Source organism: Lactobacillus rizhaonensis (assembly GCF_036246345.1).
Classification (GTDB): Bacteria; Bacillota; Bacilli; order Lactobacillales; family Lactobacillaceae; genus Lactobacillus; species Lactobacillus rizhaonensis.
Map to the genome: position 1 here is coordinate 1 of NZ_BTTV01000005.1, position 57,671 is coordinate 57,671.

The 57,671-nt window shown below is 34.0% G+C and carries 46 protein-coding genes, 6 tRNA genes, 1 rRNA gene and 1 riboswitch (1 of these 54 running past the window's edge); of the genes, 37 read left to right on the forward strand and 16 right to left on the reverse strand.

Going from position 1 to position 57,671, the window contains the following annotated elements; all coding sequences use genetic code 11:
* Positions 1 to 10 precede the first annotated feature (10 nt).
* The 3 genes from rrf (at position 11) to AAA915_RS06850 (ending at position 307) form a co-directional block, all read left to right on the forward strand.
* Positions 11 to 127 (forward strand): 5S ribosomal RNA (gene rrf / locus AAA915_RS06840).
* Positions 128 to 137: 10 nt separating this feature from the next.
* Positions 138 to 210, forward strand: a tRNA-Asn gene (locus AAA915_RS06845).
* A gap of 7 nt (positions 211 to 217) precedes the next feature.
* Positions 218 to 307, forward strand: a tRNA-Ser gene (locus AAA915_RS06850).
* Positions 308 to 856: 549 nt separating this feature from the next.
* On the opposite strand, the gene AAA915_RS06855 is transcribed toward AAA915_RS06850, so the two are convergent.
* Complete coding sequence (locus AAA915_RS06855) at positions 857 to 1,627, reverse strand: DUF4393 domain-containing protein (RefSeq protein WP_338200941.1); 771 nt, start codon at positions 1,625 to 1,627, stop codon at positions 857 to 859.
* Between the two features lie 1,598 nt (positions 1,628 to 3,225).
* Between AAA915_RS06855 and AAA915_RS06860 the strand changes: the two genes are divergently transcribed.
* The 6 genes from AAA915_RS06860 to AAA915_RS06885 all read left to right on the forward strand — a co-directional run bounded on the left by AAA915_RS06860 (position 3,226) and on the right by AAA915_RS06885 (position 7,295).
* Positions 3,226 to 3,298 (forward strand) — tRNA-Val (locus AAA915_RS06860).
* Positions 3,299 to 3,421: 123 nt separating this feature from the next.
* Positions 3,422 to 3,493, forward strand: a tRNA-Glu gene (locus AAA915_RS06865).
* A 4-nt stretch (positions 3,494 to 3,497) separates the two neighbouring features.
* Positions 3,498 to 3,570 (forward strand) — tRNA-Val (locus AAA915_RS06870).
* A 79-nt stretch (positions 3,571 to 3,649) separates the two neighbouring features.
* Positions 3,650 to 3,730: riboswitch (SMK box riboswitch) on the forward strand.
* On the forward strand, positions 3,728 to 4,927 hold the full coding sequence (gene metK, locus AAA915_RS06875; protein ID WP_338200943.1) for a methionine adenosyltransferase: 1,200 nt from the start codon (positions 3,728 to 3,730) through the stop codon (positions 4,925 to 4,927). It overlaps the preceding riboswitch by 3 nt.
* Before the next feature lie 29 nt (positions 4,928 to 4,956).
* Positions 4,957 to 6,411 carry an MDR family MFS transporter gene (locus AAA915_RS06880; protein WP_338200945.1) on the forward strand — a complete coding sequence of 485 codons (1,455 nt, stop codon included), beginning with the start codon at positions 4,957 to 4,959 and terminating at the stop codon, positions 6,409 to 6,411.
* A gap of 137 nt (positions 6,412 to 6,548) precedes the next feature.
* Positions 6,549 to 7,295 carry a tyrosine-protein phosphatase gene (locus tag AAA915_RS06885; protein WP_338200947.1) on the forward strand — a complete coding sequence of 249 codons (747 nt, stop codon included), beginning with the start codon at positions 6,549 to 6,551 and terminating at the stop codon, positions 7,293 to 7,295.
* Positions 7,296 to 7,348: 53 nt separating this feature from the next.
* Here the strand turns inward: AAA915_RS06885 and AAA915_RS06890 are convergent, their stop codons facing one another.
* From AAA915_RS06890 to AAA915_RS06905, 4 genes are all read right to left on the reverse strand, one after another.
* Complete coding sequence (locus AAA915_RS06890; protein WP_338200949.1) at positions 7,349 to 8,473, reverse strand: hypothetical protein; 1,125 nt, start codon at positions 8,471 to 8,473, stop codon at positions 7,349 to 7,351.
* A 4-nt stretch (positions 8,474 to 8,477) separates the two neighbouring features.
* Positions 8,478 to 9,089 (reverse strand): ATP-binding cassette domain-containing protein, encoded by a 612-nt coding sequence (locus tag AAA915_RS06895; protein ID WP_338200951.1) that lies wholly within the window; start codon positions 9,087 to 9,089, stop codon positions 8,478 to 8,480.
* Positions 9,086 to 10,276 (reverse strand): hypothetical protein, encoded by a 1,191-nt coding sequence (locus AAA915_RS06900; protein WP_338200953.1) that lies wholly within the window; start codon positions 10,274 to 10,276, stop codon positions 9,086 to 9,088. Before AAA915_RS06900 ends, AAA915_RS06895 begins: the two co-directional genes overlap by 4 nt.
* A 66-nt stretch (positions 10,277 to 10,342) precedes the next feature.
* Positions 10,343 to 11,536: a hypothetical protein gene (locus AAA915_RS06905; protein WP_338200955.1), complete on the reverse strand. Its 1,194-nt coding sequence runs from the start codon at positions 11,534 to 11,536 to the stop codon at positions 10,343 to 10,345.
* A gap of 330 nt (positions 11,537 to 11,866) precedes the next feature.
* Between AAA915_RS06905 and AAA915_RS06910 the strand changes: the two genes are divergently transcribed.
* Positions 11,867 to 12,355: a cupin domain-containing protein gene (locus AAA915_RS06910; protein WP_338200957.1), complete on the forward strand. Its 489-nt coding sequence runs from the start codon at positions 11,867 to 11,869 to the stop codon at positions 12,353 to 12,355.
* A 58-nt stretch (positions 12,356 to 12,413) separates the two neighbouring features.
* Here AAA915_RS06910 and AAA915_RS06915 read toward each other — a convergent pair whose 3' ends face one another.
* Positions 12,414 to 13,076, reverse strand: a complete 663-nt coding sequence (locus tag AAA915_RS06915; protein ID WP_338200959.1) for a phosphatase PAP2 family protein — start codon at positions 13,074 to 13,076, stop codon at positions 12,414 to 12,416.
* Positions 13,077 to 13,360: 284 nt separating this feature from the next.
* Between AAA915_RS06915 and leuS the strand changes: the two genes are divergently transcribed.
* Both leuS and AAA915_RS06925 read left to right on the forward strand, forming a co-directional pair.
* Complete coding sequence (gene leuS / locus AAA915_RS06920; RefSeq protein WP_338200962.1) at positions 13,361 to 15,775, forward strand: leucine--tRNA ligase; 2,415 nt, start codon at positions 13,361 to 13,363, stop codon at positions 15,773 to 15,775.
* Positions 15,776 to 15,870: 95 nt separating this feature from the next.
* A complete protein-coding gene (locus tag AAA915_RS06925; protein WP_338200964.1) occupies positions 15,871 to 17,514 on the forward strand; it encodes a putative polysaccharide biosynthesis protein in 1,644 nt (547 codons plus the stop codon).
* Between the two features lie 218 nt (positions 17,515 to 17,732).
* Here the strand turns inward: AAA915_RS06925 and AAA915_RS06930 are convergent, their stop codons facing one another.
* The 3 genes from AAA915_RS06930 to AAA915_RS06940 form a co-directional block, all read right to left on the reverse strand.
* Positions 17,733 to 18,848, reverse strand: a complete 1,116-nt coding sequence (locus AAA915_RS06930) for a pyridoxal phosphate-dependent aminotransferase (protein WP_338200966.1) — start codon at positions 18,846 to 18,848, stop codon at positions 17,733 to 17,735.
* A 203-nt stretch (positions 18,849 to 19,051) separates the two neighbouring features.
* On the reverse strand, positions 19,052 to 19,276 hold the full coding sequence (locus AAA915_RS06935) for a PspC domain-containing protein (protein ID WP_046332364.1): 225 nt from the start codon (positions 19,274 to 19,276) through the stop codon (positions 19,052 to 19,054).
* Positions 19,277 to 19,613: 337 nt separating this feature from the next.
* Positions 19,614 to 19,697 (reverse strand) — tRNA-Leu (locus AAA915_RS06940).
* 94 nt (positions 19,698 to 19,791) lie between these two features.
* On the opposite strand from AAA915_RS06940, the gene AAA915_RS06945 reads away from it, so the two are divergent.
* The 5 genes from AAA915_RS06945 (at position 19,792) to fba (ending at position 25,578) form a co-directional block, all read left to right on the forward strand.
* A complete protein-coding gene (locus AAA915_RS06945; RefSeq protein WP_420915117.1) occupies positions 19,792 to 21,078 on the forward strand; it encodes a serine hydrolase in 1,287 nt (428 codons plus the stop codon).
* A gap of 2 nt (positions 21,079 to 21,080) precedes the next feature.
* Positions 21,081 to 21,929, forward strand: coding sequence for an NAD(P)H-hydrate dehydratase (locus AAA915_RS06950; protein ID WP_338200971.1), 849 nt, complete (start codon positions 21,081 to 21,083; stop codon positions 21,927 to 21,929).
* 45 nt (positions 21,930 to 21,974) lie between these two features.
* On the forward strand, positions 21,975 to 22,622 hold the full coding sequence (locus tag AAA915_RS06955) for a L,D-transpeptidase (RefSeq protein ID WP_338200973.1): 648 nt from the start codon (positions 21,975 to 21,977) through the stop codon (positions 22,620 to 22,622).
* 258 nt (positions 22,623 to 22,880) lie between these two features.
* Positions 22,881 to 24,566 carry an arginine--tRNA ligase gene (gene argS, locus AAA915_RS06960; protein ID WP_338200975.1) on the forward strand — a complete coding sequence of 562 codons (1,686 nt, stop codon included), beginning with the start codon at positions 22,881 to 22,883 and terminating at the stop codon, positions 24,564 to 24,566.
* A gap of 97 nt (positions 24,567 to 24,663) precedes the next feature.
* On the forward strand, positions 24,664 to 25,578 hold the full coding sequence (gene fba, locus AAA915_RS06965) for a class II fructose-1,6-bisphosphate aldolase (protein ID WP_034980057.1): 915 nt from the start codon (positions 24,664 to 24,666) through the stop codon (positions 25,576 to 25,578).
* A gap of 126 nt (positions 25,579 to 25,704) precedes the next feature.
* Here the strand turns inward: fba and AAA915_RS06970 are convergent, their stop codons facing one another.
* Positions 25,705 to 26,673: an AraC family transcriptional regulator gene (locus AAA915_RS06970; protein ID WP_338200978.1), complete on the reverse strand. Its 969-nt coding sequence runs from the start codon at positions 26,671 to 26,673 to the stop codon at positions 25,705 to 25,707.
* 134 nt (positions 26,674 to 26,807) lie between these two features.
* Between AAA915_RS06970 and AAA915_RS06975 the strand changes: the two genes are divergently transcribed.
* Together AAA915_RS06975 and AAA915_RS06980 are read left to right on the forward strand one after the other, a co-directional pair.
* Positions 26,808 to 28,103, forward strand: a complete 1,296-nt coding sequence (locus AAA915_RS06975; protein WP_338200980.1) for a PTS sugar transporter subunit IIC — start codon at positions 26,808 to 26,810, stop codon at positions 28,101 to 28,103.
* Entirely contained in the window at positions 28,103 to 30,361 is a 2,259-nt protein-coding gene (locus AAA915_RS06980; protein WP_338200982.1) for a family 78 glycoside hydrolase catalytic domain, read from the forward strand. The genes AAA915_RS06975 and AAA915_RS06980 overlap by 1 nt, the downstream gene beginning before the upstream one ends.
* A 124-nt stretch (positions 30,362 to 30,485) precedes the next feature.
* On the opposite strand, the gene AAA915_RS06985 is transcribed toward AAA915_RS06980, so the two are convergent.
* On the reverse strand, positions 30,486 to 31,055 hold the full coding sequence (locus tag AAA915_RS06985) for a histidine phosphatase family protein (RefSeq protein ID WP_338200983.1): 570 nt from the start codon (positions 31,053 to 31,055) through the stop codon (positions 30,486 to 30,488).
* A gap of 127 nt (positions 31,056 to 31,182) precedes the next feature.
* Between AAA915_RS06985 and AAA915_RS06990 the strand changes: the two genes are divergently transcribed.
* From AAA915_RS06990 to AAA915_RS07010, 5 genes are all read left to right on the forward strand, one after another.
* The gene (locus tag AAA915_RS06990) at positions 31,183 to 32,049 is read left to right on the forward strand and encodes an aldo/keto reductase (RefSeq protein ID WP_338201155.1); all 867 of its coding nucleotides are present in this window, start codon (positions 31,183 to 31,185) and stop codon (positions 32,047 to 32,049) included.
* A gap of 430 nt (positions 32,050 to 32,479) precedes the next feature.
* Complete coding sequence (locus AAA915_RS06995; RefSeq protein ID WP_338200986.1) at positions 32,480 to 33,301, forward strand: PRD domain-containing protein; 822 nt, start codon at positions 32,480 to 32,482, stop codon at positions 33,299 to 33,301.
* A gap of 13 nt (positions 33,302 to 33,314) precedes the next feature.
* On the forward strand, positions 33,315 to 35,258 hold the full coding sequence (locus tag AAA915_RS07000) for a PTS glucose transporter subunit IIA (RefSeq protein WP_338200988.1): 1,944 nt from the start codon (positions 33,315 to 33,317) through the stop codon (positions 35,256 to 35,258).
* Positions 35,259 to 35,270: 12 nt separating this feature from the next.
* Positions 35,271 to 36,050, forward strand: coding sequence for an alpha/beta hydrolase family protein (locus tag AAA915_RS07005; RefSeq protein WP_338200990.1), 780 nt, complete (start codon positions 35,271 to 35,273; stop codon positions 36,048 to 36,050).
* Positions 36,051 to 36,247: 197 nt separating this feature from the next.
* Positions 36,248 to 37,027 carry an alpha/beta hydrolase family protein gene (locus tag AAA915_RS07010; RefSeq protein ID WP_338200992.1) on the forward strand — a complete coding sequence of 260 codons (780 nt, stop codon included), beginning with the start codon at positions 36,248 to 36,250 and terminating at the stop codon, positions 37,025 to 37,027.
* 76 nt (positions 37,028 to 37,103) lie between these two features.
* Here AAA915_RS07010 and AAA915_RS07015 read toward each other — a convergent pair whose 3' ends face one another.
* Both AAA915_RS07015 and AAA915_RS07020 read right to left on the reverse strand, forming a co-directional pair.
* Positions 37,104 to 38,474, reverse strand: coding sequence for a serine hydrolase domain-containing protein (locus AAA915_RS07015; protein ID WP_338200994.1), 1,371 nt, complete (start codon positions 38,472 to 38,474; stop codon positions 37,104 to 37,106).
* Positions 38,475 to 38,677: 203 nt separating this feature from the next.
* Positions 38,678 to 39,544: an RluA family pseudouridine synthase gene (locus tag AAA915_RS07020; RefSeq protein WP_338200995.1), complete on the reverse strand. Its 867-nt coding sequence runs from the start codon at positions 39,542 to 39,544 to the stop codon at positions 38,678 to 38,680.
* 84 nt (positions 39,545 to 39,628) lie between these two features.
* Between AAA915_RS07020 and AAA915_RS07025 the strand changes: the two genes are divergently transcribed.
* From AAA915_RS07025 to AAA915_RS07050, 6 genes are all read left to right on the forward strand, one after another.
* The gene (locus AAA915_RS07025) at positions 39,629 to 41,686 is read left to right on the forward strand and encodes a PBP1A family penicillin-binding protein (protein ID WP_338200997.1); all 2,058 of its coding nucleotides are present in this window, start codon (positions 39,629 to 39,631) and stop codon (positions 41,684 to 41,686) included.
* A gap of 15 nt (positions 41,687 to 41,701) precedes the next feature.
* Positions 41,702 to 42,052, forward strand: coding sequence for a YlbF family regulator (locus AAA915_RS07030; RefSeq protein WP_338200999.1), 351 nt, complete (start codon positions 41,702 to 41,704; stop codon positions 42,050 to 42,052).
* A gap of 9 nt (positions 42,053 to 42,061) precedes the next feature.
* Complete coding sequence (locus AAA915_RS07035; RefSeq protein ID WP_338201001.1) at positions 42,062 to 43,273, forward strand: metallophosphoesterase family protein; 1,212 nt, start codon at positions 42,062 to 42,064, stop codon at positions 43,271 to 43,273.
* Positions 43,260 to 45,761: an ATP-binding protein gene (locus AAA915_RS07040; protein ID WP_338201003.1), complete on the forward strand. Its 2,502-nt coding sequence runs from the start codon at positions 43,260 to 43,262 to the stop codon at positions 45,759 to 45,761. The genes AAA915_RS07035 and AAA915_RS07040 overlap by 14 nt, the downstream gene beginning before the upstream one ends.
* Positions 45,754 to 46,731, forward strand: a complete 978-nt coding sequence (locus AAA915_RS07045; RefSeq protein WP_122026246.1) for a 3'-5' exoribonuclease YhaM family protein — start codon at positions 45,754 to 45,756, stop codon at positions 46,729 to 46,731. Before AAA915_RS07040 ends, AAA915_RS07045 begins: the two co-directional genes overlap by 8 nt.
* Positions 46,732 to 47,063: 332 nt before the next feature.
* Positions 47,064 to 48,779, forward strand: coding sequence for an ABC transporter ATP-binding protein (locus AAA915_RS07050; protein WP_338201005.1), 1,716 nt, complete (start codon positions 47,064 to 47,066; stop codon positions 48,777 to 48,779).
* Positions 48,780 to 48,984: 205 nt separating this feature from the next.
* Here the strand turns inward: AAA915_RS07050 and AAA915_RS07055 are convergent, their stop codons facing one another.
* The 3 genes from AAA915_RS07055 to AAA915_RS07065 all read right to left on the reverse strand — a co-directional run bounded on the left by AAA915_RS07055 (position 48,985) and on the right by AAA915_RS07065 (position 50,782).
* Positions 48,985 to 49,884, reverse strand: coding sequence for a peptidylprolyl isomerase PrsA (locus tag AAA915_RS07055; protein ID WP_338201007.1), 900 nt, complete (start codon positions 49,882 to 49,884; stop codon positions 48,985 to 48,987).
* 115 nt (positions 49,885 to 49,999) lie between these two features.
* On the reverse strand, positions 50,000 to 50,341 hold the full coding sequence (locus AAA915_RS07060; protein WP_338201009.1) for a hypothetical protein: 342 nt from the start codon (positions 50,339 to 50,341) through the stop codon (positions 50,000 to 50,002).
* A 9-nt stretch (positions 50,342 to 50,350) separates the two neighbouring features.
* A complete protein-coding gene (locus tag AAA915_RS07065) occupies positions 50,351 to 50,782 on the reverse strand; it encodes an HIT family protein (protein WP_294602888.1) in 432 nt (143 codons plus the stop codon).
* Positions 50,783 to 50,872: 90 nt separating this feature from the next.
* Here AAA915_RS07065 and AAA915_RS07070 point away from each other — a divergent pair, with 90 nt between their 5' ends.
* The 7 genes from AAA915_RS07070 to polA form a co-directional block, all read left to right on the forward strand.
* The gene (locus AAA915_RS07070) at positions 50,873 to 51,613 is read left to right on the forward strand and encodes an ABC transporter ATP-binding protein (protein WP_338201012.1); all 741 of its coding nucleotides are present in this window, start codon (positions 50,873 to 50,875) and stop codon (positions 51,611 to 51,613) included.
* Positions 51,606 to 52,805: an ABC transporter permease gene (locus AAA915_RS07075; protein ID WP_338201014.1), complete on the forward strand. Its 1,200-nt coding sequence runs from the start codon at positions 51,606 to 51,608 to the stop codon at positions 52,803 to 52,805. Before AAA915_RS07070 ends, AAA915_RS07075 begins: the two co-directional genes overlap by 8 nt.
* Before the next feature lie 4 nt (positions 52,806 to 52,809).
* Complete coding sequence (gene trmB, locus AAA915_RS07080) at positions 52,810 to 53,469, forward strand: tRNA (guanosine(46)-N7)-methyltransferase TrmB (RefSeq protein WP_338201016.1); 660 nt, start codon at positions 52,810 to 52,812, stop codon at positions 53,467 to 53,469.
* Between the two features lie 31 nt (positions 53,470 to 53,500).
* Positions 53,501 to 53,821, forward strand: a complete 321-nt coding sequence (locus tag AAA915_RS07085; RefSeq protein ID WP_174795405.1) for a thioredoxin family protein — start codon at positions 53,501 to 53,503, stop codon at positions 53,819 to 53,821.
* A 21-nt stretch (positions 53,822 to 53,842) separates the two neighbouring features.
* Positions 53,843 to 54,490: a YtpR family tRNA-binding protein gene (ytpR, locus tag AAA915_RS07090; RefSeq protein WP_294602875.1), complete on the forward strand. Its 648-nt coding sequence runs from the start codon at positions 53,843 to 53,845 to the stop codon at positions 54,488 to 54,490.
* Between the two features lie 142 nt (positions 54,491 to 54,632).
* Positions 54,633 to 55,946 carry a UDP-N-acetylmuramate--L-alanine ligase gene (murC, locus tag AAA915_RS07095; RefSeq protein ID WP_338201020.1) on the forward strand — a complete coding sequence of 438 codons (1,314 nt, stop codon included), beginning with the start codon at positions 54,633 to 54,635 and terminating at the stop codon, positions 55,944 to 55,946.
* Positions 55,947 to 56,109: 163 nt separating this feature from the next.
* On the forward strand, positions 56,110 to 57,671 hold the 5' portion of the coding sequence (polA, locus tag AAA915_RS07100; RefSeq protein WP_338201022.1) for a DNA polymerase I. It continues 1,114 nt past the right edge of the window; 1,562 of the gene's 2,676 nt are visible here — the first part of the coding sequence; the start codon lies at positions 56,110 to 56,112; the stop codon falls past the right edge of the window.

Genomic DNA, 57,671 nt, shown 5'->3' on the forward strand with positions numbered 1-57,671 from the left:
AAGGAAAAAGTACGGTGGCAAGAGCAAGAAGGAAACACCTGTAACCATGCCGAACACAGTAGTTAAGCTTCTTCACGCCGAGAGTAGTTGGTGGGAGACTGCCTGCGAGGGTAGGACGCTGCCGTGCTTTTTAGTATTCCGGCTTAGCTCAGTTGGTAGAGCGCTTGACTGTTAATCAAGATGTCGTCAGTTCGAGTCTGACAGCCGGAGTTAATTTGGAGTGTTGTCCGAGTGGCTTAAGGAGCATGATTGGAAATCATGTATATGGGTTAATCCTGTATCGAGAGTTCAAATCTCTCACACTCCGTAAAAAAAAGCTCATAACAGTTGATGTTATGAGCTTTTTGCTTATCAATGTTCGCCAAAATTTTACATCTATTTTTAAATATTTATTGATTCAGGGATTTTTTAACAACTTAATGGATTTACTGAGCTTCCTAAATCACTATCTTAGTTTTGCATATTCAATAAAACTTAGTTAAAAATTCCAATGCTGATCATTTAGAACTATTCCTAACTTTATTTTTTAACATACCAAGTGATAAATTTAAAGTACTATAAGTGTGTAATTTTTAGTCTTAATAATTTTCTTTACAATTCTAAACTATCCATGTATGGTAAGCGTTCTTCCTCTTATTGAATTAATAGTTAGAACAATAACTAGATATAAAAATCTTATGTAAATTATATTACGGATACCGCTATGAAGAAAAAATAAAAGTTACTAAATATTTTAAAAGTAAATAGTAACTATTAGATTAAGTGAAATTTTTTGGTAAGTATGGATATTAATTAAAATATAAAAATATTGAAAATAAAGCGTTATATACTTGGAACTTAAAAAAATAAATTTTGCTTATTTTGGTAAAACTATATTCTTTAATTCTTTACCAAAAGTTGTAAAACTAAGTAACCCTTTTATTATGCACGCTTTTTGATCTGGGTTTATGCTATATTGAGTAGCAGACCATACTAAATAAGCAATCGACTTTTCAATATCAGAATAAAACTTTATACCCTCATCGTCTCCTAATTGGTCTTCATCAGTCTGTCTGATAACTCCTAGAGCAATTAAATTATCCAGACTAAATTCATTTGAAATCCATGCATGACTCGAATCATTTACACTAATAAGATGTTCATTATTTTCTGTAGATATCCCTTTTTTGACTTCTATTCCAAAAATGGCAGTGGGCATCATATCACTATTGTTTGAAATTTGCTTTAAAAAAATTGCATCTTCCGGACTAAATTGAGATAAAACATTTGAAAACCTTGGTGATAAATGTTGATTTTTTCTTTTATCAACAGAAGCTGTTACAAGTTTAGCAAACATCTCTCTTAAATTGTTATCACCTAATTGGTATGCAGAGTCTTGCACAGCTTTCATAGCAAGATTTATTTTCGATGGATCTCTATTTTTCAAAGGAATTTTAGTTACTCTATCTACAATTGACTTTTTGTATTGTCTCATGTATGTATTAACAAATGTTGTAGCAATGTTAATTGGTGATAGTATTAATTCTGTCAGTCCACCTAAAGTTTCACCAATATTTTTAGCAGTAGGGTTAAGTAAATTTTCTTGCGTACTTTGAGGCAAATTATTAAAAAAATTATTGTTGTTCATATAGTTCTCCAATTAAAATAAATAATAAATATATATTTTATTATATAATAAAACTGTAATTTTGCTTGGGGTATCTTTGAGAAATATTAACACTGTGGTTTTAAATTTTTATAAATTAAGCAATTTGCTTAATAAAGGTTATGTTATCATTGAAAAACATATCGAAAAGTTCAATAATATATAAATTAAGAACCGAATTATTCTAAAAGTACAATCTGGGATTTGGAGAAGTTTTTAGCGTAATAATTTATTTATTGTCTACTTTTTAATTAATAAATGCTCTGTAGTTACGTAAATAGTAACTATTTTTTAAATTTTATATTATTAGAAATATTTTTGCTTTTTTATCAATATTTAATTATTGCTTTTAATATTGTTTTTATGAAAGAGGTAACACATTAAAACAAATTAAAATTCTTTTTAGTTTCATAATAATAAATGCTTATTATAATTAATGAGTTGCTTTTTTTAGTCATGATTTGAGAAAATATAGATCATGTTAGTGAACTGAAAAAAATACTTTAGAAGAATCGGATTTTCAATTTAGTAATGTATATTTGCTTGTTTCCAAGTTGATAGTTTTTTCAATCAAATAAATAAAAAATTTATATTATATTAAATTATTAATAAATAGGTTCCAAGTGATATGAATGTAGAAATGTTATGTTACGCAGACAAACATATGAACATTACATATCATTTTTATGTTTGGTATTTTTATATTAAAAAAGTGCAAAAGGACAAATATGTACCTAGAAACAAAATTACGTAGTTTTTATTTGATTGAAGCAAGCTATAACAATATCTAATTGGTCCAAGCAATTATCAATTAAACTATTTTAAGTAAGTTAAAATGCAAATATTTTGGAATGCTAATGTATAGAAAATAATTTATGATCATAAAATATAAATATCGTGGTGGATTTAAGCATAAGTTGTTGAATTATATATAGACAATTGGAAATAGCAATTTAAAAAGTTGAATCATTGACTCGGTGTTAAGAGTCTAAATGAAAAAATAAAAAATAGAATTCATATATAAGTTTATAATGATGGCTGTGCTTAAACTTAATCAACAAAAGAAATATATACACAGCATTTTAAGGTACAGTGAATCAAAAAGACCAAAAGGCATATTGGAGATTGAACTTTGAATATATGATTTTTCGTTTTGAACAATTTGATGCTGAATATTTGATTGTGGAAATTTTTTTCAGTTACTAAGATTTATAAAGTTGTGAATATGAATAGCAGATTGATTTAGTTTAGCAATATATAAAAGTATCAAATTTTTACAATATATGAAAAGGATATAATTTAACATAAAAGTAAATTTTGCTTTTATTTAGATTGTAGAGAAAAATATTGTGTTACTATTTTATTTTACTCACTGCTAAAGTTACTTAGTGACTTCTAAATGATTACTACTTTTGCTTTCAAAATGATACTTTTAGCACGAATAATTTCTTATTTAACTAACTTATTCTGTTCAAAATAACACCCATCACACGAATCAAGCAAAAATTTCCAAAAAAGTGTAGACATAAAAAGAAACTTATGATAAATTATTAGAAGTGGTCGAGAGACAACAACAAAATGGAGGATTAGCTCAGCTGGGAGAGCATCTGCCTTACAAGCAGGAGGTCACAGGTTCGAGCCCTGTATCCTCCATAATAATGGTGGTGTGAAGGGAAGTTCGCGCCGCCATTATTTATTGATTTAACTAATAAATTGAATCCTTGCATTTTCTTCCAGAATAGGTATACTATTGAATGTGCTTTGATTCAGAACAATGACCCGTTGGTCAAGTGGTTAAGACATCGCCCTTTCACGGCGGTAACATGGGTTCAAATCCCGTACGGGTCACTTTGGAGGATTAGCTCAGCTGGGAGAGCATCTGCCTTACAAGCAGGAGGTCACAGGTTCGAGCCCTGTATCCTCCATCGTTCTATGGCTACCGAACCTGCGGTAGCCTTTTTTATTATCAATATAATATATAAAAACATAGAACGAAAAGTAAAAAATCGGTTCAAGTCCTGAGAGGATCCTTTAATGGAGATGCCTTGTAACCGAATAGCTATTGTCTATAGGGGGACTATTATGGAAAAACGTTTATTTACTTCAGAATCAGTTTCTGAAGGTCATCCTGATAAAGTTGCTGATCAGATTTCTGATGCAATTTTGGATGCTATTATTGCCAAGGATCCGCAAGCTCATGTTGCTTGTGAGACTATTGTCAATACTGGAATTGTCTATGTTTTTGGCGAAATTTCTACAACTGCATATGTTGACATTCAAAGCATTGTTCGCAAGACTGTTTTGAGAATTGGTTATGATAAACCTGAACTTGGATTTGATGGCAATAATTGTGCTGTCTTAATTGATATTGATGAACAATCACCGGATATAGCTCAAGGTGTTGACCATTCGCTTGAAACACGTGAAAATCAATCTGATGATGATCAGCTGGATCAAATTGGTGCAGGTGATCAAGGCTTGATGTTTGGCTTTGCAATCAACGAAACGCCTGAATTAATGCCTTTACCAATTTCATTGGCTCACCGCTTAATGCGGCAAGTTGCAAAACTCCGTAAAGATGGTACTTTAACATGGCTTAGGCCTGATGCTAAGGCCCAGGTAACGGTTGAGTATGATGAAAAGCAGAAGCCTAAGCGGGTTGATACTGTGGTTATTTCTACTCAAACCGATGATAAAGTTTCTAACCAGGAAATTCGTCAGGCTATGATTGATTTCGCTATCAAAAAGGTCATACCTGCTAAATATTTAGATGAAAAGACCAAGTTTTTGATTAATCCGTCGGGTCGCTTTGTTATTGGTGGACCCAAAGGCGATTCAGGTTTAACTGGACGTAAAATTATTGTTGATACCTATGGTGGCTACGCTCGTCACGGTGGCGGTGCATTTTCAGGTAAAGATCCAACAAAAGTTGATCGTAGTGCCAGCTATGCTGCAAGATATGTAGCCAAGAATATAGTTGCTGCAGGCCTAGCTGAGCGTTGTGAAGTTCAGTTAGCTTATGCAATTGGTGTTGCTCATCCTGTTTCAATTATGATCGATACGGCAGGAACAGGAAAAGTCAGCGATGACTTATTGACAAAAGCTGTCCGTAAAACTTTTGATTTACGTCCAGCCGGTATCATTAAAATGCTGGATCTTAGACGGCCAATTTACGAACAAACGGCAGCTTATGGTCATTTTGGCCGGACAGATATTGATTTACCATGGGAAAAAACCGATAAAGTTCAAGACTTGTTAGACTTTGTTAACGAAAATAAGTAATTTTTTTCATAAGTAAGGGAGTTGTAATTTTGAAGAAAACAAATGTACGAGTAGTAATGATTGCGATTTTTATGACCACATTTATGACTGCTATTGAGGGTACGATCGTTTCTACTGCAATGCCGACAATTGTTTCTGATCTAAATGGATTGGAAATTATGAATTGGGTTGTTTCAATATTTTTGTTTATGACAGCTGTATCGACTCCTTTATATGGCAAATTAGCAGACAGCATTGGACGTAAACCAATTTTTCTATTTGGAATAGCGTTATTTGTAATTGGGTCTGCACTTTGCGGGCAAGCTCAAAATATGGTTGAACTGATTTTATTCCGGGTTATTCAAGGATTGGGTTCCGGAGCAGTTCAGCCAGTAGCTATGACAATCATTGCTGATTTATATAGTATTGAAAAAAGAACGAAGATGTTAGGCCTCAATTCAGGCTTTTGGGGTGTAGCTTCAGTTATTGCCCCATTACTGGGTGGCTTTATTGTGCAAAACCTTTCATGGCACTGGGTTTTTTATATTAATGTACCAATCGGGATCATTGCATTACTATTAATTATCTTTTTCCTAAAGGAACCCAAAAATAAGAAAAAATCAAAACTTGATATTAAGGGAACATTTTGGTTAGTAGTTTTACTTTTGACTCTGATGTTCACATTACAAGATCTTGGAACAATCAAGCCGCTGATTTTAGCCGCTCTAGTCGCTTTAATCGTTGTCAGTGCCCTGATATTCTATCATGAAGAAAAGCAGGCAGAGGACCCAATAATGCCACTCTCAATGCTAAAGGGCAGAGAGTTTCTAGCTGTAAATATGATTACATTGTTAATTGCGGGCGTGGTTATTGGCTTTGAATTTTATATTCCAACTTGGATGCAGGGCATTAATGGTACTTCTGCCACAATCGCCGGTTTTGCGGTGACTCCAAGTTCTGTAATGTGGGTCGTAGGATCATTTTTAATTGGCGGCATGTTGAGCCGTTGGGGTGTTAAGAAAACTTTCTTTGGTTTATTAGCAGTGTTGTTAGTGGCGGATTGTATGTTACTAATTGTCCCTATTCATACTCAGTTTTGGGTATTCTGTGTGATTGCTACCTTAAATGGCTTTTCCTTCGGTGGAGTTTTAACTGCTTCACAGGTGCGCTCACAAGTTTTAGTTTCTAAAGAAAATATTGGTGTAGCCACTTCTTTTAACACCTTAATGAGATATTTAGGTCAAACCATGATGGTTTCAATTTTCGGTATTACTTTTAACACCATTGTGGCGAACCAACTTGCTAAACATCCAAACTTGACACAAGGTATGATGAATAAAATTGTTTCGTCAGCTAAGGCGCAGGAGCTGGCTGCAAACCTAGTACCTCAATTGAGACAAGTGCTGTTTAGCGCCTTAAAAGGTGTTTACTTCGTTTCACTTGCTGCAATTATTATCTCCGTTATTTTTAACTGTATTTATAAAAAAGCAGATAGTAATGATTAATAATACAAATTTTAAATGACACCGCTGGCAGAATTGTTCAGCGGTTTTTTGTTTAAAAATATCTTCCTTAGTAGAAATATTTTTTCTTAAAAATTATAATAAAAACTATTAAAATAAAATTTAACGGGAGCAGTAAAATGGCAAGAGAAATTACAAATTGGCGTTCCTTGGGTGGAAATGTTGGCACAGATGGAAGAAAAGTCAAAGATGGACTTTTATTTAGGTGTGGCCAACTATATAATCTAAGCGCCTACCAAAAAGAACAGGTACAGAATAAATATCAAATTAGGAGAGTTTTTGATTTCAGGGGCGAGGAAGAAAGAAAGCAATTTCCGGATTACTTGTGGTCAGGATTAGATTATGTTGTAATTGATGTTTTAAAAGACGCTCAAGTTAATCAGGCAAGTGTAGATGAAATTATTTCTGGTAATAATCAAGCTGAAGAGGACATGCTTACCACCTATGAAGAATTAGCACTCCAAAAATCAGCACAAAAGGGTTATCATCAGTTTTTGATGACATTAATTAATGATCCTGTTCCGACTGCCTTTCACTGCTTTGCCGGTAAAGATCGTACGGGTGTGGCAGCGGCTTTGATTTTGAAAAGCTTGGGCGTGAGTGATGACCAAATTTTTGCAGACTATTTAAAAACAATTTCGGCTAGAAAACAAGAAAATCAAGAAATTTTGGATTACTTGAGAGACCAATTAACCAGTTCCCAATTACAAGATGTAGCTGTAGCTTTAACTGTGCAAAAATCCTATTTAGAAAGATATTTTAGAGCTATTAAGCAAAATTATGGTGATTTTGACAACTACTTGATCAAGGGCTTGGATCTGCCGCTTGATTTTAAGACTAAAATGAGACAAATTTATTTAGAATAAAAGCAAAAGAGCCTGGGAAAATATTTCTCCCAGACTCTTTTGTTCTAACTTATTCAATTACCTTTAGTCAATTTTGTCATTTGTTTTGAAAACCATGGCCATAACAAGTTGAGGATTGTGAGAATGACAATTGAGACTATAAGAACTATACAACCAAAAGCAAAATTAAGCTGTGGGTTGTTAAATTTGGTTGCTAAGTTTCCATTTGCCACCTGAGTTGAAAGCAGGTAAGTCATTGGTATGTATTGCACAACTGCAGTTTTGGCCATTCCACCAATACCAGAAGTTGATTGTAAAATAAATGGTAAAATTGCACCACCTAACAGTATGAATAGTGCTAAGAAAAGACAACTTAACTGATTACGGGTAATCTGTGCTAAAAGAATTAACAAAATCACGATGAAAATGCACACCAAGATAGATAAAACAAGCGCAGGCTTTAGCCAAACAGAAAGTGGTTGATAAGTGCTTTTGAAACTACCTGACAAAATAACTCCTTGAATTGGATAGGAAAGTGAGCCACTACCGAAAAGTAAACTGCAAAGTCCCCAGATTAAAACACAGATGAAAAGAGTTAGTGAAAAAGCAATTAGTAATCCTAAAATGATATCAAGGATTGCATTGTGCTTGCTTGGTAACAATACGGCACGATTTAAATGATCAACATACTTTGATGCGAATATATTACTTAAAATAAAACAAAGCATAACGATGATCATTGCAGGCAAAAATCCTTCTGAAAGTTTAAATAGGAATAACCAACCCTGTTTAGGATGCTGTTCATTTTGTTCTGGTAAATTTGCTTTTTTTAGAGCATGCAAACGGGCATTTTTCTGCTTAATTTCTTGTCTGAGATCAGCTCCACCAATTTTGACTTGCGCTGCTTGCCTGTTATTTTGACGAATCATCAGTTCATATGCATGATTCCAATTTTCATTATCTAGGGCTTTTAATATCTGCCGCTCGTTTCTATTTTGATTTTTAACCGTGGGCAAATTAGCTTGGGACTGTTTCTGCTTGCTTAAATCTTGATTTATTTGGTAACGGATTGTAGTTTGATCACCTTTTAAAGCATTATAGCCTAGAATAAACCCTGCACATATTAGCACTATACTTAAAATTAGCCATGTCAAAGTATTTTTAAATACTTTTTTAAATTGTAATTCGAAATAGGCCATAGCTCTATCCTCGAACTAATTGGTGGTGCTTTAATGTCAAAGTATCATCAACAATTCCTGTTACTTCTTCTTGATAATGAGAAGCCATAATAATAAGCTTGTTTTGCTTTGCTAAATTGACCAATTCTTGATACAGAATCTGACGGCTGTCACTGTCCAGGCCATTGTTAATTTCATCCATTAGTAAGTACTGGGCATCGCTTAACTCATAAAGGGCAACCACCAATTTTTGCTTCATACCCAATGAATATTTTCTAATTGCAGTTTTGATATAATTATTCATTCCCCAGCGGTTTATTATATCTTGTAGATCCTGGTTTGAATGCCACTCGTTTTTAACAAATTGCATATAATCGAACCCCGAAAGATTTTTGTCAAACCAGTCAGAAGTTTCCAGGTAAAAAACCTGACTCTTGACGTTAGCGAAGGGCTTACCGTCAAACAAGACTCGGCCTGAACTTGGTGCCAGTAAGCTGACCATAGTTCTGAGGACACTTGTTTTACCAGTGCCATTAAGTGCATGAAGCATATATATTTTGCCATTTTGAAAGTTAAAATTGGCATTTTTGAGTATGGGTTCACGTAATGTAAGGGTTAAATCTTTAATTTCAATCATTTTGTTTTCCTCCCTTTTTGGGCTTTTTGTGCGGTGAGGTAGTTTAAAAATAACAGGATAATAGTTCCTAGGGCTAAAACTAGCATGCCATTAGTAAAATTAACTTGCGGATAAGTAACTAATTTGGTTTCATCAGCAAAGACATATGCATTACTAATGCCAAACATACCAACTACTGGTTGTAAGGAGAAAAAATAGCTCATGGGGATGAATTGGGCAAAAATTCTCGCTGCTACTACATATTGTGGGAGAATCATACCACCAACTAATATTAGAGCGGAAATGAATAATGCCAACAGACGGTTTTTAAATACTTGTACGAAAAGCAAAACCACACTTGCAATGAACATAAAGCAAAATAATTCTAAAATTAAAGTAGGGCAAAACAACTGATACATTGGAATGAAGATATTCCGTTTAGTTACTGCGTCTATGCCCATCATCGGATATTTAAAGTTACCAGTACCAAAAAATATACTTGGAATAATAAAAAGCAATAGAAATGTTGCTAAGAAATAACCGAATCCAATTAATGAACCAGTGCCAAATTCAATCAGCAAATGATTTTTTTGCGGTAAAAGATTTTCTAGACGCATCCGTTCATAAAAACCGGACGAATATAACTTGATCAGAATAAAAATTATGGCTAAAACTGCTAAAGGGGGTAAGACTTCCTGCATCATTTCTAATATAAAAAAGCCACCTTTAACAGAATAATGTTCATTTTCTTCTGGTAAGTTATTTCGTGCCAGATACTGTAATTTTTGAATATTACTTTCAATTGCCAGTATATTATCTTTACTGACATTATTACGTTTTGCATCAGCAAGATTGTATTTTTCTTGCTTTATTATGATTTGATAAGCCTTGTGCCACTTATTTGTTTGAATTGCCTTAATTAAGGTCTTAAATTCTTTCATGGATGACTTATTTTCAGCCAGATCCAGTTCAATTTGACTGCGGGTTGTTTTGGTCAAATTAGCTTTTTGTAACTGTTTTTGATAATATCTGACATTTTTCTTTTCCAGAGCTATATTTTCTTTAGCTTCTATTATGCGCGGATTAATATAGCGCGAATTGTAGTTTTTTATCCAAAAATAAAAACATCCAAGTAAAATGGCTAAAAGGCTAATCCAGGTAAATTTACTTTTGAGCACCTGTTTGATTTGTAACTTAAAATATGGCATTTTTCTCACCTCTTTATATAAAAATTAAAAAGATAGTTTAAACGTTTTAAGATAATATTGATATAGTTAACTTGTTTTTATTCCTTTTTGTGCTTTTTCGGCGACAAAGTAATTTAGAAGCAAAAGAATTAATATTCCTACTAGTAAAACAATTACACCGTTAGTAAAATTTACTTGCGGATAAGTTACCAATTTCGTTTCATCTGCGATGACATAGGAATTACTGATACCAAACATGCCATTCACTGGTTGTAAAGCAAAGAAGTAGCTCATCGGAATGAACTGAGCAAAACTCCGTTCAGCTACTATATATTGTGGGATAACCATACCTCCAACCAATATCAGTACAGAAAAAAGTAACGCAATAATAGGATTCTTAAAAAACTGAACGAAAAATAACACCATGCCTGAGATAAAGATAAAACTTAACAATTCTAACAGTAAAATTGGCAACAAGAGTTGATGCATTGGAATAAAAATATATTCTTTAGTCACAGGGTTCATGCCCGCAATTGGATAATAAAAATTTCCAGTTCCGGCAAAAAGACTAGGTATCAAAAAAATCAACAAGAAGGTAACGAGAAAATAACAGAAACCCATTAAAGAACCAGTAGAAAATTCGCTTAATACCAATCTATTTTGCGGTAATAAATTGCCTAACCTCATACGATCAAAGTAATCACTTGCAAATATTTTTACCAGAACAAAAATAACGGCTAGGACTACAAGTATAGGTAAGAATTGTTCCATAACAAAAATAAGAAAGAAACTGCCTTTTACTGGATTAATAGTCTGTTCTTTTGGTAAATGTTGTTTAGCTAATGTTTGCAGTTCCAATAAATCACGTTTACTTATAGCAACGGCTTCACTATCTGAGCCATTTTTCTTAGCATCAGCAAGCCAAAATTTGGCTTCTTTAATCATGATCGGATAGGCTTTTTGCCAATCTTTGGACTGGAGGGCCTTAATGAGTTTTTGTTTTTCAGCTATATCTGATTGGGAACTCTTTAGACTTTTTCTTATTTGCTTCTTATTGTCCTCATCTAATTTTTTCTGTTTGAGTTCTTTTTGAAAATATATGACGTTTTTCTTTTGAATAGCTACATTAGCTTTTGCAGTACTAAGTTCCATACTGTCAGACTTGCTAGCATAATAATTCTTTGCCCAAAAAGAGAGGCAACCTACTAGAATAGCTATCAGACTGATCCAGGTAAATTTACTTTTGAGCATTTGCTTAACTTTTAACTTCATGTACGGCATTTTTGGTCACCTCTTAATCTAGGTTTAAAAAAACCGCTAGATTAAAATTATTGATCTAGCAGTTTTATATGACTTTAATATTAAAATTAATGTCACGGCACTAACACAGTACCTTTTAAGTGTCAACATTTAATTACTTGATAATATAATATTTTTTCTTTTATTGCAATAAAAAGTTCATATAATATTTGTTATTGCAAGATTAATTTAATCAATCAAGCTTAAATTTTTATAAGTTCTTAACTTCTATCTAAATAATTACTAGCTGACTTTAAAGCAAAAATGCGTTAAATTTGTATATATAATTTGTATTTTTGTTAAGGAGAAAAAATGAAACGTGACGATTATATCAAAGCATTAAATCTTGAACCTCACCAAGAAGGGGGTTGGTTCAGGCAAGTTTATGCGAGTGATAAGCAGTTTTATGATGAAGATAGTAAAGCAGAGCGCTTTTATTATACTTCCATCTATTTTTTACTTGATGACACAAGCTGCTCCCACTTTCACCGCTTGAATCATGATGAAATGTGGTATTACCATGATGGAGAAGCGATTACTATTCATTGTATTACTCCAGATGGTAAATATTCAGCTATTAAATTAGGCAAAAATGTTTCTGCAGGTGAAAGAATGCAATTTAGAGTTCCGAAGAATACCATTTTTGCATCTGAAGTCGTAAAACCAGATAGTTTTTGTTTAGTGAGCTGTGTAGTTTCGCCTGGATTTGATTATCACGACTTTGAACTGCTTAAAAAAGGAGATTTACTCAAACAATATCCTGCTTACAAAAAGGTCATTGAGCGATTAGCGCTGGATTAATATAATTTTGACATAAAAAAGGATTCAAAACTTTTAAATCGGTTTGAATCCTTTTTACTTAGTATAAATTACTTTGTGCTCTTTGGCTTTCTAAATAATAATGATAAAGAAAAGAGTATCCAATTAAGATAAATGCAATTCCTTCTAAAAAACCGCCAACTACATCGGAAGGATAGTGGACATGACTGAAAATTCGGGTATAGCCAATTAGTATTGGAAAACAAGCCCAGACAAGACATAAGACAGTTTTAACAGCCTTATTTTTGATTAATAAAATTGTTAGAACAATTAAAATTCCAAATAAAGCAGCACTGCCAACAGAGTGACCTGAGGGAAAACTGTAACCATGAGCTGCAACGAGATGTTCAGTATATGGTCTGTGCCTTGCAATTGCATGCTTGATGATCCAGTTATAGCCGTTAGCACCTATCATAGTTCCAGCAGTAAAAACCGCACACGCGAATTTTTTGCAAAGAGCTAAAATAATTACCAGGATTATAGTCTCAATTAGGATAACATTAGTATTGCCTAAATTAGTAAAAGTTGTCGCAAATTTGATTGCAGAAGGATTGTTATTGCAGATAATATTAATCATTGTTTGGTCAAAATTGTGAATAAATTGATTTTCAGAAGCAACTAAAATTGCCCAGATCGCGTACAAAATCAAAAATATGGTCGCAGGTATTATTGTGTCTCTCTTTGTTTGTATCGTTTTGTTCAAAAATTTTCTCCCCTTGTTTTTTTTTGCATTTGTGGTAAATTATAATCATTATTGGTCAAAAAATAAAGATCAGGAATTAGTAGCAGTTTTTGTTTTCTATAGAGAAGAGTCGGAGGGTGCAAGACTTGAAAATAAGATTGTGAACTGAGCCTGGAACAATTCTAACGTTTGCTATCCGCGTTAAGGGGCAAGAAGTGTCGCGCTTTGGGCGTGGAACTTAGGTGGTACCGCGATTATTCGTCCTATGAAAGAATTTCATAGGACTTTTTTTATGAGGTAAAAATATGTACAATCACAAAGTTGTTGAAAAAAAATGGCAGGATTACTGGGAAAAAAATCAAACTTTTAAAACAGGTAACGATCCCAAAAAGAAAAATTATTATGTTTTAGATATGTTTCCTTTTCCATCGGGTAAAGGACTTCACGTAGGACACCCTGAGGGGTACACAGCAACAGATATCATTGCAAGGATGAAACGGAGTCAGGGGTATAATGTACTGCACCCAATGGGTTGGGATGCTTTTGGCCTTCCGACTGAACAGTATGCTCTCCAAACTGGACAAGACCCGGCAGTTGTTACTACTGAAAATATTGCCAATTTCAAACGGCAGCTCAATACTCTGGGGTTCTCATATGACTGGAACAGGGAGCTTGCAACCTGTGATCCTAAATACTACAAGTGGACCCAATGGACATTTGAGCAAATGTATAAAAATGGTTTGGCCTATGAAGCAGAAGCACCGGTTAACTGGTCACCAGATTTAGGTACAGTTGTTGCCAACGAAGATATTGTTGATGGTAAAACTGAACGCGGCGGCTATCCTATCTATCGGCGCAACATGAAGCAATGGATGCTGAGAATAACTAAATATGCAGATCGTCTTTTAGCTGGCTTGGATAATCTTGACTGGCCAGAAAATATTAAAGAAATGCAACGTAACTGGATTGGTCGTTCAGTAGGTGCACAAATTACTTTTAAGGTCAAAAATTCTAATGAGACTTTTGATGTCTTTAGTACCCGTCCAGATACTTTATTTGGTGCAACCTATGCTGTTTTAGCCCCTGAAAATAAATTAGTCCAGAAAATAATGACCGACGGTCAAAAAGATGAAGTTAACGCCTATATTAAGCAAATTGAATCTAAGTCCGACCTTGAAAGAACAGATTTAAATAAAACCAAAACTGGAGTTTTTACGGGCGCTTATGCCATTAACCCTGTAAACAACAAAGAAATTCCTATTTGGATTGCTGATTATGTTCTTGGCAGTTATGGTACTGGTGCCGTAATGGCTGTCCCAGCTCACGACACCCGTGATTATGAGTTCGCCCGGAAATTCAATTTGCCTATTAAACCAGTTATTAAGGGCGGAGATGTTGCACAAGAAGCATATACTGGTGATGGTCCTCATATAGATTCTGAGTTTCTAAATGGGCTCAATAATGCTGAAGCAAAGGATAAAATTGTTGGTTGGCTTACTGAACACCACGCTGGAGAGAAAAAGGTTAATTACAAATTACGTGACTGGGAATTTAGTCGTCAGCGTTATTGGGGTGAGCCAATTCCAGTAATTCACTGGGAAGATGGAGAAACTACATTGGTTCCGGAAGATGAATTACCTCTTGTTTTACCTCACGCTACCGACATTAAGCCGTCAGGTACACCTGAAAGTCCATTGGTAAACTTGCAGGATTGGGTAAATGTTGTTGACAAAAATGGTCGGAAAGGTAAGAGAGAAACTAATACCATGCCTAATTGGGCAGGTTCATCATGGTATTTCCTACGCTTTGTTGATCCGCATAATGACAATAAGTTGGCTGATTACGAAATGCTAAAGAAATGGATGCCAGTTGATCTTTATATTGGTGGCGCAGAACATGCTGTCCGGCACCTGCTTTATGCCAGATTTTGGAATATGGTTCTGTATGATTTAGGTGTTATTCCTAATGAAGAACCATTCCAAAGATTATTCAACCAAGGATTAATCCTGAAAGATCATGATAAAATGTCCAAGTCCAAAGGCAATGTAGTTAATCCTGATGATGTGATTGATGAATATGGTGCAGACAGTCTTAGAATGTATGAAATGTTCATGGGTCCACTAGATGCATCTATTGACTGGGATGATAATGGTCCTGCTTCAACCAAGAAGTTTTTAGACAGAGTTTGGCGTCTGTTTGTTAATGATCTGGATCTTAAAGCCATACCACAAGAAAATATTGTGGATGAAAATGATGGTACTTTAGATAAAATTTATAACGAAACTGTTAAAAAAGTAACTGAAGATTTTGATGATTTACATTTCAATACTGCAATTTCTCAATTAATGGTCTTTGTTAATGCTGCGCAAAAAGCAAAAACGATTCCAAAAAAATATGCTGAAGGCTTTATTACGCTTTTGGCCCCAATTGCTCCTCACATGATGGAAGAAATCTGGCAAATATTTGGACATGAGCAATCCGTAACTTTTGCAAAATGGCCAACTTATGATTCAGCCAAACTAGTTGAATCAACAGTCGAAATCATGGTGCAAGTGAATGGCAAATTGCGTGGCAATTTTAAGGCCGCTGTTGACATGGATAAAGACGAAGCTCAAAAACAAGCACTGGCCCTTCCTCACGTACAGAAATTTTTAGAAGGCAAAGATATTAAAAAAGTCATCGTTGTACCGAATAAGATTGTCAATATTGTAGCTAAATAAAGTTAATTTTTCCTAAAGTGCAAAGTATATTTGTTGTTAATTGTCCATTTTCATTCACAATAATATAGTTAGTAGACTAGATTTAGGGAACTTTAATGAAAGAAAATAATTTATCTGAACAAAATACACAAAATACCTTCATTAAGGGCAGTGCGTGGATGACTTTCGGCTCTATTACATCACGTATTTTGGGTGCTCTCTATATTATTCCGTGGTTTTATTGGATGTCGCCCTATGGTAATATTGCCAATGCATTAACTGCCAGAAGTTATAACATTTATAGTATTTTTATTTTAATATCCACTGCTGGTATTCCTGGTGCTGTTGCTAAACAGGTGGCAAAATATAATGCACTTAATGAATACGGAGTTGGTCGTAAACTTTTTCATCGCGGCTTAATACTAATGGTATTTTTGGGAATTATTTCTGCAGCAGTGATGTATTTTGCTTCACCTTTTTTAGCTTCTAATGGTTCACAAATTGATCCGAGACAGGTAAGGGTAATGAGGAGCCTGTCCTATGCTATCTTAATTATCCCTGTATTAAGTATTATGAGGGGATATTTTCAGGGCTACGAGGACATGATGCCATCAGCAATGTCTCAGTTTGTAGAACAGTTGGCACGAGTAATCTGGATGTTATTAACTGCTTATATTATTATGCAAGTACAGCATGGTAATTTTGTAGATGCAGTGGTGCAATCAAATTTGGCTGCTGCGATTGGAGCGGTTTTTGGCATAGCCATTTTAACGTGGTTTTTGCTGTCTAGACGTAATAAGCTTAACGAGTTGGTTGAAAATTCCAATAATGAAATTCAGGTTTCAACTTCTGCTCTTTTTGCTGAAATAATTGCCCAGGCAATTCCTTTTATTATCATTGATGCAGGTATTCAACTTTTTTATCTGGTAGATCAATATAGCTTTCACCCCATTATCTCGAGTTTGGTTAGTGCAACTAATAATACAATTGAAACTTGGTATGCGTTATTTGCGCTTAATGCCAATAAGTTGATAATGATCATTGTATCTTTAGCAAGTGCTATGGCTGTGACGACAATTCCGCTATTGTCTGCAGCTCACACTAAGCATGATTTTCGTGCAATTTCTGACCAAATTGGCAATACTTTAGATTTATTTTTATTTGTCATGATTCCCGCTTCTTTTGGCATGGCAGCTATTTCTACACCTATCTATACAATCTTTTACGGTTACGACAAACTGGGTTCAAATGTACTTTACCTTTCTTCCTTTACAGCTATCAGTTTGGGCTTATTTACGGTATTGATGGCTATTTTACAAGGTCTATCTGAAAATGGACTTGCAATTAAATATTTAGTATTAGGATTAATCATTAAAATTTTAATGCAATACCCCATGATTTACGTATTTAAAATATTTGGTCCATTGATTGCAACTAATTTAGGAATGCTTGTCATTATCTTTATGGCAATAGAGCACCTTAAGATTAATTACAATTTCAATCAGGATCGCACAAGACGACGCTTTATCGGCATTACTGCTTTTTCAGTTATTATGTTTTTGCTGGTTTTGGCAGTAGAAAAAGGATTGGAGTTGTTCTTAAATCCTGCAAGCAGTTTACAGTCACTTGTCATTGTTTTTGTCGCGGTAGTTGTGGGTTGCTTGTTTTATGGCTTTGCGGCTATCAAGTCTAATTTAGCACAGAAAATTTTAGGAAACAAAATCATTCCAATATTGGAAAAACTGCACATTCGTGCATAAACAAAACCCAATATAATTAAAAATGATACCGATATTCTTTCGGTATCATTTTTATTTTATTTAACTAAACGATTTAAGATTAATTATGAGGTGCAAGTAAAAAATTAGGTAAAATAAAAAAGCTCATCAATTGCTAAAATTCTATCTAGCAATTGATGAGCTGCTTTTTAATATACCAATCTTGAATTTATTTGTTCAAAGTAATTAAAATTTTAATTTTATGCCTTCTGTTTATTATAATTTAAGGTATAATCTACACAATCAATAATTTTTTGCACACCTTTTAATAAAACTTTTTTTTCAGTTGATAGGGAAATTCTGAAGTATCTGTCTGAATATTGGAAATCACTTCCCTTGGCCACAATTACATGAAAGTGTTCTTCCAGCAATTTATAGTATAAGTCAATATCCTTGATAGCCTCTGGTACTTCAATAAACATGTATAAACCGCCCATGTATGAGGAGGAAGGAAAATACTTACTCGAAGCAAAAAGTCTGGTTAATTCTGCACCGGTCTGTTTGATTTCTGCGATATGGTGGGTATATTTCTCTGGTTCTTCCAAAATAATTTCCCCGATGAATTGACTAATAGTCGGGGCACTGAAAGTGATCCCTTCATTATAAAAGCCGTCCCGCTCAATAATATTGGCTGGTGCAATGACATAGCCAAGACGTATTCCTGGTATGGCAAAACTTTTGGAAAAGCTGCTTACTAAAATTTGATGGGAAATATCAGTTGAGATTGGCTGGTATTGATATTTACTGGGATAATCGCTGTAAACATGATCGTCAATCACAAAGATATTTTTCTCTTCACAGAGATTATTCAAGAATTCTCGGTCCGTTTGCGACAAACTGGCTCCAGTAGGATTGTTAGGATAATTAATAATGATGGCCTTAGTATTTGCATTTACGGCTTTTTTGATTTGCTCAATTGGCAGTGCAAAAGTGGGTGCTTCTGATTTAACGATTACTGGAGTTGCGCCAACTCCCGCAATTAAATTTAAATATGAAGGGAAAAAAGGAGCAACAACAATAATTTCATCGGATTTAGTATTGATGAGAGATTTTAATGATAAAAAAGCACCATGTAGACATGAAACGGTTATTTGAATATTATTGATGTCAATATCCTTGATACCGTGGGTCTCACTGTAGTATGACACAATTTTTTCTCTCAGTTTAGGCAGTCCCAAACCCGGAGTATATCCATTTCCAGCATTCTCAACTCTTTTTACCAATTTATCAATTATTCTTTTGTTTATTCCAGAACGAAAATCTCCAATAGACAAATCAATGTAGTCGGAGGGAAGTATATTAACGTCTAAGCTCATAATACGCTAACCTTTCTTTAAGTAAATTATTGTATAAATCATATTCTTTAATTAAAAAAAGGTCAACTTAACTAAAAAATAAATCCAAGTATAACTGAGCAGTTTTGCCCATATATACTTGGATTTTTAGCTAATCTCATGTTAATTTAGTTTTGAAAGACTTAAATAATGTGTTGAAATTAAATTATATTTTTATAATCTGTTTAAGGCTTGTGAAATTCACCATCAAGAGTATCATCATGACGATTTTTTTCAGGCATTACAATAGCAGCAATAATATATAAAAGCAGTCCAGGAAAGGTTGTACATAGTATTAATGCTGCACCACCAATTCTGGTCCACGCTTTATCCCAACCAAAATATTCTGCAACACCGCCAAATACGCCGGATATAACTTTATCCTTGGATTTTGTTAATCGTTTTTGCATGACTGTGCCTCCTTTTGTATTAATTTTAATACAAAATAATCATTAAAGTACATATTAAAATATTTTTTATTATAAAAATACTAGTTACAATTTAAAATTTCAAATTTCAATATTTCTATAAATGAAAAAATCAGTTTCAAGGCATGCCACACAAAAAAATTTAAAAAAATATATTATTGTTTGCAACATATGAGGATTATCTCATTGTCATCATTGAGGTCAGATAATTCAGGGGGAGACAGGGTCTTTGAAGTTTCTGCTTGTTTTGATTGTGCATCATAAAAATAGTAAAACAGCAAAAGAGCTAATCCCTAGAGATTAGCTCTTACTACACAAATGCCCCGAAAAAGATTCGAACTTTCACTTAGTTACCTAAACAGCGACCTGAACGCTGCGCGTCTGCCAATTCCGCCATCGGGGCTTATTATTTTTAGCACAGTAATAATCATACCAAAAATTTGGTAAAATGTAATCATAAAACGTAAAATAATTTAAAAAAATCAGGAAAGGGTGATTTGTACTTGAAAAAGAAAGCTAAAGCAATCATTTTAATTTTTATCAGTTTATTAATTTTAGTGGTTCCTGTGGATGTAAAAGCAGCCCCAAAGTTACCTGATAACTATAATAAGAATGAAGTCAACATTGATGCCAAGGCGGCAATTGCTATAGACAGTAAAACAGGACAGTTGCTGTATGGTAAAAACATTAATAAGCAATTACCTATAGCTTCGATGACTAAATTGGTGACCGTCTATTTGACACTAAAGGCGATTGATCAAAATAAAATAAACTGGGATACTAAGGTAACGCCAACTCAGCAGATTTTTGCTGTTGCAAGTAACAGAGAATATTCCAACGTTCCGTTGCGTATGAAACATACCTATACGATCAGGCAGTTGTATCAGGCAACATTAATTGAATCGGCTAATGGAGCCGCAATGATGTTAGCACAGGCAGTCAGTGGTTCCCAAGTAGCTTTTGTCAAGCAAATGAGACAACAACTAAATAAATGGGGTATTAAGAGCGATCAGATTTATACGACTTGCGGTTTACCTAATAAGAGTGTGGGTAACGATGGCTATCCAGATGCAGATAAAAATGCCGAAAATATGTTGTCGGCTAAAGAGATGGCAATCATAGGGCAGCATTTGATTCAAGATTTTCCGGAAGTGCTCAAAACTACTAACATTGCTAAAATGAATTTTATTGACCAAAAAATGGCTATACCAATGAGCAATTTTAACTGGATGTTAAAAGGAATGCCGCAGTACCATAAACGCTTTAAGATTGATGGATTAAAGACAGGAACAACAGATGCTGCTGGTGCTTGCTTCATTGCAACTGCACGCCATCAAGGCGGCAGAATCATCACGGTGATAATGGGAGCAAAACATTTAACCAATACAGACCCAGCGCGTTTTATTCAGACTGGTAAGCTCCTTGACTATGTCTATCAGAACTATCAGTCCCTAGTTTTTCAACGTAATGAGGTAATTATAGGTCACACTAATGTAGAAGTTCATAACGGAGAAGCCAGACAAATAAATATTGGTATGAAGAATAAGAGTCTGATTTGGGTACCACAAAATGGTCCAAAATTTAAAGTGGGTTTAATGGCAAAAGTTGTTGAAGCTCCCATTAAAGAGGGGCAAAGAATTAATTATTATTACTTTAAAGCCGGTAAAAATAAAATTATTTCGCTGCAACAGCCTAATGGCTTACTTTTACCAGCTCAGGCATTACAATCAACTAATAAAGTTAACTTTTTAATTCGATTTTGGCGTTGGCTGTTTGGAGGTTAATAATGTCTGAAATAACTGAAAAGATTTTGACAAAAGTAATTAAAAAACGCCCCAGTAATTCACATAAGGGTAATTATGGCAGAATCCTGCTAATTGGGGGCAATGAAAATTATGGTGGTGCAATCATCATGGCAGCTGAAGCTGCGCTTAATAGTGGTGCAGGTCTTATTTCAGTAGCTACCCATCCAGTTAACTTGAATGCACTACATGCTCGTAATCCTGAGGTGATGTTCATCGATTGGCGTGATCGGAACTTATTAAATTTAATCACTAAAATGGATGTTATTGTTTGTGGACCAGGATTAGGAACTAATTCTTTTGCTCATCAAATGATGTTTACTCTTTGTCAGAATGTTTTCCCAAGTCAAACACTAGTTTTGGATGCAAATGCTTTGGACCTGATTGGACAAGACCCTAAGCTGATTCCGACCAATGTTGGCTTGATTGTTATAACGCCTCATCAAATGGAATGGCAGCGTTTAAGTCAAATTAGAATTCCTTATCAAACTGATAGTGCTAATTTAAGTGCTTTAAAAAAGATTTTTCCTATTCAAAATGTTATTTTGGTTTTAAAATCAAATCACACTCATGTTTATACTTGTACTAAAGAAATTTTTGTAAATCCTGTCGGTAATCCTGGTATGGCCACCGGTGGAATGGGAGATACTTTAGCAGGGATAATTGGTGGTTTTATAGCACAGTTTGGTGGCAAGCTAGATTCAGTGCTGGCAGCGATTTATATTCATTCCTTAGCTGGAGATAAGATTGCTAAAATGGATTACGTGGTGCGCCCAACTAAAATAAGTGCAATACTACCTCAGTTAATGAAACAATATGCTGATAAAGGATAGATTTTCCGTTGAAATACAAAATATGATTTGGAGAAAAGTTATTATATGAAAAAGAGTCTATTAAAAGTTCTAACTGCTTTTTGCATTATTCTAATATGTGCTATCAGTCTTGCGCGGATATCTATGCCTACTCAGCCTAAAGTGGGTAATAAAGCCAAAGATGATAAGAAAACAGTAGTTATAAAAACTGCTGCATCTTATCGTCCCTATCAAGACCCTAATGATTTGCGTTCTCCTTTCAATTGGAAAAAAGCGAGTGAAACTAAGCCTTATCCTAAAATAAAGCACTCTGAAAACAATTTAAAAATTAGAGTGTCGCTTAAAGGTAACCGTGTTTATATTTTACGTGGTAATAAAAGAATATATACCATGTTATCAAGCGCGGGACTTTTTAAAAAAAATAAGTCATTAACACCGACTGGAACATATAAAATAAAGTATGATCGTGGTGATTCTTTTTATAATCCTGAATTAAATGAAGGTGCTAATAACTGGACCAGTTGGGATAAAGAAAATGTTTATCTTTTTCATTCGGTTCCAACGAAAGGCAATGGAAAATACAACATTAAAGAAGCTGAAAAGTTGGGAGTTAAGCCTGCTTCTCACGGTTGTATTAGGTTAAGTATCCCTGATTCTCGCTGGCTAGTTGAAAACATCCCTGCCGGAACAAAAGTAATTATCAAAAATAACTAAAAAATTTGGCGCAGACATTATTTACTGTTATAATCATTTGATGAAAGTAGTTAGAAGTAGTAGGCATTTTTTCCAATATAGCGAGCTTGAGATTGATGAGAGTCAGGCTGGAAAAATGACTGAAGGCGTGTCTAACCAACCAAATAGAAAATTTAATAAGCGGATACTTTGTATCAAAAAGAGTGGTACCGCGGGTTATACTCGTCTCTTCTTCATGTTAGTGAAGGAGAGACTTTTTTTGGCATTTAGGAGGGAAAAATGGATTTTAAAGACAAGGTTGTCGAGTTAGTTGCTGGACAGGTTGACCTTTCCAAAGAGCAAATCAATTCGTTAATTGAGAGACCAAAAAATGAAAGCATGGGTGACTATGCATTTCCAGCCTTTGCTTTGGCAAAAGTGGAACACAAAAATCCTGCAGTTATTGCACAAAATATTGCAAGTGAGCTAAAGAGCACTGATTTTGTATCTATCAAAGCTGTAGGCCCATACGTTAACTTTTCAATAGATCATGGCAGATTAATCTCACAAACTCTTGCTGAAATTTTGCAGCAAAAAGAGCACTTTGGGGATCAAAAGTTAGGAGAGGGTAACGTCCCGATTGATATGTCTAGCCCTAATATTGCCAAGCCAATGTCTATGGGTCATTTAAGGTCAACTGTGATTGGTAATTCAATCGCTAAGACTTTGGAAAAGGTGGGGTATTCACCTATCAAAATTAATTATTTAGGTGACTACGGCACCCAATTTGGTAAATTAATTGCTGCTTATAAGCATTGGGGCGTTGAAGAAGATGTTAAAAAAGACCCCATCATGAATTTATTTAAATACTACGTAAAATTTCATAAAGAGGCTGAAAAACATCCGGAGCTGGATGACGAAGGACGTGCGTGGTTTAAAAAATTAGAAGATGGCGATCCAGAAGCAGTTAAATTATGGCAATGGTTCCGTGACGTATCTTTAGCTGATTTTAATCGCATTTATAAAGAACTCGGAGTTACTTTTGATTCATATAAAGGCGAAGCTTTCTTTAATGACAAAATGCAGCCGGTTATTGATGAATTGAAAGAAAAAGGGCTTTTGCATGAATCTCGCGGTGCACAGGTCGTTGACATGGGTAAAGATGAAAATCCAGCTTTGATTGTTAAGTCCGATGGCACTAGTATTTACTTAACTCGTGATTTGGCAGCAGCCATTTATCGTCAAAACACATATCATTTTGTCAAAATGCTTTATGTTGTTGGTAATGAACAGTCACAGCATTTTGTGGAGCTGAAAACAGTTCTGAAGAAAATGGGATATGATTGGGCTGACGAAATTTATCATGTTCCTTTTGGCTTAATTACTCAAAATGGTAAAAAGCTTTCTACTAGAAAAGGGAATGTTGTTTTCCTTGATCAGGTTTTACAGGATGCTGTTAATTTGGCACAAAAGCAGATTGAGCAAAAGAATCCTGATTTGGCTAATAAAGACCAGGTTGCTCATGATGTTGGAGTTGGAGCAGTAATTTTCCATGACTTGAAGAATGAGCGCACTGAAAACTTTGACTTTGATCTGGATGAAGTTGTCCGTTTCGAAGGAGACACTGGTCCTTACGTGCAATACACAAATGCGCGTGCCCAAAGCGTTTTGCGCAAGGCTGCTGAACAAAGTCATATACCCGATCTTTCTAATATTAAGATAGATGATAACTGGTCTTTTGGAGTTGCCAAATCTTTAGCCGACTTCCCTCGTATCATTGCTCGCAGCAGTGCTAAGTTTGAACCATCAATTATAGCTAAGTATGCACTTGATTTAGCAAAGAAGTTTAATAAATATTATGCTAATGTCAAGGTTTTAGTTGATGATGATCAAATAAGCGCTCGGTTAGCTCTGGTTCAAGCGACTTCAATTGTTTTAACCGAAGCTTTGCGACTATTAGGTGTCAATGCTCCTAAAGAAATGTAAAAATTTTCAAAAATAACGTTTTCATCAAATAAAAGATTGTTCAATACTTAATTAATACGATACAATATGACTGTAAGTTTATTAGGAGGTATATTTAATGGCATATTTAGATAATGGTAATCAAATCTTTAAGGATGCTCGTAAAAACCATTATGCAGTAGGTGCTTATAACACTAACAACTTGGAATGGACACGTGCAATTTTGCAAGCAGCTGAAGAAACTAGAACTCCGGTTTTAATTCAGGTTTCTATGGGTGCAGCTAAGTACATGGGTGGCTATAAAGTTGCTAAAGACTTAGTTGAAGACGAAATGGATGCAATGGACATTTCTGTTCCAGTTGTATTGAACTTAGACCATGGTAGCTTTGAAGCTGCTAAAGAATGTATTGCTCTTGGTTACTCATCCGTTATGTTTGATGGTCATGCTTTACCAACTGAAGAGAACTTAGCTAAAACCAAGGAAATCGTTAAGTTGGCTCATGAACGCGGTATTTCAGTTGAAGCTGAAATTGGTAAAATTGGTGAAAACCAAGGAGCTGATGGTGGAGAATTAGCATCTGTTGAAGATGCAAAAACTTTTGTAGCCGCAGGTGTTGATAAACTTGCTTGTGGTATTGGTAACATTCACGGCGTTTACCCAGAAGGCTGGAAGGGCCTGAACTTTGATCGCTTAAAGGAAATTGCTGATGCAGTTTCTGTACCATTGGTATTACACGGTGGTTCAGGCATTCCTGAAGAGCAAGTTAAGAAGGCTATTTCCCTTGGAATTTCTAAAGTTAACATTAACACTGAATTCCAATTAGCTTTCCAAGCTGCTACTCGTAAGTACTTTGAAGCTCATAAAGATGAAGACAAGGACAACAAGGGTTATGATCCTCGTAAGCTTCTTCTTCCTGGTACTGAAGCAATTACAGCTTCAATGAAGGAAATGATCACTTGGCTTGGTACTCCATCAATTGATGACAAGATTAAGTCAGCTGGTTTTGACAAGAGCTCATTGAATTTAGAATAATAAAATAAAAAGTTTGAAAAAACTTTAATTTACAGGCTAATAAATTACGTTGAAGAGACGTTAATTTATTGGCCTTTTTCTTTTTCCAAACTTTTATCTATTCTTTTTGATCAGACTTTATTTTTACTACTGTTTTTTCTTCCTAATTTCCAAAGGAAGTTCGTGGTATTTTTCTCTAAATTTCTTATAAAAAAAGGTTGTATTTGAAATACCAACTGAATTAGCAATTTGATAAACCGAATCATTACTATGCAATAGCTTCTCATAGGCAACTGACAGTCTTTTATCAGTTAAGACATTTGAAAAAGTATCTCCAAGCTTTTCTTTAAATAGGTTGCCTAAATAATTTCTATTATAATTATATTTAGTAGCAATACGATTGAGTGATATTGTTTGATAGGAGTTCATTATCTCTCTTAAGATTAGTAATACTAGTTTATCTTGTTCACTATCATAAATAGTTTTTGAATTAATATTAATATTACGAAATAATAATTTGAAAAAAACATTTATGTACGAGTCTAGTATGGAATCCGCATTTTTTTTGTTTTGTAAATATTCTGTAATCATTAATTCCACTATTGTTTGTAAACTAGATTCGGTATCTTCTTTTTTGAATAAAAGAAAATGTTTATCAAAAATATTAGAATAATATAGGTTTCCAATCGTATCATTTTCACTGATTTTATTTAAATTATCAAATGCATAATTAATATCTCTAAAAACAATATTTATAAGAATATCTTTAAAGTCAAGTGACTTAATAGAATGTACTGTTCCTATATCCAATAGCAACAAATCTCCACTTTCAAGAATTATTCTCTGACCATTAACAATTTCTACTGCTTTTCCACTAAGTACGTAATTGATTTCCACAAATGTATGTGAATGCTTGGGATATGAGGCAAAGCGATTATGCTTCGCAATATAAATCTCTCTGTTTTTAATAAATCCAGTTGTAAAAACAGGTATCTGTGAATTTTCTAAACTAATAAGAGTTTTATTTTTAAAATCGCTATGGAATTTGTGGTCAATTAATTGAGAAGACTCAATGGGATTAGGTTCAAGTAATTGAGCGTATATATTTTTTTCCATTATTCCTACCTGTATTTCTGTTCTAAATGATTAAACTTTTTGATATTGTAGCATTAATATGAATCGCTTACAATTCAAATTGAAAGAAAAAGTAAATGCATTTACATAGAAAGTGATAACATGGAGATTCAATTATGAAAACAAGTCAGACAGAAAAAATACAAGAAAAATTGGGAAAATTATCAGCTTTTTTCAATTCAAATGCTTATATTCAAGCAATTAAAAATGGAATGCTAGCTTATGTACCATTTACTATTATAGCGTCAGTATTTTTAATAATTGGAAGTTTTCCAATTCCAGAAGTAACTAGTTTTTTAGCTTCTCTTTTTAAATTAAGTGTAAATGAATTCGCTGCAAGATTGGGAATAGTAAACGATGCTAGTTTAGTAATTGGCGGTCTAATTGTTTTGCTAGCTATATCAAAAAACCTTGCGATTGAAATGAAGTTAGATGATACACCGATAATGTTAACAGCATTAGTGTGTTTCTTTATTTTGACACCTTATCAGCTTGATAAAAATGGTAATAACATACTTCAGGTTACAAACATAGGGGCTCAGTCTATCTTTTTAGCAATAGTTGTTTCAATTCTTGTCTCTATCATTTATAGAACTATAGATAAAAAAGGGATTACAATAAAATTACCATCTTCAGTGCCACCTGCTGTTTCAAAACCTTTTGAATCAATTATTCCTTCATTGATTGTTATAACTGTCTTTTGGGTTATAAGAATAATTTTAGGAACATATTTTAATTTGAGTGCGCTTGAGATAATTAATAAGATTCTTGGTACACCATTAAAAGCAGTTGGAGGATCAATTTTTGGTATTGTAATAGCAAAACTGTTTTCACAATTTTTATGGTTTTTTGGTATACATGGAGATAGTATCGTTAATAGCGTAATGACACCAATTCTACAGGTATTGCAAGATCAAAATAAAACAGCTTATTTAACGCATAAAGCACTACCTAATGTTATAAATCAAAGCTTTTGGGATCAGTTTGCCAGCATTGGTGTAGCAGGTGCTATAATTGCCATAACTATAGTTGCACATAGCGAAAGATACAAAGCACTAAAGAAAGTTGCACTTATACCTTATATTTTTGGAATAGGTGAACCAACTTTATTTGGTATTCCATTGATGCTTGATTTTACTTACTTTATTCCTTTAATAATAACTCCGGCAGTTTCAGCGATTATTTCATACATAGCATTTGTTACGAATTTAGTTCCAATACCCAATGGAACGGTTCAAGTTCCTTGGACTACCCCTCCAATTATTAGTGGATTTTTAGTAACTGGAAGCTGGCGTGGTGCAATCTTACAACTTGTTTGCTTCATTGTTGCTACACTCATATGGATACCGTTTGTTAAAATTGCAGATGAGCGAAATTTAAAATTAGAGATTAAAAATGAAAAAGGGAAATAATGACTAGAACTTTTCAGGGACATTGGTTAACGCGAAGACATATTAATTATGGTTTAAATGAAGAGAAATATTATCAAAAAAATCCATCAGTCATATATTCTGGGAACTTTAATTTAGAAAAAGTAATTTCCTTAAAGTTAAAAATATGTGTGCTAGGTTACTATATTTTAAAAATTAATGGTAGACTCGCAAGCAATACTGTTTTGAACAACGATTGGACCTATTTTTCGAAAAGAAAATACTACGATGAATATGACATTACAGGCCTGATTCATTTAGGTGAAAATTTTATAGAAGTTGAATTAGGTAATGGTATGTATAATCCATTTCCCTTAAAGTTTTTTGGAAAACATAATTTTCGCCATGGTTTAAAAGATGTTGGAGAACCTAAATTTGTCTTAGATCTTTTAGATTTAGAAGGTAATGTCATTTTTACCAGTAATAGTGCTTGGCATTTAATGACAGGTGATCGTATTTTTAATAATTTATTTTTAGGTGAAGAAGTTGATTCTTCTTTTGAAGGGAAACGGCTATCTTACAAAACTGTAAAACTTACTGAAAAAGAACAGCAAACACTAGTTAAAAGTTTTATTCCAAAAATTAGAGAATTTGAACCTATTCACTTTGTAAAAATGAGCAAGAAAGGTGAAAAGTTAGTAATTGACTTCGGAAAAACAACTTCTGGCTTTTTAAAATTAAACTTTGAATGTACAAAAAATAAAAAAGTTCAGATATTTTATTGCGAAACTAAAGAAAATGGGGAATTAGCTTATGAAACTTCTTTTGCAGGCGGAATTGGAAATATTCCAGGAATAACAGGCGGACCTGGTTCTCCTGAAAAAGCATTTGAAAAGGATGTAATATATGCTAAAAAAGGTACAAATAACTTTAAAAATAAGTTCACTTATCATTCATTTAGGTATATTGAAATAGAAAATTTGAGTATTGATGAAATAAAAAGTATATTTGCCATACCTGTGCATACCGATTTGAGTCAAACAGGTTTGGTTAAAACAAATAATACTTTTTTAAATAATTTATTTGATGCCGGTATTAATACAAGATTAAATAACGTACATTCAGTTTATGAAGATTGTGCACGTGAACGCCTTCAATACGGAGGAGATATTGTTGCTTTAATTACAGCAATGAGTGACACTTTTGATTTAAGCCAGTTTAATCGTAAGGTAATTGATGACTTCTTGTTAGGTCAAACCGATAGAGGTGGAATACCTGAAACAGCTCCTTATATGGGTATTCAAACAAACGGTACAGGAGACGGTGAAGGACCTTTATTGTGGCAAATAGTTTTTCCTTATCTTATATATAAATATTATCAATATTATGCGGATCAGAAATTTGTAGCTGATCGTTATCCATACGTTAAAAAGCAATATGACTATCTAATGTCATGGGATTTATCAACATTAGCTCAAAAAGATATTGGTGATCACGCAAGTCCGAAACTAACAAATTTTTATGAAGCGACGCCTGACAAAACATTTGTGGGTTATTGCACAATATTATTATTCAATGAATTGACAATCAAAATATCTAACATTTCGGGTAAAGAAACAAATGAGTTATTAGAAGAAAACAGAAAAATTAGGAAAACAATTGATCAACTTTATAAAAATGAGGATGGTACATATGGCCAAAGGTCTCAAACTGCATATGCTTTTGCGCTTTTCCTGAATCTGGGAAGTAAAAATATACTTTTAAAAGGTTTAGAAAAAAAAATTAAAGATGAAAAAAATATATTTAATTGTGGAATTTTTGGTCAATCAATTCTTTATACAATTTTACATAAAGAGAACAGAGACGACATTGTTTATAAATGGCTTACCAAGTCAGGTGAGATTAGTTTTAAACACATGTTATCCAACGGAAATCAAGTTTTAAAAGAACAGTTTACTGATGGAAAACTTTCTGACTCTGGTAATCATGCAATGTTTGCTAGTTATCTAAAATGGTATTTTGAAGCTTTAGGCGGTATAAGTCTTACTGAAAATGCTGTGGGGTTTTCAAAAATTTCAGTTAATCCGTATTTTAATGATGAAGTTACAAAAATAAAAACGTCAATTAATACAATGCAGGGTAAAATTGACACTAAAACTATATTTAAAAAAAATCATTGGCATTATTACTTAAGCTTGCCAAATAAGATTGAATATACTTTGGGAACAAATTTAAAGTCATTCACCATAACTATGAAAAAGACAGAAAGCAGAACAAATCTACATTTTTGTCAAAAATGAGTACAAAATTCTTTAATGTAAAAGTAAAAAGTTGGGTAATAAAAAGGCTAATAGGTTAGTGTTATTTACTCCGTAAAAGTGGATTAATAATACTAATTATTAGTCTTTTTTATTTTAAATTCCTTCAACGGCTAGGATTAAATATTGACTGCAAACGAAAAATACCATTTTCATATTCGTACTTTAAAACAGCACAATTTTGAATATGATCCTTACGCTTAAATGTATTATATTTTTCCCATTTCCTATAGAAATTAGCTATAGCACCACCATGGGAAACGATTAAAATTTGTTTATGAGAGGAAGCTACTGCAATATCTGTAATCGCTTTATTAATTCTGGCAACTACTTGTTCTTGAGATTCCCCACCAAACTGGACGAAAAAATTTTTGTAAGGTAAAGGCGGATTTAGGTGCTCTCCTTCCCCTTCATATGTACCAAAATTCCATTCTCGTAAATCTTTATGAGCTTTAAAAGGTAAATTAGTAACTAATTTTAAAGTATCTATTGCCCTTTCAGAAGTGGAACAATGAGCCTCCTCTAAAGCAATCTGCTCATTTTCAAAATAATCTTTTTTCGTAGTTTGTGCTTGTTTAATTCCCAGAGAGGTCAGTGGTGAATCACAAAAGCCCTGAATCTTATGTTGGACATTAAACAAAGTTTGTCCGTGACGCATTAAATAAACGTATTTCATAAATTTGCCTTCTTTTATCTATTTAAACTTAATTGTAACTAAAAAAGTTTTAAAAATCTAAGTGAAAAATGATTGACTTAAACATGAAGTTAAGCGTTATACTCAAGAAAAGGCATAAGGAGGGAAAATTATGATTTTTGAAGAAACATTTACACTGAATAACGGGGTAAAAATCCCTAAACTGGCATTGGGAACTTGGAAAATTCCCGATAATGAAGTAGCTTCGCCAGTCGAATCTGCTTTAAAAATGGGCTATAGGCATCTTGATACTGCTCAAGCTTATCATAACGAGAGTGGAGTAGGTCAGGGGATTAAAAATTCAGGTATTGCTCGTGATCAAATTTTTGTTAACTCAAAAGTAGAGGCCGAAATTAAAGACTATCAAAAAGCTAAAAAATCTATTGATGAAACTCTTTTGCGAATGGATCTTGATTATTTAGATATGATGATTATCCATAATCCACAGCCATGGAAAGAGGTAAACCAATCTGATGACCGGCATTTTGCAGGTAATTTAGAAACTTGGCACGCTTTAGAAGACGCTTTGAAAGAAGGAAAATTACGTGCTATTGGAGTTTCTAGTTTTCAACCAGATGACTTGCAGAACTTAATTGACAATAGTGATGTTAAGCCTATGGTTAATCAAATTCTTTGTCATATTGGTGCAACACCTAAAAAACTAATTGATTTTTGTCAGCAGCAAAATATTATAGTTGAGTCTTTTTCACCTGTTGCGCATGGTGAAGCTTTAAATAATACAGTAATTCAAAAAATGGCAGAAAAATATCATGTTTCAGTTGCACAACTTTGTATTCGTTATGATTGGCAACTTAACACAGTAGTTTTACCTAAGTCTGTCAATCCAGAACATATGAAGCAAAATTCCGAATTGAATTTTGAAATAAGTGAAGATGATATGGCTACTTTGGAAAATATTAATAGTTTTGATTATGGCTCTGCCAGTCATTTTCCAGTTTTTGGCGGAAAAAGATAAGTTAATGTCATAAAAAGTTTTACTTTGGAATTTTGAGGTTAATGCCTTAATGATGTCAACTAAGTAGTATAAAAGTATTTTAAGTCAAGAACTCTCATTTTATGAACTATAGCCAAAATTTATAAAACTTGGAAAGCGGAAACTTTTGTAATCCAAACTTTTTCATATATTTTTTTAAGAAAAATACTACAAATTGCGAAACTTAAATCTTAGATAGACATATTGAAAAATTATATCTTTTGAAATCGTTTGCAATTGGGACAAAAATAAAATATAATAATTTCAGTGAAATTGTTAGCTTTGGCGCAAAATTCATGAAATTAAATATGGGTGCTATTTCGTTTTGAAAGCAAGACCAAATATTAGACTATTTAAAATAGTTAATATTTGGCCTTTTTTATTTTGGCTTAAAACGGAAAGGAGGTAGAAAATGAAGATTCTTCATAAACTAAATAACAGTGCAGCTATTTGTACCAATAGTTCTTCAGACTCAATCATTGTTATTGGCAAAGGAATTACTTTTGGTAAAAAAGAGGGAGATGAAATAGATAAATCGAGAATTGACAAAATTTACACTAACGCTGATCAAAAAATTACTAAACTAATTGAACAAATACCTGATGAATATTTCGAGATGGCAACAATTATAATTCGTTATGCAGAAAGGAAGCTGGAACAGCCGCTTTCGGATGATGCATATTTTGTTATTTCTGATCATATTGAGGGAATAATGTATCGCTATAAGCACAGTATTAGTATGCCATTTGGGTTTATGCAGGAAGCTGAGCTTTTTTATCGAAAAGAATTTCAAGTTGCGGAGTGGATATTGGATTATTTGGATGCGGCTTTGAATGTTGAATTGCCTGATGATGAAATTGGCTTTTTAACTATAGATGTTGTGAATTTGATTGGGAATAACAACGGATTGAATGAGCTCAAACAGATAATGGAAGTTGTAAAAGAAGTCGAAAGGGAAGTAAATGCAGCTTTTCCCAATCTTGATAAAAAAAGTTTTTCGTATAAAAGGTTTAGAACACACTTGCAATACTATGCATATCGCTTTGTATCAAATCAGGAATATCACGATCAAAATATCAAATTTGATTTTGATCAAGAATTTATTACTAATACGAAACAGCTTATAAAGAATATTAATAACAAGCTGAAAGAAAAATATGGACATTCAATGGACAAATTAGAACAGAAATATTTGTTATTACATCTACAACGTTTAATTTATTCAGATAATTGAAATGAGGTAAAAAATGGCTTTAGATTACATTAAAATGTCTAATGAAATTTTGCAGTATATTGGTGGCAAGGACAATTTAACTTCAGTCAATCATTGTGCTACAAGATTAAGACTAGGTATAAAGAGTACAGAAAATGTTGATAAAAAGAAATTAACTCAAATAGAGGGCGTTTTGGGAGTAGAAATAATTTCGAACCAGGTCCAAGTCATTGTGGGTCAAATTATAGAAGATCTTTATAATGCTTTTGGAGAAGTTGCCGGCTTTTCAGGTGCCAGAAATGTAGAAAATAAACCAAGCGTAAAAAAGCGCAAAAATATTGGAACGCTTTTTGTGGAGTTTTTGGAGTTAGTAGCCAAAATTATGGCACCTGTCATTCCTGCTTTAATTTGTGCTGGATTTTTCTCCCTAATTATTATAGTTGCTCAAATGTTTTTCCATTTGAAATCTACTGACTCAACTTATATCATTTTAAACAGTTTGGGCCAAACAGCTCTGTACTTTTTGCCAGTCATGGTGGCATACTCATCAGCTAAGCAATTTGATACGGATCCAATTTTATCAATCATGCTAGCTTGCTTTTTACTTTATCCCGATTGGAGTAATTTAGTTGCAAAGGGTTCTGCAACAGGTTTTACTTCTTACTTTGGATTACCAGTTCATTTGCAAACATATAATGGTCAAGTAGTTCAAATTATTTTATCCATTTGGATTATGAGCCTATTGGACCGCTGGCTTAAAAAAATAATTCCTAATTCAATTCGTTATTTTTTAAAACCTGTATCTCTACTACTTTTAATGTCAATTATTACATTAACACTGACAGGACCGTTAGGTGGTCTGTTTACGAATGGTATTAGTTCATTTATAGCATTCCTCAGAAAAACGGTGCCATGGTTAACAGTACCAGCTATATATACTTTTGCAATGACGGTAGGAGTTTTTATGCCGGGCTTCCACTTGGCATTAATTCCGATAGCAACTCAAAACTTAAGCACTCTAGGTTATGATGATATTATTAATATCTGGTTTATGGCCGGTACATTAGTACCTGGATTCGTTGCATTATGGGTTGCATTAAAATCAAAAAATATTAAAGGTAGAAATATTTCATGGACAGCTGCTATTTCAGCTCTATTTGGAGGTGTTTCAGAGCCGACTGTTTATGGTATTCTATACAAAATGCCAGTTTTGTATGCTGTAGATTTTATCACTGGCTTGATTTTAAGTATATACAACGGAATAGTTGGAACGAAAGCATATGCCTATGGTGCATATTATTTAACTAATCTACTTTTATTTTACAATGCAAAAGACCCTAATAATTTAATCAAAGCAATAGGCGGCATTATACTTGTTGCGATAGTATCTTTTATTGGTGTTTGGTTCACCAAATGGTCATGGAATGATGATGCAAATGTAGATCAAATGTCATTAAAATCTATTTTTGGTAGGAAAAAGTCAGACGACTCTAATATGTCAAATGGTAGTCATAAATTGAAAGAAACTAAACAGTTGTCAAATCTAAAAAATGATATCGTTTCTGCTCCAGTAGTAGGTAAAATTATTTCTCAAAGTGAAATAAGTGACCATGCATTTTCTAGTGGCAGTCTAGGAAGCTGCTTTGGAGTTAGTCCGGAAAGTGATGATATCTATTCTCCAATTGACGGTGAAGTTAATTCAATTGCGCCTACAAAACATGCGATTACAATAAAAGGCGATCATGGTGATGAAGTAATGTTGCACTTAACTTTAGATTCTATGAAACTTCAGCCAAATGATATTTCCGTATTGATTAAACCAGGTGATCAAATTGCACAAGGACAAAAAATAGCAGTATTGCATCGAGAACAATTAAAAAAGCGTAAGTTGGATGATACTGTAATTGTAGTGCTTTTAAACTCAAATAAATATAAAAACGTGAAGTTTGAGAAAAATAAGCTTATTGCTGAAATTTAAGGAGATAATCATATGAAAGAAAAACTTTGTTTTGTGAAATGTATTGATCATGAAGTGCCATTGCAAATAGATTTACCAGATAAAGGCCAAAAATTTCCTGCCATGCTCTTGATTCATGGCTTTATGTCAGCTAAAAATTTAGATGGCCATATGTTACAAGCAATAAGCTCAGAATTGACTCAAAATGGTATTGCTGCGGCAAGAATGGACCTTTGCAGTATGGGTGAAAATATCTGCTCACGTGAAAAATATGGTATGAGAATTATGATTGATGAGGTTAAGGCATGCTTTAATTACTTACAGTCTTTACCATATATTTCTGAAAAAAATGTAGGTATGCTGGGTCACAGTCTTGGCGGTCGTTTAGCTTTTACTTGTTCAACCCTACCTGCGAAATTAATTGTCACGTTAAATGGTGCAATCAATACCAATGAGATTATGGTTCCTTCATATAATAAATTAGAAATGAAGCAGTTAGGTTATAGTATTATACATACTAGTGATGGGAGAGTCGAGTTAATATATCAGAAATTTGAAAAAGACATGAAAGATACTCTTAATATGAATATTAGTTACTTTAAAAACCCAATATTAATTTGTATTGCAGCTAACGATCCTACTCTTGATCCGAATATTGGACTTAATTTTGTCAAAAACTGTCATATGGAAAATGTTGATTCTATTGTTATTGAAGGAGCAAATCACACCTTTAATGCCAAAACAGGTGATTATACCAAATTAATTGAATTGAACAAACAAATGATTCCTTGGATTAGTTCACATATCAAATAAAAATTGAGCATTAATGTTATCGAGTTAACTATGTCTAATTATTAATAAAAAGGTCTACAACATTGAAATTTCAAGTGGTTGCAGGCTTTTTATATATAGGAAAATAATCACATATTGTTTTGGTGTGTATGCCACAAAATAACAGTATAATATATCTAAATCATAAAATCATTGAGATATACAAGGAGATAATTGAAGTGCGTGAAGAATTACGGTTTTTAAAGTGCATTGATCATGAAGTGCCAATACAGATTGATATTCCTGATAGCGGAGATAAATTTCCGGCTATGTTGCTGGTCCATGGCTTCATGTCCTCCAGAAACAATGATAATCATATGTTAGCAAGAATCAGTGAAAAAATAGTTGAAGCAGGAATAGTAGCGGCCAGAATTGATTTATGCAGTATGGGTGAGAACCTATATTCTAGAGAAAATTATGGTATGAAAGTAATGACAGAAGAGGTCAAGGCCAGTTTTAAATACTTGCAAAGTTTACCATATGTTGCAGAAAATAAGGTTGGTTTATTAGGTCATAGTCTCGGTGGACGTTTAGTATTTACTTGCTCAAATTTGCCAGCTAAAATCATAGTTTCTTTAAACGGTGCGATTAATACTTCAGAACCTTTGGAAATGGCATATGATAAATTTGAAATGGAAAATTTAGGTTACTGCATTGTTCATACTAGTAGCGGTGGTGTTGAACTAGTATACCGCAGATTTTTTGACGAACTTAAAACGACTTTGAATAATAACATTAAAAACTTTAAAAATCCGATTTTAGTTGAAGTATGCACCAGTGATCCAACTTTAGATCCCAATATTAGTTTAAATTTTATTAAAAATTGTCATATGACCAACGTAGATTCTTTTACTGTAGAAAATGCAAATCATACATACAATGTTGAAACGGGTGATTTTACCAAACTAAATGAGGTTATTGGCAAAGTAGTTCCCTGGATTAGTTCACATATCAAATAAAAACCAGCTTTCTTAATCAAGCTGGTTACTAGAAAATATTTTTGAGCCTAGCTTTAATGTAAAAAAGTTAGGCTTTTTATTTTACCTTTTTAAATACCGTTGGTTTATTAAGTGCGCGATCAGTCCATAATAATACTTGCTTTTCCTGAAGTTTAATCGGCAAAAGTTCATGCTGGTATAACCTTTCTTCTACAAACATTTTGCCTTTCTCATTTACAAATATTGGGTAGTCCCATTTACCGATGGTGACCAACAAATCACCATTTTTTTCTTTTAGTGTAATTAAACCATATCCTGGATTTTCATAATCGCCTAAAAGATTATCTTCTGCTTTAACATTTTGAGGAATACTACCTTTTTGCTTTTTGATATTTTCTTCACGAATTACAGCTTTTTTATCAACTATCTTTTTAATTTTACTAGTCCAGTCTGTTTCGTGAATAGCCAGAACATTATCAATAGTTTGATAAGCTAAAGCAAAAATGGCATCAGTTGAATCCATATTTGTTGTTGACACAAAAGCTAAGTCAAGGTCAGGAACAAAGCCCATGAAAGAACAATAGCCAATATATGAACCACTATGGTAGAAATACTTATGTCCGCGGTAATCTTCCATCATCATTCCTAGACCATAAGCGCCAAAATTTGCTCCACCATATGCACGGCTGGGAGACATAATAGATTGAGGAAGAAAGTGCTCAGCCATTGCGTTATTTTTGCTTTCTTTTTGCAATTTTAATTGGTATTTTGCCCAAGTTAGCAAATCAGAGATAGTTGAAAGCATGCTGCTGGCACCACCAACTTTACCTGGGGCAATAAATGAGACTTCTTCTGTATCTTCATTATCTCTAATATACGGCTTGACTATTCTTTCACGTGGTGCCTCGTGATGATTAACATAGGTATTATCCAGATGCAAAGGCTCCAGTAAATGCTCGCGCTCAAAAATGCCATAATCTTGATTGATAGCTTGTTCAAAAGCATATGTCGCAACAGCAAATACTAGATTACTATATTGCATTTTGTAACGCAGTTCATGATTAGGCTCTAAAAAACCAACATGTTCTGCCTTTTCTTTTAAAGTAAGATCGTGCTTGTTCATATTAGTAAAACGCATTAAGTCATGAGCTGGCAATCCACTTTGGTGACTTAGAGCATCCCTCCAAGTTAAGTGGTCTTCAGCGTATTTATCTCTTAGTTTAAAACCGGGCCAGTATTTTTTTAATGGCTCATCCAAAGCAATTTTACCTGAATCAGCTAATTGACAAACTGCAGTTGCAAAAAAAGTTTTTGAAATTGATGCTAAGGGATATAAACTATCCTGCTCTGCATTACCAAAAACGTGACTGTAACTATCACCTTTATGATAAACACCTACACCTAAACTGGGTAAATTAAACGTGTCAATAACATTTTTTGCTAAATCGGAAATTTTTTGATTATTCATGTTCACTCTCAATTTCTTTATATAATTTTTCAATAATAAAATTATACAAGAGCATCTAGTAATTTACACTAACGAAGTCGCGTAATTAAAATAATTGTTGCGCTCAATGTGATATTTAGTTAAATGATCATTACTTTATTATCGAAAACAGCAATAGGAGTTTTTAGCACTTAATACTTGAGTAAAAGCCATTGAAGGATTTTTTACTTGAGCAAAGGTATTTTAGCTTTAGGTAGATTGACTTTTAATTGTTCAAATGAAAATGGCAGGACCAGAGAAATTTGATAAGCGGTTAAATGTAAATATTCTTTGTTTACAAAATTGGGATTATACAAAGGATCACCCACAATCGGACAACCTATTGCCGCTAAATGAACACGAATTTGGTGTGTTCTTCCCGTTTCTAGTTCGAGCTTAATTAAAGCAGTATTATTGCTAAAATAGTTTAGAATTTGGTAATGTGTGATTGCTTTACGTCCGTCAGCAATAATCTTGCGTTTGCGCTTATCAAGTGGGTCTCTCCCTATTGGCAGGTTAATTATGCCAGTATCTGCAATTGGCTTAGTCAGATCAACTACTGCTAAATATTCACGGTGAAAAAGTTTACTGCTTAATTCACGATTTAAAATAGGAACCACCGCCGGATTTTTAGCAACCAAAAGTAAACCACTAGTTAGCATATCCAAACGATGTACAATAAAAGGAGAATAACCTAAATAAGTGGCACAATCATTCAAGGCAGTGGTGGTTTCACTTAAGTTAGGATGTGTTTTTTGTCCTGCGGGTTTATTAATAATTAACAGATTTTGATCTTCGTAAATCACTTCTGGCATTTGTCCACTTGCTGGGTACGTATTTTGACTACTCTCAATGTGATTAAGCCATAGCTCAATTTTATCGTCCGGAAAGACCATTTGATTAAAATAATGATAAGTGCCGTTAATCAAAATTTGGTGTTCAGTTCGCAAGTAATGACGCCATTTGCGTGGGATCAGCAAAAGACGCAATAAGTCGTTTACTGAGCATGGTTCGAGATTTTGGGGAAAATTAAATGTAAAATAATAGCTCATAAATATTTGTTAAATCTTTTTGAAAATAAAGGTAATGTCCTCTAATATGATACAATTTTAATTGTTTCTAAAGGAGCAGATAAAATGGAAAACAATGAACCAAAGAAAAACGATAAACGTGGTTTATGGTACCGTTTTGATCATCGTTTTTTTATCGGTCGCTGGATCATTCTGATTTTGCTTACCGTCATTCTCTTGGTTTGTACTTATTATACCGTTAAAGTTAAAACATCCAATATTCCAAATTTAAAAGCGTCATTACCTGCTACGACAGGCATTTATGACCAAAAAAGTCAACGAGCAGGCTCATTATACTCACAAAAAGGAACTTATGTTGAATACAACAAGATTTCACCTAACGTGAAAAATGCTGTAATTTCGACTGAGGACAGGACTTTTTGGAAAAATCCCGGCTTTAGTATTAAGGGAATGGGGCGTGCCGCTCTAAGTATAGTGCTTAATCACGGGCAAATTGCCGGAGGTGGTTCAACTATCACCCAGCAATTAGCCAAAAATGCCTTACTAACTCAAAAACAAACATTTTCGCGTAAAGTTGAGGAACTTTTCTTTGCTATCGAACTTAATCATGTTTATTCCAAAAAAGATATATTAACCATGTATCTTAACAATTCCTATTTTGGTAATGGCGTCTGGGGCGTAGAAGATGCCAGCCAAAAATATTTTGGCAAGAGTGCCAGTCAATTGACAGTTGGTGAAGGTGCAACATTAGCAGGTATTTTGCGTAATCCTAGCAAGTATAACCCTATTGATCACATGTCTTATGCTTTATCACGGCGCAATCTAATTTTGAGTTTGATGGTTGATAATAAAAAATTATCAAAATCACAGGCTGAAAGTGAAAAGAAAATTGGTTTAACTTTACGTGATACATATCACAATAAAGATGGCTATCGTTATCCCTATTTCTTTGACGCTGTCGTTGATGAAGCAATTAATCGCTATGGCTTAAAAGAAGAAGATGTGATGAATAAGGGTCTGAAAATATATACTACTCTTAATCAAAATTATCAGAGTCAGCTGCAAGAAAGATTTAACCAGGATTATTTATTCCCACAAAATGCTGCTGATGGTACTAAAACTCAAGGTGCAACTGTTGTAATGGATCCTACTACTGGTGCAGTAAGAGCTGTAGTAGGAGGTCGTGGCAAGCATGTCTTCCGTGGTTATAATCGGGCTACACAAATGAAGAGACAACCTGGTTCTTCAATTAAACCTATCGTTTCATATGCGCCTGCTTTGCAACAAGGATATCATTATGATTCCCAGCTTTCTAACCAATTGCAGCGCTTTGGGAAAAATGGTTATCAGCCACACAATGTTGACAATGGTTATTCAGATAAAATTCCAATGTATGTAGCTTTAGCTCAAAGTAAAAATGTGCCTGCTGTTTGGCTATTAGACCGCATTGGAGTATCTAAAGGCGTTCAGTCTGCTAATAATTTTGGTTTGAAGGTACCGAAAGAAGATCAAAATTTAGCTTTGGCTTTAGGCGGATTATCAACTGGTGTTTCACCTATCCAAATGGCTCGTGCCTATTCGGCTTTTGCTAATAAAGGTAATTTACCGAACAATTCTTACTTTATTACCAAAATTACTGATGCGAGTGGTAATGTTATTGCAGAAAATCACGATATAGGTACCCATCGAATTATCTCTGAAAACACGGCAAAAGAGATGACCACAATGCTGTTAGGGGTATTTGCAGGTGGTACAGGAACTTCAGCTCAACCTGCCGGCTATCGCGTTGCCGGCAAAACTGGTTCTACTGAAGTTCCTAATACATACGGCTTTGGCACTAAGGACCAATGGATTGTTGGTTATACCCCAGATGTTGTTGTAGCTACTTGGGTCGGTTTTGATCGCACTAATCAGCAACATTTCATGCATGGTGTATCTGAAACTGGTATCACTAGGCTTTATAAAGCAGAAATGGAGGGCATTTTGCCATACACGGCACAGAATCAATTTAGAGAACAAGCGCCAAGGCAAATTATCCAAAATAACGGTGCTGGTACTGATTGGACAAAAGGTTTTGGTGACAAAATTGAAAAAGGGCTCGGATCTGCCAGTGAAAAGATTAATGAATGGTATAATGACATTAAAGGACTTTTAGGTCACTAATTAGGAGGAAAAAATATGATAAATATTTACGATTCAGCAAACCAGGTAGCGGCAGATTTGCAAAAGCTTGATGAATTCAAGGCTTTGGAAAATGCCGTCAATGCAGTAAAAAATAATAAAGAAAGTGCAACTTTGTTCAAGCAGATGGATGAGATGCAAACTAAAATCATTAATTCCCAATCTGAAGGAAGGGACTTTCCTAAGGATTTAGAGGAAGATTATAAAAAGTTGAATGAAAAAGTGCAAAAGAATGATCAAATATTGCAACTTTTGCAAGCAGAGCAGGCTGTCTCTAAAACAATTGAAGATGTTCAAAAGGCAATTACCAAACCCGTTAGTGACCTTTATGACGGTCTTAGAAATTAAAAAATAACGATGAAATTTATCCATTTTGCTGACGCACATTTAGATAGTCCATTTTTGGGGCTATCTTTTTTACCATCTAAGAGTTTTAACCAAATTCAAAAAGCTCCGATGCAGTCTTTAACTAATATTGTTGATTTAGCTATCAAAGAAAATGTTGATTTAGTATTAATTGCAGGTGACACTTTCGATAGTTTCAAGCCTAATCCCAGCGCCCAGATTTTTTTCGCACGTGAAATTGAGCGCTTAATCACAGCTAAGATTCAAGTAGTTATGATCTTGGGCAATCACGATCATATGGCAAAAGAAGACCTTTTGGTACCCGAAAACCCGTATTTTAAATTGTTAGGTGAGGACGAAAAAGTTGAAACTGCTTCTTACACTACTAAAAGTGGTTTTGAATATGACGTGACTGGTTTTTCATATTTGGCTAATCATATTACTGATGATCTTGCCGCCCAATTTCCTCCTAAAAGTAATCATTACACTTTTGGTATTATGCATGCTCAGGAAAGGGCAGGTTTGAGCTCTCAAAATGTATATGCCCCTTTTAGTTTAAGTGAATTACAAAATCTTAATTACGATTATTTTGCTCTCGGTCATATCCATTTAAGGCAGGTATTGTCAGAAACACCACTAATTGTTTATCCTGGCAATATTCAAGGTCGTCACATTAACGAAAATGGTCCAAAAGGCTGTTATTTAGGCACTATTGATGAGCAAACAAAGCAAACCAAAATTCATTTCGTTCAGACTAATCTTATTTCATGGGATAAAAGACAGCTTGAATTAACTAAGCCAATAGCGAAAACCGAGCTGGAAAAGATGATTATTAATTGCTTGAAAGCGGCTGCCACTACCTATTTTTGCTTACAAATAAAGGGCGCAGATTTTTTAAATGAAAAAGAAACAGAATTAATTCAAGACAGTGATTTTTGGCAAATGATTTCAGAAAAACTTGCTCATGGTTCTCAGTTGGTAGATGTGCGTTTTATTAATGGAAGCAAATTAGCAGTTGCTGTTAACGATCAAAAATATTTTAAACAGGCTGAAGAAGAGATTTTTGCCACGGATCAATTTGCTCAAATTAGTAAAGACTGGTCCTTAAAAACTGAGTTTACTAATAATTTAGCTCAAGACTCAGATTTTATTCAGGAGGTTAAACAACTGGCAGAAGTAAAACTGAACAGTAAATTGAAAGGAGTCAATGATGAAATTAATTAAACTTAAGATAATTAATTTTGGTCAATTTTCAAATTTCACCTTTGATTTACTTAATCCTGACATTAACGTCTTTTATGGTGCAAATGAAGCAGGGAAAAGCACAATCGTTGCTTTTATTAAGCAAATTTTATTTGGCTTTCATCTTGCTTCACACAATTCGCCCTTTTTTGAAAACTACACTCCTTTGGCACAAGTTAGTCCAATGGGAGGCTATTTGCTTTTTGAGAATGAAAAAGGACAGTGCTATGAGCTGGAACGGCTTTACGCACATGGCAAAGGCTCTAAATTAGGCACACTAACAGTTAAATGTGACAATCAAGTAGTGCCCGAAAATGTTTTTTTTGACCAAATAAAGAACATTGACGGTAACTTTTATGCCGACAGTTTTATCTTCAATCAGGATATGTTGACCAAAGTTGATCAGATCAAGCAAAAGGACTTATTAGAACGCATATATTACCTAGGCGCAGCCGACAGTGACAAATTGATAACTGTGCGCGATGATTTTGCCAAAAACGCTGACAGTTTATTTAAAAAGAAGGGTAGGAAACTTCCGGTTAATCAGCTTTTGCTGCAGATTCAAGAACAGCAAAGTAAAGTAAGTGATTCTGAAAATGAGTTTTCTGTTTATAAAGAGCTAAATAGTAACTTAAAAAAGCAAGAAGAGCTGCAGCACAATGAAGAGGAAAAAAGACTAGAACTGCAAAGAAAATATGACAGCTTGGAGAAGATTGAAAAGCTTGTCCCCAGTTACGAAAAATTGCAGAATTTACAAAATCAGATCAAAACAATTCACTTTGACTCGGAGCAATATCAATCTGCACAAAATTTAGCAATTCAAGCAGAAACTTTGCGTAAAAAACAACAAAAAATCTCAGAAAAGATAGATAAATATCCTCAAGATCAAGATGAAGATGTGAGAGGAGCAAAGCTGCTGCAAAAGAAACCGGAAATTTTACAATGGCAAGCAGAATATCGCAGCTGCATACAAAAAGAGTCGCAAATTAAAAACGAGCAACAGCAGCTCATTACTCTTGATCCTAACCTGAATCAAATTGCTGCATTGACCCAAGAGCAAGTAATTAAGCTGCAGGAAGATTTTCGAAAATTACCGCCAAAAGAAACAGTTATTAACCAGGATAAAAGCACTAAGCCTAAACAATTTCTTTTGCTAGGTGGAACCATTTTCATTTTAGGGCTAATTTTACTATTCATTGCGCGTGCCTTCGGTTTGCTTGCTACGGGTGTTGGTATAGCTCTTGCAGTGTTTGGTTATTACCAGCAAACGCAAGTGCAAAAATCTGCTAAAGTACAAGCTGAAAGAAACAGAAGAGTTAAAGAGCAACGGTTTTTATTTGAAAAACAATATGGCATTAATCCCAGCAATTTAGATCTCAATAATTTAATTAATGAATGGAGACAGTATCAGGTTCTGTCCCAAAACTTGAAGAGAAATCAGTTGCGTAAATCGGAGTTATTTGATTTACTCACACCGTTTGCTGTCGAGTTAAGTCAAGAACTGAAACAAGCAATAGATGCAAATTTTTCGGATGTATTGCGTGCTTTAGACCAGCTTGCTGAAAAAATCGATACGGATCGTAAACGCAGAGAAAAGCAAAATAGTTTAAAAAACAATTTAACTGAAAATGATGAAGAGCTCCAAGAAGTTAATGTTAAGTTAAAAATGATTTTGGCTAGAGCTCAAGTCAACAACTTAAATGAATATAAAGAAATTCAAAAACAAAAGCTGAAACAGGATAATATTAAAACCCAGATTAGTGCTCTCAAATCCAGTTTGCAAAGCGATCTCACCCAATTGCAAGAATTTGTACAAGATAAAAATAGTGGACACAAGAAATTACAGGATTTAGCGACTCAAATTTCCTTATTTAATGAAAAAATTAAACTTTTACAAAGTAAAACGGCTGAAACTAAAGTCAAGATGGAAAATCTAGCCAGTTCAACGGCGGTATTCGAAGAAAAACAAAAACTGGCAAACTTAAGAACTAAACTTAGAAATTTAAGTGCTGAATATTTGGCTAATTTATTTACTGCCAAGTGGATTAGTCGCGCACTTGACCTTGCCTCTAATGAACGGTTTCCTAAAATGCTAATTACTGCAAAAGAATATTTGCGACTATTGACAAATAATCGGTATAATAATATTGAAATAGGTAAAAAAATAACGGTTACTCGTTTTGATGGTAAAAAATTAGCGGTGGAATATCTTTCTCGGGGTACCTCTGAGCAACTTTATTTTGCTTTGAAACTGGCTTTTGTTGAACACATAAAAGATCAAATTAATTTACCAATTTTGATTGATGACTCTTTCGTTAACTTTGATGACCAAAGGATTAATGAAATCGAAAAGTTGCTTCAGACAATTGCGCAAAGCAACCAGGTATTAATTTTTACTGCCCAAAGAAGCCTTGTTGATAAACTGCAATTACAGCCGCTAACTTTTAAGAAAGGAACCGAACATGTATAAACGCTTACTGGATTATAATGATGGCGAAGAATTAGAGTTGGTCGTGTTAATTAAGAACTCGCAACTAAGACACACCAAAAAGGGTAAGCTTTATTTGGCAATGTCATTTGGTGATTCATCTGGTGAAATTCGCGGTAATTTTTGGGATGCCAATGACCAGGATGCCTCTACATTTAATTCAGGAACAATTGTTGAACTTAACGGCAAACGGGAAGAATATCAGGGCCAGCCACAAATAAAAATTTATAGTTTACGTGTTGTTGGGCCTGAAGAAGGTTATGATCTCAGGCAGTTTATTAAATCAGCACCTGAAAAAGTTGCTGATATGAAGGAAGAAATCAATCAGTATGTTTTTGAAATTTTAAATCCAACTTGGAACCGAATAGTACGTTTTTTATTAAAAAAATGGGATAAACGCTTCTTTGAGTTTCCAGCTGGAAAAAGTAACCACCATGCCGTACGAGGAGGTCTAGCATACCATACATTGTCAATGTTGCGCGATGCCAAAGGATTGGCAAATAATTATGCGCAAATTAATCGTTCGTTATTATATGCTGGCTGTATTCTGCACGATATGGGTAAAGTATTGGAATTAACTGGTCCGGCTGCAACTCAATATACTAATGAGGGTAACTTGATTGGCCACTTGGTTTTAATTGACGAGCAAATTATGTTAGCGGCGCAACAATTAAATATTGATCTTGAATCAGAAGATCTACTCTTATTGCGTCACATGGTTTTATCTCATCATGGTAAATTTGAGTATGGTTCCCCCAAACTGCCGGCGCTCCTGGAAGCAGAATTGTTACATCGCATTGATGATTTAGATGCGTCAATTTATGCTATTACTAATGCATTACAACATACACGACCGGGGAACTTTACCGAAAACATTATGAGTCAGGGTGGTCGAAAATTTTATCGACCTAAAGATGATGAATCCTTAGCTAAATCACATAAATTAGAATAGTTACTCAGAGAATACGAGAAGCAAATAACTTAAAAATTGCAAATGCATAGCTAGAAAGCAGCTAAAAGTATGACATTACTTTTAGCTGCTTTTTTAATTTACTTTAATTTGAAAGAGGATGCTCTTGATTACACCGTTAGCAGTCCAAAAATAAAAAGCAATGCAATAATTGATATTTAAAATATTATTTTATGATTTTAAAAAATATAACTTTATTTTAAAATATATCTTTCGATTATAAAATGTTTAGCGTATAGTAAAAGACGTAGATATATTTAAATTATTGATTACTTTTATTGATAATTTTAAAAACAGGAAGGATGTATATATTAATGAAAATATACCAAGAATATGATAAGCTGAATTATTATCTGACGTTAATTTTTTCCGGCTTAGTTTATCCAATGATAAATTTATTACTTGCCCTTGTCTTAAAAAAGTTAATTGATTCAGGAATTGCGAGGAATATTAGTGCTTTAAAGCAAACGATATTTGCTTGTTTATTGGTATGTATTTTGTTGACCTGCGCTGTTTTTGTTAGTGAGCAGACTAAAAACAAATTTAGCAACAATTTTAGTAAGAAGTATAGAAAACAAATTTTTAATAAAATTATTACAAGTGATTTAAATGAATTTAACAACAGCAGTATTGGCGCTTTTTTAGCAACTATGACAAATACCATTTCAACTATTGAAGAAAAATACATTAAAAGCTACTTTAATGTAATATCTGATTTATCTCTATTAATATTTTCAATTTTTGGAATGTTTATGATTAATTGGAAACTATCAATAGCTGTACTAATAGTCAGTTTTGCACCTATTATATTTATGAGTTTATTAGGTGGTAAAATGCAAGAAAAGCAAAATGCAGCTTTGGTACAACAGAACGCTTATGTTTCTAAATTAAAAGATGCGCTTTCCGGTTTTCTAGTTATTAAGAGTTTTAATATTGAAAGGCAGATAAGTAAAGAATTTGAAAATAATAATAATAGACGCGCAGATAGCGAATTTTCTTTGTCAAAGCTTAACAACGTTTCGACAGCGATTTCAGATTTTTCAGGTTATTTGGTTTTTCTAGTAGCTTATGGACTCGGTCTGTTTATGATTTTTAATGGCAGTACGAGTATTGGAGCGGTCACAGCAATTGTTCAATTAGTTAATTTCATCGTGCTGCCTCTGAGTAAATTGGGCATTGAGCTGAATAACAAAAAAGCTGGAGAAGCTGCTATTAAATCATTAAATCAATTATTAAACAAAATACATACACCAAAAAATACCAGTAATTATCATAATCTAAAAAAATTTGAGAAAGATATTAAGTTCACTAATGTCAATTTTGCGTACCCGCAACAAGGTGAATTAGGAAAAAGAGTACTTACAAATGTTAATTTACGAATAGAAAAAGGAAAAAAATATGCTCTTGTGGGTATGTCGGGCAGTGGTAAAACCACATTGCTAAGGTTATTAATGAGATACTACCAGCTGGGAAAAAATAGTAGTATCAGTATTGACAATGTAAATATTAATAATATTGAATTATCATCACTCTACCAACTGATAAATATTGTGCAGCAGGAAGTCTACATTTTTGACAATTCTCTTGGATATAACATAACTTTGGGCAAATCCTTTACCAAGCAAGAACTAAACTATGCTATTAATAGATCTGGCTTAAGAAGATTGGTTGAAAGCAATGCTAAAGGAATTGAAATGGATGTTGGTGAAAACGGTAAAGAGATATCTGGTGGACAGAAGCAAAGAATTTCAATAGCACGAGCATTAATTAGAAAAACGCCAATTTTATTGCTTGATGAGGCAACATCATCTTTAGACCAAAAAAATACTATTGCAATTGAAAATACCATTTTAGGAATAGAAGATCTAACAGCTATTGTAGTTACCCATAAATTAAATCCTAACTTATTAAAAAAATATGATGCCGTGATTTTCATGAAAGATGGATCTGTCACTGAACAAGGTTCTTATGAAAAATTGATTGAGCAAAAAGGTGATTTATATAACTTATGTAGTTTAACTGCTAATTAACTCGACAAATTATGTCAAGTTATCTGGTCAATCAGAAAGTTGCTGTAAGAGCAAAGGTTATCTGTAAATTTAATTAAAAGTATGTTGAGACATTACAATCAAAAAATTTAATGCAAAAATCCCGCTAATAGCTATTTGTAAAAATAACTGATAACGGGATTTTTATATTTTTATTATTAAACTGGTCTTAACTCCTATAATTCAATTACTTTTTGTTATTAGAAGTAGAAACGTAGGCAGCTAAAACATCTTTAAGATCATTATCCTTTATGTTGACTCCAGCCTTTTTAATAACCTTGGCAAGGACGTCATGCATGGTTTGTTGATCTTGCGACATTGATTGATAAATTTGGTCATCAATTTCTTTTTTATGTGAAGCAAAAGAACCTTTGGCAGGGTGTTTAATCATTCTAATTACGTGGTAACCTGATTGAGATTTGACTGGGCTCTTTGTAGTTTCACCGGTCTTTAACTTAAATGCTGCATTTTTAAAAGCTGGATCTAGACTAGTATCAGTAGAATCAAATGCTGGCAGTTTACCTTCTTTGTTTTTTGTTCCAGTATCTAGAGAATACTTTTTAACTAAGCTCTTGAAACTTTTACCATTTTTTAGTTCTTTAGTGATTTCTTCGGCTTTGGATTTCTTTGAAACCAAAATGTGTTGTACTGTAACTTTAGGCTGATATGCTTTCCAAGCTTTTTCTTCTTGACTCTTCGAAATCTTTTTAATATCTTTCAAAGCAGCTTCGGACAGCAAGTTTGTTTTCAAGTTTTGCTTGAAACTTGCAGCAGTCATACCATTTTGTTGTAAAACGGCATCAAACTGACTGCCATATTGTTTCTTGTAGTTGTTATATTGTTTGTCAACTTGCTTTTTGGAAACCTTGTTGCCATATTGTTGTTCTAAAACACGATTAATAATCATGTTTGCCAAAGCAGTTTTACCCGCCTGAGATTTTTTCATGTCATCATAATACTCTTGCTGGGTAATCTTTCCGCCTTTATAAGAAGCAACGGTTTTGCCACCATTAGAACAAGCAGCTGTTGATAATGCCATACCGGCTACGGCAATCACTGCTGCAGCTTTTTTAATATATTTTTTCATAAAATAAATTCTCCACATCCTTAATAAATTAAGTCACCGACAACTAATATAACATAAACTGGCAAAACTAGTTTTTATTTTTATTTTTTTTAAAACAAAAAAGAGAGTTTCTTTACTATTTTTTAGAACTATTAGTTTCATTTGTGCTATTGGAATTAATTGTTGCAGTTTTGGCTTTCAACTTGTCCATAATCCGATTGATACTGATTTGATAATATTCTATTTCGTTTTGTAACTCAGAAAAAGTTTTCTTTGCTAGCGGCAAAGATTTTTTTAATTCTTGCTGAGCAGCCTTAAATTTATTGTTTGCTACAGAAATGTCACTAATATCTTCTTTTACTGATTTTATTTGCTTTTGCACAGGAGGAAACAGGCGATCGCCATTTTTATCTTTGAACAGTGAAAGGACCACACCAAAACCCGCTCCTACAGCCAGTCCTAAACTAAAACGTTTCATCTCATCACCTTAAAATTGTGCTCTAATAGCAGCAGCAACCTTTTCATAATCTTCTTCAGTGTATTTTTCTGCGTTGTTTCGTGTAGCAATCTTTAAGCCATCACCTTCAAACCGCGGAATGAAATGGATGTGCGAGTGCATAACTACTTGACTTGCACTGGCACCATTATTGCTGCTAATATTCATACCGGTGATTCGGGGATCAAATTTTTTAATTGCGTTAGCAATGGTAGGAATATATTGTAAATAGCGTTGAGCATCTGCTTGGGTATAATCAAAAAAGTTTGTGATGTGTTTTTTAGGTACCATTAAAGTATGACCGGGATTAACTTGAGATAAATCTAAGAAAGCTTTTACATCGTCATTTTCAAAAACAGTGTAGCTGCTTGCTTCACCCTTGATAATTTTACAAAATAAACAATCTTTATCTAAATCTTCCATTTTAAAACCTCTACATTTCAAAATTTAGTTTCTTTTAATATCATGCTATCATAATAAATGAGTAAATTCATTAAAAGAAAGATAGGAATTATGACTTTAAAAATTGAGCATTTGACAGGTGGCTATACTGGTGTGCCGGTCATTAAAGATATTAATTTGGAAATTAAACCAGGAGAGGTTCTTGGAGTGATTGGCCTAAATGGCGCTGGTAAATCTACTACTATTAAACACATTCTAGGATTACTAAGACCGCAAAAAGGGAAAATTACGCTAAATGGCATTGATTTAGCGGCTCAACCTACTAAATTTAAAAGACAGGTCGCATACATTCCTGAAACGCCAGTTTTATATTCAGAATTGACTTTAAAAGAGCATCTTGATCTGACAATTCTTAGTTACCAGTTAGATGAAAAACAGGCTTGGGCAAAGGCCCATGAGTTGCTACAATTGTTTAGGCTGGATGACAAGTTAGATTGGTTGCCGATTCATTTTTCTAAGGGTATGAAGCAAAAAGTGATGATTGTTTCCGCGTTTTTAGCAAATACTGACTTACTGGTAATCGATGAGCCGTTCACAGGACTTGATCCGTTGGCAGTGGCTAATTTAGTGCAATTGATTAAAGATGCTGCTGGTCAGGGCAAAATGGTGTTAATGTCAACTCACATTTTAGCTGACAGTGTGCAGGCTGTTTCTCGTTATGCGGTCTTAAACAATGGCAAAATTAAGGCTGCCGGCACTTTGGCTGAAATTCGCATACATTATGGTCTGAAGGAAACGGATTCATTTGACCAAATTTACCAAATTTTAAGTCAGGAGCAACAAAATGCGTAATTTGGCTAAAAAGAGGCTACAGGAAAACTTGCGTCAGTCTTTGAAATATCTAGTATTGGTTTTTAATGACTTCTTTATCTTAGCTCTGATTTTTCTTTTTGGAGCACTCATGTTCTGGTATGCACAGGCAATGAAGACCATGCCTGAAAATCTATGGTATTATCGTCCCCTAGTTGGTGTTTTGCTGTGGCTGCCACTTTTAATAGGCAAACTGGTAACACTGCTAAAACCAGCTGATTTACAATTTTTACTGCCTGAGGATGAAAATTTATCATCATATTTGCAACCAATGTTAAATTACAGCCTGATCGTACCTACAATTTGCTTAGCTTTGATAGCAGGAACTGTATTTCCATTTGCTACGATTAAAGCAAGAATTGAACCTTTAGATTATATTTTCGCAGTTTTTGCTGTTTTTCTAGCTAAGATGTTGCAGCTTAAAATTATGGAATATAATTTGTTTTTTAACCGTAAAATTGCCATTTCTATGGTAAATATCCTTTTCCTTTTTTTATTCGCATTGGGAATGTTTAGACCAAAAAGTATGATAATTGTTGCAGGCTTGCTGATAATTATTTTGATTATTTTGATTTTAAAACCGCAACATGTGGCCCTTTTTGACTGGCAATTTGCCATTGAGCAGGAAGAAAAACGTAAAAACGTTGTTTATAATGCTTATAGCATGTTCACCGATGTTAAGGAAAGGCAAACCAATATTAAAAGACGGAAATATTTGGACTTTTTATTGCCCAAAAATTTGACAATGGAAAATCCTAATAAGTTTTTGTATAGGCGCTCAATTCTTCGTAATCCTGAAAACATTAATCTGGTAGTCAGGATGACTGCTTTTGCAATTTTAATCTCATGGTTAGTGCAGAATTGGCTTTGGGCATTAGGCTTGTCCTGCTTAGTAGTATTCTTAACTATTTACCAGTTAGTCCCAATGGTTGATGAATTTGATAACAATATCATGTATCGTGTTTATCCTATTGAGCGCACTAAACGAGGTTTAGATCTCGTTTCTGCGCTTGCTGGAATAATGCTGGTACAATGGTTCATCATCAGTATTTCATGGCTGATAACATTACCTATCAGTTTACATTTGTTTGAAGCAATGGGGATTTTAGTTGTTTTCAGTTGTGCGGTATTAAGGTTATACTTACCAGCAAAAGTAAAGAAAAGGAAGTTGTAAATAAATGAGACTACGTAACAAACCGTGGGCTGTAAAACTTGTGCAAGAACATCCAGAAAGTGTGATAGATCGCCCTGATCTGACTCAAAAGATCGATTGGTCAAAACGGTTTGCTGATATTTCAAAGCCATTGGAAATTGAAGTTGGTCCAGGTAAAGGGAAATTTATCACTACAATGGCTGCTGAACATCCTGAAAAAAATTTTGTTGCGCTTGAACTGCAAATGACAGCAGCTGGCATCATTTTACGTTCAAAACTGGCAAAAAATTTGTCTAATTTACAAATTTTATGCGCAGATGCTGCTAATATTGACTGCTTTTTCGAAAAACATAGTGCAAATACCATTTATCTAAATTTTAGTGATCCGTGGCCTAAAACTAGGCACGAAAAGAGACGATTAACCTATAAAACTTTTTTGCAAAAATACCAGACTGTTTTGCAAGAAAATGGTCAGATACAATTTAAAACAGATAATGCAGGTCTTTTTGCTTATTCTCTTCAGAGTATGAATAATTTTGGCATGCATTTTGATTTTGTTACAGTTGACCTCCATAATGAAAAAGAAGAGATTTTGACTTCAAATATTGAAACCGAGTATGAGCATAAATTTGCCAGCCAAGGCAACCCAATTTATGCCTTGCATGCTGATTTTGGGGTAAAATAGGTAATGATAAGGATTGAGAGGTTTTTTCAAAATGGAACAAATAAAAGAATTAGATCAAGAAAAATTAGATGATATTACCAAAAATGGTCGTGTGGTTTTAGAATTTTCTGCTGGTTGGTGTCCTGATTGCCGTTTTTTGGATCCGTTTATGCCGGAGATTGAAAAAGATTTTTCTGACAGTAAATTTTATCAAATTGACCGTGACGGTTCTGTAGATGTAGCTAAGGAAATGAATATCATGGGTATTCCTTCTTTTGTGGTCTACCAAGATGGTAAAGAAATTGGTAGACTAGTTAATAAGGACCGTAAAACCAAAGAAGAAGTTGAGAGCTTTTTGCGGTCACTGGACTAAGTGAAAGAGGATAATTGATTAATGATTACTAGTATTAATAAACGTAGCTATCCCAATACCCTAATTGTGATTTTAGGTCAGGATAAGGGCAAGAGCGAATATGAGGAAAAAGACGATGTCACACGAATTACTGATGAAGATGGCAATGTGACTGGATATAATTTCTTCAATGTCGACCAAATTATTGCTTATGACAAATTGCCAGACGGTCAAGTTAAACTGACTAATGACGATTTAGTAGCATTAAATAAAAAGCTGGCAGAAGTCGGTTTTAATGATCAACTTGCTTACGGTAAGCCAACGCTGGTTTATGGCTATGTCAAAAGCTGCGAAAAACATCCTGACTCTGACCACCTTCATGTTACTACTGTTGAGGTTGGCCCTGATGAGGAACATCAAATTGTCTGTGGTGCTCCTAATATTGCTCAAGGGCAAAAAGTAGTGGTGGCTTTACCTGGCACTTTAATGCCAAATGGCCAAATGATTTGGCCTGGTCAATTACGTCATGTTGATTCTTATGGGATGATTTGTTCGGCTCGAGAATTAGGTTTGCCGCACGCACCGCAAAAACGGGGAATTTTAGTAGTTCCAGACACTTTTGCTGTGGGAGACGCGTTTGATCCTGACAAATGCGATGCACTTTTGGCAAGTGGACAAATTAAATTATAAGATTAAGGGACTCTATCAAGTTATTGGTAGAGTCTTTTTTCATAGTAATGCAAAAGTGGGCTATGGCTTTTCATTGTTTCTGCACACTTTCTGTTAGAAATGATAAAATAAGAGGCAATGATAAAATTATGGAGTTTGGCAAATGTTAGATAAAAATAAGCAAATTTGGTTTATCGGTATTAAAGGAACTGGAATGGCTTCTTTAGCCTTAGTATTAAATGATTTAGGTTTTCATGTCGCTGGTAGTGACATCAAAAAATATACTTTTACACAAGAACCGCTCGCAAAAGCCGGAATTAAAGTGGCAGAGTTTAGTGCAAACAATATTAAAGATTCTGGTCAGGTGATTGTTAAAGGAAATGCGTTTAAAGATGACAACGTAGAAGTAAAAACTTGTGAAGAAAAGAAGATTGCCTGGCAGAGCTATCCTGATACTGTAGAAGAAATAATCAAGATGCATACCAGTATTGGTGTTTCTGGAACTCATGGCAAAACTTCTACTACTGGTCTTTTAGCTCATGTTTTGGGTGAAGCAGCGCCCACATCATACCTAATAGGCGATGGTGAAGGAAAAGGAGTTAAAGGGTCCCGCTTTTTTGTTTATGAAGCTGATGAGTATCGCCGCCATTTCTTGGCATATCACCCTGATTATCAAATCATGACCAATATTGATTTTGATCATCCGGATTATTTTAAAGATCAAGCAGATTATACTTCAGCTTTTCAAACTGCAGCTGATCAAACCCAAAAGGGACTATTTGTCTGGGGAGGTAATGACAGATTAAGACAACTGCATTCTGTCATTCCTAAATACACTTATGGCTTTGAAGAAAATGATGATTTTCAGGCGGTTGATGTTAACCGCACTACTACAGGCTCAAGTTTTACAGTTTTAAAGCACGGTCAGAAGATAGGTAAGTTTACAATTCATCTTTTTGGCGATCATAATATTTTGAATGCTACTGCCGTGATAGCTGTTGCTTATACTGAAAACATTCCGCTAGCAGACATTCAAAAGGGCTTACTTACTTATCAAGGGGCAAAACGTCGCTTTTCTGAAAAGGACTTTAAGGATATTAATATCATTGATGATTATGCCCACCATCCGACTGAAATGCGTGCGACAATTCAAGCTGCTAGACAAAGGTTTCCCCATAAACGCTTAGTTGTCGTTTTTCAGCCACATACTTTTTCGAGAACAAAAAAATATGCGCAAGATTTCGTAGAAATATTAAGTTCAGTGGATAAAGCATACATTACTCCTATTTATGCTTCAGCTAGAGAAGCTAGCGGAGACATTTCAAGTAATGATTTGGTAGCTAAAATTCCTGGTTCTGAAGTAATTGACCTTGATAATATTTCAGACTTAACCCAGAACAAAGACAGTGTCATTGTTTTTATGGGCGCAGGCGATATCCAGAAATACGAAGATGCTTTAGAAAGATTACTAAAATAAATTAAGTTATTAAGATCGAGTTTCAAGACTTGATCTTTTTGCTTTTTATAACAGATTTTACATGTAATAAGGTACAGAGAAATCGGTATCGTACAAGATGAATGGAAAAACTGTTAAAATGGTAGTTAAATAAAGAAACTTGGTTTAAATTTAAGGAGATCAAATGGCTGATAAAAAATTACTTTTAATTGATGGTAATTCAGTTGCCTTTCGTGCTTTCTATGCACTGTACCGCCAACTTGAAAATTTTAGAAATCCTGAAGGATTGCACACTAACGCCATTTATACATTTAAAAATATGCTTGATGTCGTGCTGAATGACGTTGAACCTGACCATGTTTTAGTTGCTTTTGATGCAGGTAAAACAACTTTTAGGAATAGTATGTATGAAGACTACAAAGGTGGTAGACAGAAAACCCCGTCAGAATTATCTGAACAATTACCCTACATTCAGGAACTTTTGCATGATTTGGGTCTTTCAACGTATGAACTTGATAACTATGAAGCTGATGACATTATTGGTACATTTGTAACTATTGGAGAAAAAGAGGGCTTTAAAATCACAGTTGTTACGGGCGACAAGGACTTGACGCAACTGGCATCTCCTCAAACTACTGTTATGGTTACTAAATCTGGTGTTTTAAACTTGGAAGCTTATACTCCTGAACACATGAAAGAAGTTAATGGGGTTACACCAACTGAATTCATTGATATGAAAGCATTAATGGGTGATAATTCGGATAATTATCCTGGTGTCACCAAAATAGGGCCCAAAAAAGCTTCACAACTTATCCAGGAATATGGCTCAGTAGAAAATCTATATGATCATATAGATGATATGAAGCCTTCTAAAATGAAAGAAAACCTGATTAATGATAAAGATAAGGCTCTACTAGGTAAAAAGCTGGCAACAATTGATCGTAATGCCCCGTTAACTATTGGTATTGATGATGTCAAAAGGCGTGAAGTTGATTACCAAAAATTGCGTAGATTCTATGAAAAGATGAATTTCCGTAAATTCTTGAGTCAGTTAAACCCTGAAAGAACTGCTCAACCAAAAGAACAAGCTGCACAGAATAATAAAGCAGTTGATTTTACAGAGCTTGGGGAAAATGACATTAACAAGTTTGCAGTTAAAGATGGTCAAACTATTACTTTTTACTTAGGAATGCTGGGTGCCAACTATCATTTAGCAGATTTTGTTGGTTTTGCCTTAAAAATTGATCAGAAAATATTTGTTAGTCGCAACGTGGAGCTATTAAAAGAAGATAAACTTAAGAATTTACTTGAAAATAAGCAAATTGCCAAAAATGTGTTTGACTTAAAACGAACTACAGTTGGTTTAAACCGATTGGGTATTCATGCTCGCGGAATTGATTATGACATGTTACTTGCTTCATATTTGATCAATAACGAAAACAATTCTGACGATATGGGTGAAATTTGTCGCATGTACGGTGATGATTCGGTTAAAAGCGATTACGACGTTTACGGCAAAGGTAAAAGCGTCCATATTCCAGAGGACGATCAGGTGTTGTTTAACCATTTGGCTGGCAAAATTGAGGCAATCGAGAACTTAAAAGATACTCTGCTGGCTAAACTAAAAGAACACGAGCAGGACGACCTTTTTGCCAACATTGAAATACCGGTTGCGCGGGTTTTGTCTGTCATGGAGATAAATGGTATCAAGGTTCAAGCTGATACTTTAACGCAGCTCCAGGATGA

Coding starts and splice junctions, on each gene's coding strand:
- AAA915_RS07035 (WP_338201001.1), top strand. CDS start 42,062: ATGAAATTTATCCATTTTGCTGACGCACATTTAGATAGTCCATTTTTG.
- AAA915_RS06895 (WP_338200951.1), bottom strand. CDS start 9,089: ATGATTGAAATTAAAGATTTAACCCTTACATTACGTGAACCCATACTC.
- AAA915_RS06905 (WP_338200955.1), bottom strand. CDS start 11,536: ATGCCGTACATGAAGTTAAAAGTTAAGCAAATGCTCAAAAGTAAATTT.
- fba (WP_034980057.1), top strand. CDS start 24,664: ATGGCATATTTAGATAATGGTAATCAAATCTTTAAGGATGCTCGTAAA.
- AAA915_RS06995 (WP_338200986.1), top strand. CDS start 32,480: ATGAAGATTCTTCATAAACTAAATAACAGTGCAGCTATTTGTACCAAT.
- AAA915_RS07025 (WP_338200997.1), top strand. CDS start 39,629: ATGGAAAACAATGAACCAAAGAAAAACGATAAACGTGGTTTATGGTAC.
- AAA915_RS06935 (WP_046332364.1), bottom strand. CDS start 19,276: ATGCAAAAACGATTAACAAAATCCAAGGATAAAGTTATATCCGGCGTA.
- AAA915_RS06890 (WP_338200949.1), bottom strand. CDS start 8,473: ATGGCCTATTTCGAATTACAATTTAAAAAAGTATTTAAAAATACTTTG.
- AAA915_RS07000 (WP_338200988.1), top strand. CDS start 33,315: ATGGCTTTAGATTACATTAAAATGTCTAATGAAATTTTGCAGTATATT.
- AAA915_RS07045 (WP_122026246.1), top strand. CDS start 45,754: ATGTATAAACGCTTACTGGATTATAATGATGGCGAAGAATTAGAGTTG.
- murC (WP_338201020.1), top strand. CDS start 54,633: ATGTTAGATAAAAATAAGCAAATTTGGTTTATCGGTATTAAAGGAACT.
- AAA915_RS06975 (WP_338200980.1), top strand. CDS start 26,808: ATGAAAACAAGTCAGACAGAAAAAATACAAGAAAAATTGGGAAAATTA.
- AAA915_RS07065 (WP_294602888.1), bottom strand. CDS start 50,782: ATGGAAGATTTAGATAAAGATTGTTTATTTTGTAAAATTATCAAGGGT.
- AAA915_RS06955 (WP_338200973.1), top strand. CDS start 21,975: ATGAAAAAGAGTCTATTAAAAGTTCTAACTGCTTTTTGCATTATTCTA.
- AAA915_RS07015 (WP_338200994.1), bottom strand. CDS start 38,474: ATGAATAATCAAAAAATTTCCGATTTAGCAAAAAATGTTATTGACACG.
- AAA915_RS07020 (WP_338200995.1), bottom strand. CDS start 39,544: ATGAGCTATTATTTTACATTTAATTTTCCCCAAAATCTCGAACCATGC.
- AAA915_RS07055 (WP_338201007.1), bottom strand. CDS start 49,884: ATGAAAAAATATATTAAAAAAGCTGCAGCAGTGATTGCCGTAGCCGGT.
- AAA915_RS07005 (WP_338200990.1), top strand. CDS start 35,271: ATGAAAGAAAAACTTTGTTTTGTGAAATGTATTGATCATGAAGTGCCA.
- AAA915_RS06925 (WP_338200964.1), top strand. CDS start 15,871: ATGAAAGAAAATAATTTATCTGAACAAAATACACAAAATACCTTCATT.
- AAA915_RS07070 (WP_338201012.1), top strand. CDS start 50,873: ATGACTTTAAAAATTGAGCATTTGACAGGTGGCTATACTGGTGTGCCG.
- AAA915_RS07085 (WP_174795405.1), top strand. CDS start 53,501: ATGGAACAAATAAAAGAATTAGATCAAGAAAAATTAGATGATATTACC.
- metK (WP_338200943.1), top strand. CDS start 3,728: ATGGAAAAACGTTTATTTACTTCAGAATCAGTTTCTGAAGGTCATCCT.
- AAA915_RS06930 (WP_338200966.1), bottom strand. CDS start 18,848: ATGAGCTTAGACGTTAATATACTTCCCTCCGACTACATTGATTTGTCT.
- AAA915_RS06980 (WP_338200982.1), top strand. CDS start 28,103: ATGACTAGAACTTTTCAGGGACATTGGTTAACGCGAAGACATATTAAT.
- AAA915_RS06885 (WP_338200947.1), top strand. CDS start 6,549: ATGGCAAGAGAAATTACAAATTGGCGTTCCTTGGGTGGAAATGTTGGC.
- AAA915_RS07075 (WP_338201014.1), top strand. CDS start 51,606: ATGCGTAATTTGGCTAAAAAGAGGCTACAGGAAAACTTGCGTCAGTCT.
- AAA915_RS06855 (WP_338200941.1), bottom strand. CDS start 1,627: ATGAACAACAATAATTTTTTTAATAATTTGCCTCAAAGTACGCAAGAA.
- AAA915_RS06910 (WP_338200957.1), top strand. CDS start 11,867: ATGAAACGTGACGATTATATCAAAGCATTAAATCTTGAACCTCACCAA.
- ytpR (WP_294602875.1), top strand. CDS start 53,843: ATGATTACTAGTATTAATAAACGTAGCTATCCCAATACCCTAATTGTG.
- AAA915_RS07050 (WP_338201005.1), top strand. CDS start 47,064: ATGAAAATATACCAAGAATATGATAAGCTGAATTATTATCTGACGTTA.
- AAA915_RS06985 (WP_338200983.1), bottom strand. CDS start 31,055: ATGAAATACGTTTATTTAATGCGTCACGGACAAACTTTGTTTAATGTC.
- argS (WP_338200975.1), top strand. CDS start 22,881: ATGGATTTTAAAGACAAGGTTGTCGAGTTAGTTGCTGGACAGGTTGAC.
- AAA915_RS07060 (WP_338201009.1), bottom strand. CDS start 50,341: ATGAAACGTTTTAGTTTAGGACTGGCTGTAGGAGCGGGTTTTGGTGTG.
- AAA915_RS07030 (WP_338200999.1), top strand. CDS start 41,702: ATGATAAATATTTACGATTCAGCAAACCAGGTAGCGGCAGATTTGCAA.
- AAA915_RS06950 (WP_338200971.1), top strand. CDS start 21,081: ATGTCTGAAATAACTGAAAAGATTTTGACAAAAGTAATTAAAAAACGC.
- trmB (WP_338201016.1), top strand. CDS start 52,810: ATGAGACTACGTAACAAACCGTGGGCTGTAAAACTTGTGCAAGAACAT.
- AAA915_RS06970 (WP_338200978.1), bottom strand. CDS start 26,673: ATGGAAAAAAATATATACGCTCAATTACTTGAACCTAATCCCATTGAG.
- AAA915_RS06900 (WP_338200953.1), bottom strand. CDS start 10,276: ATGCCATATTTTAAGTTACAAATCAAACAGGTGCTCAAAAGTAAATTT.
- leuS (WP_338200962.1), top strand. CDS start 13,361: ATGTACAATCACAAAGTTGTTGAAAAAAAATGGCAGGATTACTGGGAA.
- AAA915_RS07040 (WP_338201003.1), top strand. CDS start 43,260: ATGAAATTAATTAAACTTAAGATAATTAATTTTGGTCAATTTTCAAAT.